The sequence below is a fragment of the Halomonas sp. ISL-56 genome, from assembly GCF_018612805.1.
GTDB lineage: Bacteria > Pseudomonadota > Gammaproteobacteria > Pseudomonadales > Halomonadaceae > Vreelandella.
The window spans coordinates 455108-512399 of the sequence record NZ_JAGGRO010000011.1 but is presented as its reverse complement, the minus strand read 5'-3'; the positions used below and the strand labels follow the sequence as shown (position 1 = coordinate 512399).

Annotated in this window: 49 protein-coding genes and 2 tRNA genes (2 of these 51 cut by a window edge); 29 read left to right on the top strand and 22 right to left on the bottom strand. The window is 56.1% G+C overall.

Annotated features, from left to right (window positions below):
• On the bottom strand, nt 1–963 hold the start of the coding sequence (locus tag J7J49_RS10275; protein ID WP_215092286.1) for a sensor domain-containing diguanylate cyclase. 996 nt of this gene lie to the left of the window's left edge; 963 of the gene's 1959 nt are visible here — the first part of the coding sequence; it begins with the start codon at nt 961–963; its stop codon lies off the left edge, out of view.
• Between the two features lie 12 nt (nt 964–975).
• On the bottom strand, nt 976–2439 hold the full coding sequence (gene mltF / locus J7J49_RS10270) for a membrane-bound lytic murein transglycosylase MltF (protein ID WP_064234151.1): 1464 nt from the start codon (nt 2437–2439) through the stop codon (nt 976–978).
• 184 nt (nt 2440–2623) lie between these two features.
• Here mltF and purL point away from each other — a divergent pair, with 184 nt between their 5' ends.
• Nucleotides 2624–6574, top strand: coding sequence for a phosphoribosylformylglycinamidine synthase (purL, locus tag J7J49_RS10265; protein WP_215092284.1), 3951 nt, complete (start codon nt 2624–2626; stop codon nt 6572–6574).
• Nucleotides 6575–6651: 77 nt separating this feature from the next.
• Here purL and J7J49_RS10260 read toward each other — a convergent pair whose 3' ends face one another.
• A complete protein-coding gene (locus tag J7J49_RS10260; protein ID WP_064234153.1) occupies nt 6652–6891 on the bottom strand; it encodes a hypothetical protein in 240 nt (79 codons plus the stop codon).
• A gap of 115 nt (nt 6892–7006) precedes the next feature.
• Here J7J49_RS10260 and radD point away from each other — a divergent pair, with 115 nt between their 5' ends.
• From radD to nadA, 9 genes are all read left to right on the top strand, one after another.
• Nucleotides 7007–8797 carry a DNA repair helicase RadD gene (gene radD / locus J7J49_RS10255; RefSeq protein ID WP_215092282.1) on the top strand — a complete coding sequence of 597 codons (1791 nt, stop codon included), beginning with the start codon at nt 7007–7009 and terminating at the stop codon, nt 8795–8797.
• A 66-nt stretch (nt 8798–8863) separates the two neighbouring features.
• Nucleotides 8864–9106 (top strand): DUF4160 domain-containing protein, encoded by a 243-nt coding sequence (locus J7J49_RS10250; protein WP_215092280.1) that lies wholly within the window; start codon nt 8864–8866, stop codon nt 9104–9106.
• Nucleotides 9090–9338: a DUF2442 domain-containing protein gene (locus tag J7J49_RS10245; RefSeq protein WP_215092278.1), complete on the top strand. Its 249-nt coding sequence runs from the start codon at nt 9090–9092 to the stop codon at nt 9336–9338. Before J7J49_RS10250 ends, J7J49_RS10245 begins: the two co-directional genes overlap by 17 nt.
• A 30-nt stretch (nt 9339–9368) precedes the next feature.
• A complete protein-coding gene (locus tag J7J49_RS10240; protein WP_215092276.1) occupies nt 9369–10319 on the top strand; it encodes a segregation and condensation protein A in 951 nt (316 codons plus the stop codon).
• Complete coding sequence (scpB, locus tag J7J49_RS10235) at nt 10316–11155, top strand: SMC-Scp complex subunit ScpB (protein WP_215092274.1); 840 nt, start codon at nt 10316–10318, stop codon at nt 11153–11155. The genes J7J49_RS10240 and scpB overlap by 4 nt, the downstream gene beginning before the upstream one ends.
• Complete coding sequence (gene rluB, locus J7J49_RS10230; RefSeq protein ID WP_064234158.1) at nt 11142–12017, top strand: 23S rRNA pseudouridine(2605) synthase RluB; 876 nt, start codon at nt 11142–11144, stop codon at nt 12015–12017. The genes scpB and rluB overlap by 14 nt, the downstream gene beginning before the upstream one ends.
• Nucleotides 12018–12191: 174 nt before the next feature.
• A tRNA-Lys gene (locus J7J49_RS10225) sits at nt 12192–12267 on the top strand.
• A gap of 119 nt (nt 12268–12386) precedes the next feature.
• Nucleotides 12387–12462: transfer RNA gene (locus J7J49_RS10220), tRNA-Lys, on the top strand.
• A 258-nt stretch (nt 12463–12720) separates the two neighbouring features.
• On the top strand, nt 12721–13749 hold the full coding sequence (nadA, locus tag J7J49_RS10215; protein WP_215092272.1) for a quinolinate synthase NadA: 1029 nt from the start codon (nt 12721–12723) through the stop codon (nt 13747–13749).
• Nucleotides 13750–13821: 72 nt separating this feature from the next.
• Here nadA and J7J49_RS10210 read toward each other — a convergent pair whose 3' ends face one another.
• Nucleotides 13822–15285 carry a M48 family metalloprotease gene (locus J7J49_RS10210; protein ID WP_215092270.1) on the bottom strand — a complete coding sequence of 488 codons (1464 nt, stop codon included), beginning with the start codon at nt 15283–15285 and terminating at the stop codon, nt 13822–13824.
• A 287-nt stretch (nt 15286–15572) separates the two neighbouring features.
• Between J7J49_RS10210 and J7J49_RS10205 the strand changes: the two genes are divergently transcribed.
• Both J7J49_RS10205 and J7J49_RS10200 read left to right on the top strand, forming a co-directional pair.
• Nucleotides 15573–15836 (top strand): sulfurtransferase TusA family protein, encoded by a 264-nt coding sequence (locus tag J7J49_RS10205; RefSeq protein ID WP_064234161.1) that lies wholly within the window; start codon nt 15573–15575, stop codon nt 15834–15836.
• The gene (locus J7J49_RS10200) at nt 15833–16942 is read left to right on the top strand and encodes an AI-2E family transporter (RefSeq protein WP_064234162.1); all 1110 of its coding nucleotides are present in this window, start codon (nt 15833–15835) and stop codon (nt 16940–16942) included. Before J7J49_RS10205 ends, J7J49_RS10200 begins: the two co-directional genes overlap by 4 nt.
• 69 nt (nt 16943–17011) lie before the next feature.
• Here J7J49_RS10200 and J7J49_RS10195 read toward each other — a convergent pair whose 3' ends face one another.
• The gene (locus J7J49_RS10195) at nt 17012–17488 is read right to left on the bottom strand and encodes a peroxiredoxin (protein WP_215092267.1); all 477 of its coding nucleotides are present in this window, start codon (nt 17486–17488) and stop codon (nt 17012–17014) included.
• A gap of 264 nt (nt 17489–17752) precedes the next feature.
• On the opposite strand from J7J49_RS10195, the gene dapA reads away from it, so the two are divergent.
• From dapA to purC, 3 genes are all read left to right on the top strand, one after another.
• Nucleotides 17753–18637, top strand: coding sequence for a 4-hydroxy-tetrahydrodipicolinate synthase (gene dapA / locus J7J49_RS10190; protein WP_064234164.1), 885 nt, complete (start codon nt 17753–17755; stop codon nt 18635–18637).
• 77 nt (nt 18638–18714) lie between these two features.
• Entirely contained in the window at nt 18715–19698 is a 984-nt protein-coding gene (locus J7J49_RS10185) for an outer membrane protein assembly factor BamC (RefSeq protein ID WP_064234165.1), read from the top strand.
• A gap of 32 nt (nt 19699–19730) precedes the next feature.
• Nucleotides 19731–20447 carry a phosphoribosylaminoimidazolesuccinocarboxamide synthase gene (gene purC, locus J7J49_RS10180; RefSeq protein ID WP_022522119.1) on the top strand — a complete coding sequence of 239 codons (717 nt, stop codon included), beginning with the start codon at nt 19731–19733 and terminating at the stop codon, nt 20445–20447.
• An 18-nt stretch (nt 20448–20465) separates the two neighbouring features.
• Here the strand turns inward: purC and tsaA are convergent, their stop codons facing one another.
• A complete protein-coding gene (tsaA, locus tag J7J49_RS10175) occupies nt 20466–21200 on the bottom strand; it encodes a tRNA (N6-threonylcarbamoyladenosine(37)-N6)-methyltransferase TrmO (protein ID WP_215092265.1) in 735 nt (244 codons plus the stop codon).
• Between the two features lie 139 nt (nt 21201–21339).
• Between tsaA and J7J49_RS10170 the strand changes: the two genes are divergently transcribed.
• Nucleotides 21340–21870 carry a GNAT family N-acetyltransferase gene (locus J7J49_RS10170; RefSeq protein ID WP_064234168.1) on the top strand — a complete coding sequence of 177 codons (531 nt, stop codon included), beginning with the start codon at nt 21340–21342 and terminating at the stop codon, nt 21868–21870.
• A 3-nt stretch (nt 21871–21873) separates the two neighbouring features.
• Here J7J49_RS10170 and nadC read toward each other — a convergent pair whose 3' ends face one another.
• On the bottom strand, nt 21874–22728 hold the full coding sequence (nadC, locus tag J7J49_RS10165) for a carboxylating nicotinate-nucleotide diphosphorylase (RefSeq protein ID WP_064234169.1): 855 nt from the start codon (nt 22726–22728) through the stop codon (nt 21874–21876).
• Nucleotides 22729–22851: 123 nt separating this feature from the next.
• Between nadC and ampD the strand changes: the two genes are divergently transcribed.
• The 7 genes from ampD (at nt 22852) to J7J49_RS10130 (ending at nt 32238) form a co-directional block, all read left to right on the top strand.
• Nucleotides 22852–23430 carry a 1,6-anhydro-N-acetylmuramyl-L-alanine amidase AmpD gene (gene ampD, locus J7J49_RS10160; RefSeq protein WP_064234170.1) on the top strand — a complete coding sequence of 193 codons (579 nt, stop codon included), beginning with the start codon at nt 22852–22854 and terminating at the stop codon, nt 23428–23430.
• A 404-nt stretch (nt 23431–23834) separates the two neighbouring features.
• Nucleotides 23835–26507, top strand: coding sequence for a pyruvate dehydrogenase (acetyl-transferring), homodimeric type (gene aceE, locus J7J49_RS10155; protein WP_215092263.1), 2673 nt, complete (start codon nt 23835–23837; stop codon nt 26505–26507).
• Nucleotides 26508–26565: 58 nt separating this feature from the next.
• The gene (gene aceF, locus J7J49_RS10150) at nt 26566–28590 is read left to right on the top strand and encodes a pyruvate dehydrogenase complex dihydrolipoyllysine-residue acetyltransferase (RefSeq protein WP_215092261.1); all 2025 of its coding nucleotides are present in this window, start codon (nt 26566–26568) and stop codon (nt 28588–28590) included.
• A gap of 278 nt (nt 28591–28868) precedes the next feature.
• Nucleotides 28869–29522 carry an adenylate kinase gene (adk, locus tag J7J49_RS10145; protein ID WP_215092259.1) on the top strand — a complete coding sequence of 218 codons (654 nt, stop codon included), beginning with the start codon at nt 28869–28871 and terminating at the stop codon, nt 29520–29522.
• 123 nt (nt 29523–29645) lie between these two features.
• Nucleotides 29646–30344 carry a tRNA (adenosine(37)-N6)-threonylcarbamoyltransferase complex dimerization subunit type 1 TsaB gene (gene tsaB, locus J7J49_RS10140; protein WP_215092257.1) on the top strand — a complete coding sequence of 233 codons (699 nt, stop codon included), beginning with the start codon at nt 29646–29648 and terminating at the stop codon, nt 30342–30344.
• Nucleotides 30341–31084 (top strand): class I SAM-dependent methyltransferase, encoded by a 744-nt coding sequence (locus tag J7J49_RS10135; protein WP_215092256.1) that lies wholly within the window; start codon nt 30341–30343, stop codon nt 31082–31084. Before tsaB ends, J7J49_RS10135 begins: the two co-directional genes overlap by 4 nt.
• Before the next feature lie 32 nt (nt 31085–31116).
• On the top strand, nt 31117–32238 hold the full coding sequence (locus J7J49_RS10130) for a phospholipase D-like domain-containing protein (protein WP_215092254.1): 1122 nt from the start codon (nt 31117–31119) through the stop codon (nt 32236–32238).
• A 36-nt stretch (nt 32239–32274) separates the two neighbouring features.
• Here J7J49_RS10130 and J7J49_RS10125 read toward each other — a convergent pair whose 3' ends face one another.
• Nucleotides 32275–32934, bottom strand: a complete 660-nt coding sequence (locus J7J49_RS10125) for a YecA/YgfB family protein (RefSeq protein ID WP_215092252.1) — start codon at nt 32932–32934, stop codon at nt 32275–32277.
• A gap of 94 nt (nt 32935–33028) precedes the next feature.
• Here J7J49_RS10125 and J7J49_RS10120 point away from each other — a divergent pair, with 94 nt between their 5' ends.
• The 3 genes from J7J49_RS10120 to J7J49_RS10110 all read left to right on the top strand — a co-directional run bounded on the left by J7J49_RS10120 (nt 33029) and on the right by J7J49_RS10110 (nt 36664).
• Entirely contained in the window at nt 33029–33568 is a 540-nt protein-coding gene (locus J7J49_RS10120) for a SprT family zinc-dependent metalloprotease (protein ID WP_215092250.1), read from the top strand.
• A gap of 215 nt (nt 33569–33783) precedes the next feature.
• Nucleotides 33784–35733, top strand: a complete 1950-nt coding sequence (gene acs / locus J7J49_RS10115; protein ID WP_215092248.1) for an acetate--CoA ligase — start codon at nt 33784–33786, stop codon at nt 35731–35733.
• Between the two features lie 268 nt (nt 35734–36001).
• Nucleotides 36002–36664 (top strand): response regulator, encoded by a 663-nt coding sequence (locus tag J7J49_RS10110; protein ID WP_007113812.1) that lies wholly within the window; start codon nt 36002–36004, stop codon nt 36662–36664.
• Between the two features lie 38 nt (nt 36665–36702).
• Here J7J49_RS10110 and J7J49_RS10105 read toward each other — a convergent pair whose 3' ends face one another.
• From J7J49_RS10105 to J7J49_RS10090, 4 genes are all read right to left on the bottom strand, one after another.
• Nucleotides 36703–40644: a hybrid sensor histidine kinase/response regulator gene (locus J7J49_RS10105; RefSeq protein WP_215092246.1), complete on the bottom strand. Its 3942-nt coding sequence runs from the start codon at nt 40642–40644 to the stop codon at nt 36703–36705.
• A gap of 127 nt (nt 40645–40771) precedes the next feature.
• Nucleotides 40772–41281: a hypothetical protein gene (locus J7J49_RS10100; protein WP_215092244.1), complete on the bottom strand. Its 510-nt coding sequence runs from the start codon at nt 41279–41281 to the stop codon at nt 40772–40774.
• Between the two features lie 149 nt (nt 41282–41430).
• Nucleotides 41431–43212, bottom strand: coding sequence for a sodium:solute symporter family protein (locus J7J49_RS10095; protein WP_064234181.1), 1782 nt, complete (start codon nt 43210–43212; stop codon nt 41431–41433).
• A gap of 6 nt (nt 43213–43218) precedes the next feature.
• Nucleotides 43219–43479, bottom strand: coding sequence for a DUF4212 domain-containing protein (locus J7J49_RS10090; RefSeq protein WP_064234182.1), 261 nt, complete (start codon nt 43477–43479; stop codon nt 43219–43221).
• 682 nt (nt 43480–44161) lie between these two features.
• Between J7J49_RS10090 and J7J49_RS10085 the strand changes: the two genes are divergently transcribed.
• The 3 genes from J7J49_RS10085 to ttcA all read left to right on the top strand — a co-directional run bounded on the left by J7J49_RS10085 (nt 44162) and on the right by ttcA (nt 47813).
• Complete coding sequence (locus J7J49_RS10085; protein ID WP_064234183.1) at nt 44162–46006, top strand: DUF294 nucleotidyltransferase-like domain-containing protein; 1845 nt, start codon at nt 44162–44164, stop codon at nt 46004–46006.
• Nucleotides 46007–46011: 5 nt separating this feature from the next.
• On the top strand, nt 46012–46665 hold the full coding sequence (locus J7J49_RS10080; protein WP_215092427.1) for a 3'-5' exonuclease family protein: 654 nt from the start codon (nt 46012–46014) through the stop codon (nt 46663–46665).
• A gap of 227 nt (nt 46666–46892) precedes the next feature.
• Entirely contained in the window at nt 46893–47813 is a 921-nt protein-coding gene (gene ttcA / locus J7J49_RS10075) for a tRNA 2-thiocytidine(32) synthetase TtcA (RefSeq protein WP_215092242.1), read from the top strand.
• Here ttcA and fnr read toward each other — a convergent pair.
• From fnr to ccoO, 10 genes are all read right to left on the bottom strand, one after another.
• Entirely contained in the window at nt 47806–48552 is a 747-nt protein-coding gene (gene fnr, locus J7J49_RS10070) for a fumarate/nitrate reduction transcriptional regulator Fnr (RefSeq protein ID WP_064234185.1), read from the bottom strand. The two genes, ttcA and fnr, sit on opposite strands and share 8 nt — an antisense overlap.
• Before the next feature lie 84 nt (nt 48553–48636).
• The gene (hemN, locus tag J7J49_RS10065) at nt 48637–50070 is read right to left on the bottom strand and encodes an oxygen-independent coproporphyrinogen III oxidase (protein WP_215092240.1); all 1434 of its coding nucleotides are present in this window, start codon (nt 50068–50070) and stop codon (nt 48637–48639) included.
• A 75-nt stretch (nt 50071–50145) separates the two neighbouring features.
• Entirely contained in the window at nt 50146–50835 is a 690-nt protein-coding gene (locus J7J49_RS10060) for a sulfite exporter TauE/SafE family protein (protein ID WP_215092238.1), read from the bottom strand.
• A complete protein-coding gene (ccoS, locus tag J7J49_RS10055; protein ID WP_215092236.1) occupies nt 50832–51077 on the bottom strand; it encodes a cbb3-type cytochrome oxidase assembly protein CcoS in 246 nt (81 codons plus the stop codon). The genes J7J49_RS10060 and ccoS overlap by 4 nt, the downstream gene beginning before the upstream one ends.
• Complete coding sequence (locus J7J49_RS10050) at nt 51074–53557, bottom strand: heavy metal translocating P-type ATPase (protein WP_215092234.1); 2484 nt, start codon at nt 53555–53557, stop codon at nt 51074–51076. The genes ccoS and J7J49_RS10050 overlap by 4 nt, the downstream gene beginning before the upstream one ends.
• Nucleotides 53554–54075 (bottom strand): FixH family protein, encoded by a 522-nt coding sequence (locus tag J7J49_RS10045; RefSeq protein ID WP_215092231.1) that lies wholly within the window; start codon nt 54073–54075, stop codon nt 53554–53556. Before J7J49_RS10045 ends, J7J49_RS10050 begins: the two co-directional genes overlap by 4 nt.
• 6 nt (nt 54076–54081) lie before the next feature.
• Nucleotides 54082–55521: a cytochrome c oxidase accessory protein CcoG gene (ccoG, locus tag J7J49_RS10040; protein WP_215092230.1), complete on the bottom strand. Its 1440-nt coding sequence runs from the start codon at nt 55519–55521 to the stop codon at nt 54082–54084.
• Between the two features lie 216 nt (nt 55522–55737).
• Nucleotides 55738–56667 (bottom strand): cytochrome-c oxidase, cbb3-type subunit III, encoded by a 930-nt coding sequence (gene ccoP, locus J7J49_RS10035; protein WP_215092228.1) that lies wholly within the window; start codon nt 56665–56667, stop codon nt 55738–55740.
• Nucleotides 56664–56888, bottom strand: a complete 225-nt coding sequence (locus J7J49_RS10030) for a CcoQ/FixQ family Cbb3-type cytochrome c oxidase assembly chaperone (protein WP_064234193.1) — start codon at nt 56886–56888, stop codon at nt 56664–56666. The genes ccoP and J7J49_RS10030 overlap by 4 nt, the downstream gene beginning before the upstream one ends.
• Before the next feature lie 3 nt (nt 56889–56891).
• Nucleotides 56892–57292, bottom strand: partial view of a cytochrome-c oxidase, cbb3-type subunit II gene (ccoO, locus tag J7J49_RS10025; protein ID WP_064234194.1) — the 3' portion only. The gene runs 208 nt beyond the window's last position; only the last 401 of its 609 coding nucleotides appear in the window; its start codon lies beyond the right edge, outside the window; it ends in the stop codon at nt 56892–56894.

Sequence of the window (57292 nt, the reverse complement as noted above, 5' to 3'; positions counted from 1 at the left end):
TTGCTGCCCCCGGAGGGCTGGTTCAAGCGCGTCTCGCCCTGCCGGTTGAACGTCAAAAAGGCGTCGTCCCAAGAGGCTTAAGTTGAGCGTGGTAATGGGGTAAACGTGGTCTATGACGCTATCAGGCGTGATAAAGGCAATGTTGATTAAATAGGCAAAGTCCTGACGGTAACCCGCCGCTTGGTCTGTCCACTGTTGGTAGGTTGGGAGCGACCTCTGTAGTTGCCAAATACGCGCGAAACCGCGCATGGCATTTAAGTGGGTGTCGATTTCAAAAGAGAGCTGGTGAGTGGCTTGCTGAGCTTGTGCTACAACCTGGTGATAGAGCGTCTGTTCGGCCTCATGGTGCAGCTTTTCCCAGAGTAGCAGTACCGCGATGAGCAGTCCGCAGGCTGGCCAAAGCGCGTTAGTCAAATAGCGTTTGCCGCGCCAGTAGCGCACTGACAGCAGGTTTTGGCACAACAGTAATAGACCTAACGTCAGCAGACCAGGCCAGTCGGCCGTATAGCGCAGCAGCGGTGCAAAATTTTGGCTGCTGGGTATCAGCTGTAAACCCGTCAGTAGGAGGGCTGCGAGCAGCAGTAGTGGCGCGCCTAAACGGGCACGCTGACGGAGCAGTATCGCGAGCGCGCTCAACTGAAGGGCCAGTGTCATTAACAGCGGTGCACGGAAACCTTCAAATGCTATGGGCTGCGCCCAATGGGTCAGCGTTTGCCAACTCTCAGTGGTGACCCAGCTTTCCGGGGTCAGGTAGCTAATAAGCCCTGGCAACAGTAGGCCAATAGCGCTAACGCATAGCAGGCAAGTGAGCCAACGAACGCCTTTAAGCGTACTCAGTTGGGCAAGCGCCACAAGCGTCAGCGCGGTAGAACTAATATTAGGATGAAGAGCGACAAGTGTAACGGCACAGCAGGCAGCAATAATCGGTAGCCAATGTGCAGCACGGGCAATGAGAAAGGGCATTGCATCCTCACGTTAATTTAGCGGCGGCACAAGCTCAAACAATAGCAGTGGATCATCGTTGACAGGCGTTTGTTCTAGTTGGAAAAACTGTTGGCGGCTGCGCTCAACATACTCAATCATTTCGTAGTAGCGGCGGATATTGCGTACATATATCACCGGCTCGCCACCCCGGGCATAGCCATAGCGTGTTTGGCTATGCCATTCACGCTGTTGCAACAGGGGTAGCGCAGCGCGCACATCAGCCCACCTGTCGGGGTCGCCGCCACGCATCTCTGTAATCTTGCGAGCGTCATATAAGTGGCCTAGGCCCACATTATAAGCAGCCATAGCCATGAATAGACGGTCATCACCGGTGATGCTTGCCGGCAAACGGTCTTTAATGCTGCGCAGATAGCGAGCGCCGCCATCAATGCTCTGGGCTGGATCGGTACGGTCGCTGACGCCCATCTCGCTAGCGGTAGGGTTGGTCAGCATCATCAAGCCGCGCACCCCCGTTGGCGAAACAGCGTCAGGATCCCAGTGAGACTCCTGGTAGCCCACGGCAGCGAGCAGCTTCCAATCAAACCCCGTTTCCCGAGCAGACTGTTGGAATAGATCCGTGTAGCGGGGCAGGCGTGCATCCAGGTGATCAAGAAAAGTACGCGTGCCGACATACTCTAAGTAGTCGTCATGGCCAAAATAGCGGCTGACTAGCCGATCAAGCGTACCGCTCTCCTGCAGGTCTTGGAGAAAACGATTAGCGGCCTCGAGTAAACCCAAGCCGCGACCGCTGGGCACGGCCCAGGCCATTGAGAGCGGGTCGCCGAGGATAAAACCACGCTCAACGTTGGGGAAAAACAGCCGGTTTAAACGAAACTGGTGCTCAAAAATAACCGCTGCGTCCAGGGTGCCGTTCTCAACCCGCGCCAGCAGTTCAGCGACTTCCAGCTCATGGGACTCTTTCCAGCTCAGGGTAGGGTGGCGAACCTGCAGATCGCGCAGCGCTTCGCTGGTGCCCGCTTTGCTAAGTGTACCCAGCTCCAGGCCAACGAGGTCACTTGGCTCACTAATACCGTTCAGTCCACGCCGGTATACCACAAGTGGCTGCATCTGAATGATTGGCCGGGTGTAGTAAATACCTGGCGTATTGGGCAGTAGAGGGAGGGCTGCTGCCCCCAGATCGCCGTTTTCACGTACCGCTGGCAGCACACTTTCAGGGTGATGGCGGGCGTTAAGGTTAAGGCTCACCCCAAGGTAGTCGGCAAAGCGGTGCATTAGCTCGTACTCAAAGCCGGTAGGGCCTTGGCGACCTTCGTAGTAAGTGGTGGGCGTGTTACGGGTGTGAACGGTAATAAAATCTTTTGCAGTGATCTGCATCAGATGCTCGCCGGGAGGAACCAGGGAGAGGGTAGGTACCAGAGTCAAAAGCGTAACGGCGATCAGCGCATAATAAGCGCTGGCGCGGGTTACTAAATGTCGGCAAATCAACGTCAGCATGGCGTCTTGTCGGCATGAAACAAGCTGCCACGATACCCAGCCAGGAGCAGGCTGTCACCTTGTTGATTTCGTGTGGCGGCTGGTTTCCAGTATCATAGTGGCTTTCCGTTACTAAAAAAGCACGGCCGTACTGCGGCCTGGTGATTTCCCTGCTCGAATTTCCCTGCTCTAGAGGCTTCAGGATATGCTCGAACTGCGAGGCGCGCCCGCCCTTTCTGCCTTCCGTCATGCTCGGCTGCTAACGGTGTTGCGTGAACGTGTGCCCGAGGTGGAAGCGCTATCTGCCCACTATGTTCATTTTGTTGATGTGCACACCAAAGAACACCACCAAGAGCTCGATGATGCCTCCCGCGAGCGCTTAGCTCAGCTGCTCGATTACGGCGCTCACACGAGTGTGGAAGTGCTCGATAATGCCCAGCGCTTTTTGGTTGTGCCACGCTTAGGTACTCAATCTCCCTGGTCGTCTAAAGCCACTGATATCGCCCATAACTGCGGCCTGCGTCAGATTAGCCGCATCGAGCGCGGCATCGATTACCGCATAAGCGTCACCGCCATGCCAGATGAAGAGAGTTTGAGCGCGCTGGCGGCAATGCTGCACGACCGGATGACCGAAACGGTGCTAGCCGATGCCTCCGACGCCGCTAAGCTGTTTGCCCAGCACGACCCGGCACCGCTGGGCAGTGTGGATATTTTGGAAGGCGGGCGGAACGCCCTGGCGACGGCCAATCAGGCACTCGGTCTGGCGCTGGCGGAAGACGAGATCGATTACCTGGTTGATGCCTTCAACGAGCTTGGGCGTAACCCCAGTGACGTCGAGCTGATGATGTTTGCCCAGGCCAATTCCGAGCACTGCCGTCACAAAATCTTTAACGCCGACTGGGTGATCGACGGCGAACCACAGAGTCACTCGTTGTTTAAGATGATCAAGAATACTTTTGCGTCATCGCCGGATAACGTGCTCTCGGCCTACAGCGACAACGCCGCCGTCATCAAGGGCAGCCAAGCCGGGCGCTTCTTTGCCACGCCGTTGACCGGCGCTGACGAAGAACGTGCGCTCTACGCCACTCATCAGGAGCCTATTCATATCCTGATGAAGGTAGAAACCCATAATCACCCCACCGCGATTGCCCCCTTCCCGGGGGCGGCGACGGGCTCCGGCGGGGAAATCCGCGATGAGGGCGCGACCGGCATCGGCGGTAAGCCCAAGGCCGGTTTGTCGGGCTATACCGTGTCTAATTTACGCATTCCGGAGTTTGTGCAGCCCTGGGAGGCGTTTGATTACGGCAAGCCCGAGCGCATGCAGTCGGCGCTGAACATTATGCTCGACGGCCCCATCGGCGGCGCCGCGTTTAACAATGAGTTTGGTCGCCCCAACTTAACTGGCTATTTCCGCACCTATGAGCAGGAGTCGCTGAACGACGGCGGTATCGAGCGGCGCGGCTTTCATAAGCCGATTATGCTCGCCGGTGGTTATGGCAATATTCGTGCCCACCACGTTCAGAAGGGCGATATCCCCGTTGGTGGCAAGCTGATTGTGATGGGCGGCCCGGCGATGCTGATTGGCCTTGGCGGCGGTGCCGCCTCCAGCATGTCATCCGGCACCTCTAGTGCCGATCTGGATTTCGCCTCGGTGCAGCGTGAAAACCCCGAGATCGAACGTCGCGCCCAGGAAGTGATTGATCGCTGCTGGGCGTTGGGCGATCACAACCCGATCCGCTTTATCCACGATGTGGGCGCGGGCGGACTCTCCAACGCGTTGCCGGAGTTGGTCAAAGACGGTAATCGCGGTGGCCGCTTTGATCTGCGTGCGGTACCCAATGCCGAGCCGGGCATGAGCCCGCTGGAAATCTGGTGTAACGAAGCCCAGGAGCGCTATGTGCTTGCGGTCGCGCCAGAGGATTTGGATACTTTTGACGCGCTTTGTAAGCGTGAGCGCTGCCCCTATGCGGTCGTCGGCGAAGCCTTGGAAGAACACCACCTTGAAGTGCGCGACGGTCACTTTGAAAGTAAGCCGGTCGATTTGCCGATGAGCGTACTGTTTGGCAAAGCGCCTAAAATGCAGCGCGAATTTGAGCGCCACGACCCGGCGCTTTCCGGCATGATGCTGGATAACCTCGACCTGCGCGAAGCCTTGGACCGGGTGCTGCGGCTACCCACGGTGGCCTCTAAAAACTTCCTGATTACCATTGGCGACCGCTCGATTACCGGCCAGGTGGCTCGCGACCAAATGGTCGGCCCTTGGCAGGTGCCGGTGGCCGATGTAGCGGTCACTACGGCAAGTTTTGATACCCACGCCGGTGAAGCCATGGCCATGGGCGAACGTCCGCCGGTGGCACTGATCAACCCGGCGGCCAGCGCTCGTTTGGCGGTCGCCGAAGCGATTACCAACTTGGCCGCGGCGCCGATCGCCAAGTTAAGCGACATCAAGCTCTCCGCTAATTGGATGAGCGCTGCCGACCACCCAGGTGAAAACCAGGCGTTGTATGACGCCGTCTACGCGGTGGGCATGGAGATGTGCCCGGCACTGGGCATTGCCATTCCGGTGGGCAAAGACTCTATGTCGATGCGCACGGCCTGGGTTGATGAAAGCGATCAAGGTGAAAGTGAAGACAAGAGCGTGACCTCGCCGCTCTCGCTGGTCGTCACCGGCTTTGCGCCGGTGACTGATGCTTTAGCAACGCTGACGCCGCAGATCAACCTGGATCAAGATGAATCGGATCTGATTTTGATCGATTTAGGCAGCGGCCAGAACCGTTTGGGCGGCTCCGCTCTGGCCCAGGTGTATGGCCAAGTAGGCAATGACTGCCCGGATGTGGATGACCCGGAAGATATTAAGGCGTTCTTCGAAGTCATTCAGGGCCTTAACCGTGACGGTAAGCTACTGGCCTACCACGACCGCAGCGACGGCGGATTGATCGTCACCCTGCTGGAAATGGCCTTTGCGGCTCACGCCGGGCTTGAGATTAAGCTCGACTGGATGATCGATGAGCCGGTTGAGGCGTTGAACGCGCTGTTCTCGGAAGAATTAGGCGCGGTGATCCAGGTCAATCGCCAACACACCGAAGAAGTGCTGGCGCAGTTTGCCGTGGCCGGTATCGAAACCTGCGGCGTTATCGCCCGTCCCCGCTATGACGACCAGGTGCGCGTCACGCTGTTCGAAGAGCCGCTGCTGGAAACCACGCGGCAACTTACCCAGCGCACCTGGACAGAAACCAGTTACCGCATGCAGGCGCTGCGCGATAACCCGGAATGCGCTAAAAACGAATTCGACAATCTGCTCGATAGCCGCGATCCGGGGCTCTCCGCCACACCGACCTTTGATATCAACGACGATATCAGCGCACCGTTTGTGAATACCGCCAAGCCCGCCATGGCGGTGTTGCGTGAGCAGGGCGTTAACGGTCAGTTGGAGATGGCCTGGGCTTTCGATAAAGCGGGGTTTGAGGCAGTGGATGTGCATATGAGTGACATCCTTGAAGGGCGCGTGTCCTTGGAAGCGTTCAAAGGCCTAGTGGCCTGTGGCGGTTTCTCCTATGGCGACGTGCTGGGTGCCGGCGGCGGCTGGGCCAAGTCGGTGTTATTTAACGAGCGCGCTCGGGAGCAATTTGCGGCGTTCTTTGCCCGCGACGACAGCTTCTCGTTGGGCGTGTGTAACGGCTGCCAGATGCTGTCGCAGTTGAAAACGCTCATTCCCGGTGCTGAAAACTGGCCGACCTTTTTACGCAACGAATCTGAGCAGTTTGAGGCACGGGTTTCGATGGTGCGGGTTGAAAAGAGCCCCTCGATCCTGCTCGCCGGTATGGAAGGTTCAAAGCTGCCCATTGCCGTGGCCCATGGTGAAGGACAGGCGGCGTTCCGCGACAGCGCGCATCTGCGCAGCATGCAGTCGAGCAGCCAAATCGCCCTGCGTTACATCGATAACTATGGCCAGGCAACTACCCGTTATCCCGCTAACCCCAACGGCTCGCCTGCCGGCATTACCGGGCTGACTACGCCGGATGGACGGGTGACCATTATGATGCCTCATCCGGAGCGTGTCGCCCGCGCTATCACCAACTCCTGGCGCCCAGCAGAGTGGGCCGAGGATGGTGCTTGGCTACGGCTATTCCGTAATGCACGGGTTTGGCTCAACTAATTCAAAGTATGTGTTTGTTTTAGAGATAGCGTCCACGTTAACGGCGGCTTTTGCCGCCGTTAACCGTTTCATCAGCCTCAAGAGTGCTGCTGAGCAGTGCTCGCTGGTGTTTCTTCTGCTCCCGTCGGCGGCAGTCCTAGCTTGGCTTCCAGTGTTTCAAGCTCTAAGCGGTAGCGCTCAACGAGGTATTCAAAGCGCCCAAAATCATGTCCGCAATCCATACAGAACACATGGGCTTGACCACGCCGTGTGGCGGGCAGGCGTTTTAGACGGCTGCTGCATTCCGGGCATTCAGGGCTGAAATGGTTGGTTGTCATGACTCACCTCACTATTATCTTCTCGCTGATAGACGTTGCGAGTTCAGGGATTATTTAAACCATCATTACTACGACGCGACTAAAGTCGTAATAGTTCAATAGCAGGCTATTTAATTTGCCATCACCTAACGTCTCACGCCCGTCATCTCCAACGCCCCAGCTACGCCCCTATCAGCAGGAAGCGGTAAAGCGCGTGGTGGTGCATTTTCGCGCCTCCAGCGATCCAGCGTTGGTGGTATTGCCTACCGGCAGCGGAAAATCTCTGGTCATTGCAGAGCTGGCGCGCTTGGCGCGTGGGCGGGTGCTGGTGCTGGCCCATGTGCGGGAACTGGTGGAGCAGAACCACGCCAAGTACCAGGCCTATGGCCTTGAGGCGGATATTTTTAGCGCCGGTTTAAAGCGCAAAGAGGCCAGTCGCCAAGTGGTGTTTGGCTCGGTGCAGTCGGTGGTGCGCAACTTGGACAGTTTTAACGACGCTAACTTTACCCTGCTGGTGATCGATGAGAGCCACCGCGTATCACTTAATGAAGACGCCAGCTACCGCCAGGTGATTGAGCACCTGCGCCAGCATAATCCGCAGCTTAAAATACTTGGCCTTACCGCGACGCCATACCGCTTGGGGCAGGGGTTTATCTACTATCGCCACCACCACGGCATGGTGCGGGGCAGCGAGGAAAGCTTTTTTCGCGACTGCGTGTTTGAGCAGCCGCTACGTCTGATGGTTAAGCAGGGCTATCTGGCCGCGCCCAAGCGGCTGGATATGGCCATTGAGGGCTACGACTTCTCTGCGCTCAAGCCCGCTTCAAGCGGTCTGTTTGCGGAGGAAGCGCTTAATCGCGTGGTGGCGGGTAGCCGGGCAACCCCGGGTATCATCGGACAAATTGTCGAACGCGCGGTTGAGCGCCAGGGGGTGATGGTTTTTGCCGCCACCGTGGCTCACGCCGAAGAAATTATCGGCTATTTGCCCAGGGCAGAAGCGGCGCTGATTACCGGCGCAACGCCTTCCCAGGAGCGTACGACGCTGATCGATGCTTTCAAGGCGCGAAAGCTGAAGTATCTGGTCAACGTGGCGGTGCTGACCACCGGCTTTGATGCGCCCCACGTGGATTTAATCGCTATTTTACGGCCCACCGAATCGGTGAGCCTCTATCAGCAGATGATAGGTAGAGGGCTGCGCTTATCGCCGGGTAAGAGCGACTGCTTGATTCTGGATTACGCCGGTAACCCCTGGGATATCTATGCCCCGGAAGTGGGCGAACCGAAGCCGGATAGCGACAGCGAGCCGGTGCAGGTCGAGTGCCCCGCCTGTGGTCACGCCAATCTGTACTGGGGCAAGCGCGATGGCGAGCTGGTGATTGAGCACTATGGCCGTCGCTGCCAGGGATTGATTGAAGATGACGAAGGGAGGCGCCATCAATGTGACTTCCGTTTCCGTTTTAAGGTGTGTGATGAGTGCGGGGCCGAGAATGATATTGCCGCCCGGCGCTGCCACGGTTGCGAAAAACTGCTGGTGGACGCGGATGATAAGCTCAAAGATGCCCTTAAGCTGAAAGATGCCAAGGTGTTGCGGGTAAGCGGCATGCAGTTGGAAGCGACCACCAACGGCCGTGGCCTGCCGCGCTTAAAAGTCATCTATCATGACGAAGACGGTAGCCATCTTTCCGAATGGTTTGCCCTGGAAACCCCCGCCCAGCGGCGGGCTTTCTATGCCGCCTTTCTGCGCTACCACCTGCGCGCACCAGGGGGTAAATGGCAACCGCTAAGCGCCGAGGAGGTCGTTGCCGAACAACGCCGCCTGCGCCACCCTGATTTTGTCGTAGGCCGCAAAGTGGGGCGCCATTTCCAAATCCGTGACAAGCTGTTTGACTATGCTGGCCGCTACCGGAAAGCGGTGGAGGCGGGGTAGCATGTGTCTTGTGGCGATAAACCATCTATTATTCAGTATTTAGGCTGTAAACTGCAGGAGCGCTAGATGCCGACGGTGCTACGCTTGCAGGGTTTTAGGTTCTTCTTCTATTCAAATGAAGGTAATCCTTTAGAGCCTGCCCACATCCATATATTTAAAGCGGGCGCTGAAGCTAAATTTTGGCTCTCACCTGATGTTCAATTGGCGAGAAATGATGGCTTCGACGCCAAAGCGCTACGCACTATTACGGCGATGATTCTTCAACACCGCGATATATTAGAGGGAGCCTGGCATGACTACTTCTCCTAAGCGAGTTACGTTTGATGAAGATAATTTTTGGGTTGAGTTAAGCGATGGGCGAACGGTCGGCGTACCGCTGGCTTGGTACCCGCGCCTTCTTAAAGCATCACCTCAACAATTGGCAAGCTATGAATTGAGCGCCCGTGGAATTCATTGGGATGCACTGGATGAAGATGTATCTATTGATGGGATTCTAGCCGGGCAAGGCGATTTAACGCGTCACCGTCAGGCTGTTGCCTGATTTCAACCACCTTAAGAGAGCCCGACCCGCGTGAGCGAGACGCCAAGCGATGCTATCGATTTAGAAAATCCTGATGCCGCGGTCACCGAGCCTGCGGCCGCTTCGTTTGGGCGCCTGTTTAATGAGCCGATTACCCAAATGCCGGAGGATTTGTATATTCCGCCGGAAGCGCTGCGCGTGTTTTTGGAAACCTTTGAAGGCCCACTGGATCTGCTGCTCTACCTGATTCGCCGCCAAAATCTGGATATTTTGACCATCAACGTGGCGACCATCACCCACCAGTACATCGAGTACGTGGAGCTGATGAAGGCCATGGAGATCGAGCTGGCGGGTGAGTACCTGCTAATGGCCGCCATGCTGGCGGAGATCAAGTCGCGTACGCTGCTGCCCCGCCCGCCTAAAGCAGAGGGCGAGGATGAAGAAGATCCCCGCGCCGAGCTTATCCGTCGGCTACAAGAGTACGAGCGCCTTAAAGAAGCCGCAGAGACACTGGATACGCTGCCACGTATGGGGCGTGACTGGTTCAGTGTGCAGGCAGGCTTGCCGCCGCTGGAATCCCGGGTGATTCACCCCGAGGTGGAATTGGATGAGCTGCTCAGTGCGCTCTCCGATGTGCTCAAGCGTGCCGAACTGGTGCAAGCTCACCAGATCAGTCGAGAGGTGCTCTCTACCCGTGAGCGCATGCTCAAAATTATGGAGCAGCTAAGTCTCGACGACGCCCAGCAGCGCTATACCCCCTTTGAGGCGCTGTTTACGTTGGAAGAGGGGCGTGCAGGCGTGGTGGTCACCTTTATGGCCATTTTAGAGTTAGCTAAAGAGTCCATGATTGAAATTGTCCAAAATGCCCCGCTGTCACCGATTCACGTGCGCGCGCGGCGTGCTGCCCTTGCTGACGGCGAGGAGAGCGCTTTTGATGAGGGCGAGATAGAAGATGATGCCTATGGCGAGTCCGCTTTTGAGCCCGGCGAGGAGACGCCATGAGTAACGCCGTCACCGCGTTAGATGACATTATTGAAGCGGCATTGCTGGCCGCTGGCGAACCCTTGCCGCTTGAACGATTGGAGACGCTTTTTCTTGAGGGCGAATGCCCCTCTCGCAAGGAGTTTCGTGACGTTATTGAACGGTTGCAGCAGCGTCATTCTGGCGGTGCACTAGAGTTGCTGGAAACGGTCTCAGGCTACCAGCTGCGTATTCGTCCGCGGCTTTCCCAGTGGGTGTCGCGGCTATGGGACGAGCGCCCCCAGCGCTACTCCCGAGCGCTACTGGAAACCCTGGCATTGATCGCCTACCGCCAGCCGGTTACCCGGGGCGATATCGAAGAGGTGCGTGGGGTTAGCGTGAGCAGCTCGATTATGCGTACCTTAGCGGAGCGCGGCTGGATTCGGGTAGTGGGGCATAGAGATGTGCCAGGTCGCCCGGCGGTTTACGCCACCACGCGTAGTTTTTTGGACGATTTTGGCTTAAAAACCCTCGATGCACTGCCGCCCATGCATACGCTGGCCAGTTGGGAGGAGAACGAAATACCCGAAGAGCCGGGAATGATGAAAGGTGCTGACATTCATGAAGAGAATGGCTTCGTTTCAGACAATGAAGCACTGGACGAAACGAGCAAAACCGTGCAGGATGCGCCTCCCCTGCAAGATGAGATTACCGCGGCTGAAATAGCCGATAAGCACGCCGAGACGGCGTTAACCCAGCCGCTGAGTTTTGCCGATTTACAGGCCCGACTAGCGGCACGTGCGCAGCGCGCTGACGATGATGAGCGCGGGCGCACGCAGACTACCGATGTGAGGTCAGACGACCATGAGTCAGAGTGATAACACCACGCCCCCCACCAGTGAAAAACTGCAAAAAGTCCTGGCCCGTGCAGGTCTTGGTTCGCGGCGTGAGATGGAAACGGCGATTTCCGCCGGGCGCGTTAAAGTAAATAGCCAAGTGGCAAAACTGGGTGATCGTGTTGAAGCGCGGGATAAGGTCAGTTTTGATGACCGCCCGGTGGCGCTACGTCCGGAAGAGGAGTCGCCGCGTCGGGTCATTATGTACAACAAGCCGGAAGGCGAGCTGTGCACCCGTAAAGACCCGGAAGGTCGGCGCACCGTATTTGAACGTTTGCCGCGCCTGAAAGGTGAACGCTGGATTGCGATTGGCCGCCTGGATATCAACACCAGCGGTTTGCTGTTGTTCACTACCGATGGCGAGTTGGCCAACCGCTTGATGCATCCCTCTACCCAGGTAGAGCGCGAATATGCGGTTCGCGTCATGGGGGAAGTGAAGCGCGAGCATATCTTGGCGATGGTCGACGGCGTTATGCTGGAAGATGGCCCTGCGCGCTTTACCGACGTGCAGGAGTTTGGTGGCGAGGGTATCAATACCTGGTTCCACGTGGTGATTCTGGAAGGACGCAATCGTGAAGTGCGGCGTCTTTGGGAGTCCCAGGCGCTGACGGTGAGTCGTCTGAAACGCGTGCGTTATGGCAATATCTTCCTCGATAAAAGGGCAAAAGCCGGCGAATGGGTCGAGCTCACCCAGGATGAGGTGGATGACTTAGCTACCCTGGCTAACTTGGAAACCCGTAAAGTGCCCGCGCTGACGCCAGATGAGAAGAACCGCTGGAACCGCGATAAACACAAGCGTAAGCCGGTGCAGGCGTTGCGCAAGCCGAAAAGCAAAGCCCGCTAAACGCAATTGTCTGAGCCCTACCTTGTCCACAGCCGTTAGCGTTTAGACTTGGCGGCGAGCCTGCCCGCATTGAGTAATGTGGGCAGGCACGAAAATGGTTGATTATTGTAGAGTGAAGGCAAAAAACGCTTGCTATCAATAAGGTGTAAGCGTAGGATATGCATCCGTTCAGGCGGGTCGTTAGCTCAGTTGGTAGAGCAGTTGACTTTTAATCAATTGGTCGCAGGTTCGAATCCTGCACGACCCACCATTCAAACAGCTGATCTTTTTGGATGAGGTTAGGTTAAGTCAGTTTGAATTAAGTAATGAACGTTTAGAGTAGATGGCGTATGTTTGATGGCGCCAGTAAGTAAGCAGCAAAGCAAGTTTGGGTCGTTAGCTCAGTTGGTAGAGCAGTTGACTTTTAATCAATTGGTCGCAGGTTCGAATCCTGCACGACCCACCAAATTCAGCGCCCTTGGCAGTTTACTGCCAGGGGCGTTTTGCTATGCAGGCAGGAAAGGATCTGCTGTAACAAGTTGCTTGCAGCAAGCAGCAATTACCCACCACAATGGTCTAGAATTGATTCTAAAGCGGTAGGCTTCCGCGAGAGACGCACCGGCCTATCGCGCACGCGAGCGGCATAGCGGTATCACGATAATGACCTATGCCGTGACCCAGTGTTTAACAGGGGGATTCCCTGTTCGTCGCAGTGGTAGACACAATGACTATTATGACTACGCAAGCAGAGCTGAGTGTTCAGCTACCCACCGCTTATTGTCCAACCCGTATTCCAGAGGAAGATCAGGCCCGGGTTGAAGAGATAAAGCGGCTTTTAAAAGCCCATAACGCTGTTTTGGTCGCCCACTACTACACCGATGACGCCATTCAGCAGCTAGCGGAAGAGACCGGTGGCTGTGTCGCGGACTCGCTGGAGATGGCGCGCTTTGGTGCCCGTCATGACGCCACCACGCTGGTCGTGGCGGGGGTAAGGTTTATGGGCGAGACCGCCAAGATCCTCTCGCCTGAAAAGCGCGTATTGATGCCCACCCTGGAAGCAACCTGCTCGCTGGATATTGGCTGTCCGGCGGGGGCGTTTAGCGCTTTTTGCGATGCCCATCCTGACCGTACCGTGGTGGTGTATGCGAACACTTCCGCGGCGGTTAAAGCGCGGGCGGATTGGGTGGTGACGTCGTCGATTGCGGTAGAGGTGGTTGAACACCTGCAAGCCAAAGGCGAGAAAATTCTCTGGGCACCCGACAAACACTTGGGCGGCTATATCCAGAATAAAACCGGCGCCGATATGTTGATGTGGGACGGCGCCTGCATCGTCCATGAGGAGTTTAAGGCCAAGGGCGTTGAAGACCTCAAACGCCTTTATCCGGATGCCGCGGTGCTGGTGCATCCAGAATCGCCGGAGCCGGTGGTTAAACTGGCCGACGTGGCAGGTTCCACCTCGCAACTGATCAAGGCGGCTAAAGAGCTGCCCAACGACAAGCTGATTGTGGCGACGGATCGGGGTATCTTTTTCAAGATGCAGCAGGCCGTGCCCGACAAAACCCTGTTTGAAGCGCCTACAGCGGGCAACGGTGCCACTTGCCGCAGCTGCGCTCACTGCCCCTGGATGGCCATGAACGCGCTGGATAACCTGGCGGGTGCGTTGCGCGAAGGGAGTGGTGAGATTCAGGTGGATGAAGCGCTGCGCCTGCAGGCCTTAAAGCCGCTAGAACGTATGCTTAACTTCAAAGCATAGATGGACTTAACCTGCTAAGAGCATACTGCGCCCATGATGCCTAACTCATGGGCGCTTTTCATGCTGAGGGCATCAACTAAAATCTTTTAGCGTTTCGCGATACGCAATAAAGTCTTCACGGCGCTGCTCAATTCTTGCCAACGCCTGCTGGTCATTTTCCCGCTCGGCGGCATCCCGTGCGATGGAAAGCTGGCGAATGCCGCGATCAACTCGGCCGGTCAGTTGAAGATACTCTGCGCGTGCTAAATGTCCCCAGCTATCGTGTCCGCTGCGCCCGGCTGCTTCGGCCAGCAGGTTAAAGCCCTGGGGGTTTTCCGGGTTTTGCGCGGTAATATCATTTAGCAGTTGGTAAGCCGCCGGAGGGTCGCGCTGAAGTTGCGCTTCAGCCAGGGTCAGCTGGGCAGGCAGGTAGTTGGGCATAAAGCGCAGTAATCGCTGACTGCGCTGAATGGCCTGGTCGTAGCGGCCAGCTTCCAGCGCGACACTCGCCGCGGAGGCGGGCAACATGGCATAGTCAGGGTGCTGGTTGGCAAGCCTATCCAGCTGCTCCAGGGCGCTGTCGGTTTGGCCGTTGCGAGCATCGATCAGCGCGGCTAAATAGTCCTGAGCGGCTTGTTCGGCGCCTTCCTGAGCAAGCCGGGAAGCTGCTTGCTGGGGAGTGTTGGTGTAAATGCTCAGCAGTGCACGGGCGCGCATCATGTCGTAGAGGGTGTTGCTGGTATAAGCATCGGCGACATTGAGTTGGGCAGCGCGGGCTTGTGCGGCGCTTAGGCGGTTATCGGAGACTGGGTGGGTGAGCAAAAATTCCGGTGGCGTATCGCCCTGCAGCCGTGCCATACGCTGCATGGCTGAGAACATGCGCACCATTGCCTGGGGGTCATAGCCCGCGTCGGCCATCGCCTGCAAGCCTATGTTGTCGGCTTCCTGTTCAAATAGCCTTGAGTAGCTGAGTTGATCCTGAATCAGCGCCGCCTGAGAGCCCATAGCGGCCGCCATGCCAACGTCGCCCCCACCGCTGGCGGCAATCAGCATACCTGCCAGCATGGCTGCCATGGCGGGCAATTGGGTCTGTGACGCGCGGGCGCTCCCCCGGGCATAGTGGCGTTGAGAGAGGTGACCTAGTTCGTGGGCGAGTACCGAGACAAAGGCGCCTTCATCTTCGGCAAATGCGAAAAGCCCTGAATTGATACCCACTACGCCGCCAGGTACGGCAAAAGCGTTCAGGGAACCGTTATCGACCATCACGGTGATCGTGCGCAGGCCGTTAATTTGGCTATGTGGGGCTAGTCGGGCAATCAGGCTTTGCAAATAATCATTGGCAATCGGGTCTTGCCACTGGGGGGCTTGGGCACGAAATTGGCGCAACCACGCGCGGCCCAGGCGGTACTCTTCATTGCTGACGGAGGTAGATGCCGCCCCTAAACTTGGCAACCCATAGTCGTTACTAGCCGCGCTGGGTGGGCTAAAGAGTAGGCTGCCACAGGCACAAGCGAACGCACATATCCAGCCTGGGTAAGTAGTACGAAGGGTCGGCATGGCATCCTCTTAAGTGATGGTTAAGTATAGCGGTCAGGGTATGCATTGATTGAGAGTGTGACATTGATAAACACGGGGAAGTGCCGTTAAATCGACTACCTAGTGAAATCAATCGCTAAAAGACAGTGTATGCCGCAGGGTTTATGAAACAGGATTTATGAAACAGGGTTTAGTGAACAGGATTTATTGAACAATGTTTGTTGAAGAAAGTTTGTTGAAAAAATGTTTATGCAACAGCATTGATCCATTTATGCCGTCAATAGGCAAGTCATTTTGAGGGAGAGTGTATGTCTGAGCAAACCGGGGGCTTTCAACCCGACACGGTGCTTGACGCTTGTGGGCTGCATTGCCCGTTGCCGTTGCTAAAAGCGAAGCAGGCTTTGGCGAGCTTGGCGGCAGGGCAATTATTGGAAGTACGTTCAACGGATGCGGGGTCGTGGCGGGATATGGCGTCGTTTACCGACCAAAGTGCGCATACGCTGGAAGGACGTGAACAGCGCGACGATATTTATGTGTACTGGATTAGAAAAGCTGGGGATGCGCACCCATGACCCTGCGCACGATTCTAAAAAGTTGGGTGGAGCGCTACTTCTCGGACGAAGAGGCGCTGATCCTGCTAGTAGTTCTAGTGGCGGGCTTTGCAGCGATTATTTGGTTCGGGCGGATGCTGGCGCCCTTTTTTACCGCCCTGGTGATTGCGTTTCTGTTGCAAGGCGTTGTGAGCGCGTTTACCCGGCGGGGAGTGCCGCATCTGCTGGCGGTCATCCTGGTCTTTTTGGCCTTTATTAGTGTGCTGCTGACACTGGCATTTATTCTAATGCCGTTGATCTGGAATCAGTTAGTGGGGCTGGTGCAAGAGACGCCGCGGATGTTCGCCAGTGGACAGGGATGGTTGGATGAGCTGCAGGCGCGCTACCCGAATATTATTACACCGGATCAGATGCAGAGCTGGATTGGGGTGGCGAGCCGTGAAATCAGCCAACTGGGCCAGCGCGCCTTGACGCTCTCGCTGGCGTCGCTAGGCAACATCATGTCGCTGATTATTTATCTGGTACTGGTGCCGATTCTGGTCTTTTTTATGCTTAAAGATCGTGACGTTCTGGTCGGTTTTATACTTTCACTGCTGCCCCAAAAGCGCACGCTGCTATCGCGTATTTGGCGCGAGATGGATGATCAAATAGCCAACTATATCCGCGGCAAATTTATTGAAATCATCATCGTGGGTACGGTGGCGTTCTTTACCTTTGCTTTTTTTGGTTTGCCCTACACGGCGCTGTTGGCGGTGCTGGTGGGTTTTTCAGTGCTAGTGCCCTACATCGGTGCGGCGGTGGCCACGCTGCCGGTAGCTGCGGTGGCTGGGTTTCATTTTGGCATTAGTGAGCAGTTTGCGTATGTGCTGGTGGCTTACGGCGTGATTCAAGCGCTGGATGGCAACGTTTTGGCGCCGATTTTGTTCTCTGAGACCAATAATATTCATCCGGTTTCTATCATTGTGGCGGTACTGTTTTTCGGCGGCATTTGGGGCTTCTGGGGTATTTTCTTTGCCATTCCCTTGGCAACGCTGCTGAAGGCACTGATCTACGCTTGGCCGCGCAGCCTGCAAGGGCGTGAGGAGCGACGAGGGCTGCAAGCTCCGGCAGCCCAAGAGGTCGAGTAAGGTTGATCCATTACCCGTGCGGGTCTGCACGGGTAATGGGATTGGTTGAAGAAAAATTAGAAAAGCGGGCTAGCCAGCCGCGTTAAGTTGTTCAGCCGCAGCAAGCACTTCGTCAACGTGGCCAGGCACTTTAACACCGCGCCACTCCTGGGCTAGCTTGCCTTCCTTATCAATCAGGAAGGTGCTGCGTTCGATACCCAGGTGCTCCTTGCCGTACATCTTCTTGAGCTTGATAACGTCAAACACCGTGCAGACGTTTTCATCTTTGTCGGAGATCAGGTCGAAATTGAAATCCTGCTTGGCCTTAAAGTTCTCCTGGGCGCGCAGGCCATCGCGGGAGACGCCGAGAATCACCGTATTAGCGGCATCAAAGGCGGTTTTACGGTCGCGGAAGTCTCCGCCCTCGGTGGTGCAGCCAGGCGTACTGGCCTTGGGATAGAAATATACCACCACTTGTTTACCGCGCAGTGCCGATAGCGTGACGGTAGTGTCTCCGGTAGCTGAGGCGGAGAAGTCAGTGACGGTTTGACCAATTTCAATGGGCATGAAGCGTCCTCGTTGAGGGTGGGTGTTAAGGCGGTTGCTTGGGGCGATTACACGTATCCTAACCGCGTATGTCAAAGCGATAAAACAGCGTGGCTGCAAACTCGCAGCGCTTTACGCTGTACAGGCTCGAATCGCCTGAGTACCATTTGCTCTCTGTGCGATACTGGCGCTTGATGCAGAGTGTCGCTATAGCGCTTAAAACACGACGTACTTAAAAAAACGTAGATAGTTGATACCATAATTTGGCTGGTGAGGAATAAACGGATGATCACAGGCAGCATTGTCGCCCTGGCGACGCCTATGAAGGTCAATGGCGACATCGACTGGGAGGCGCTTCGCCGTCTGGTGAACTTCCATCTCGATAATGGCACCGATGCCATTGTGGCAGCTGGCACCACGGGCGAACCGACGACTATGTCCTTCGCAGAGCACTTTGACGTTATTCGCAGTGTGGTTGAAGAGGTCAATGGCCGTATTCCCGTCATTGCGGGTACCGGCTCGAACAACACCACCGAAGCAGTGGAATTGACCCGCTACGCTAAAGAGGTCGGTGCAGATTATTGTCTGACGGTTGCTCCCTATTACAACAAGCCTACTCAGGAAGGCCTGTTTCAGCACTTTAAGGCCACCGCCGAAGCCAGTGATCTGCCGGTCATTCTTTACAATGTGCCTGGCCGTACTTGCTCTGATATCTACAACGAAACCGTGCTACGCCTAGCTGAAGTCGATAATATTATCGGTTTAAAGGACGCTACGGGGAACCTAGAGCGTGCGGAAGATCTAATCACTCGCTTAAAGGGCAGTGGCTTTATGCTCTACTCCGGCGACGATGCCACCGCCTGTGACTTTATGTTGATGGGTGGTCATGGAGATATTTCTGTCACTGCCAACGTTGCTCCCCGGGCGATGCATGAGCTTTGCGCGGCAGCCGTAGCCGGTGATTCTGATAAGGCTCACCAAATTAATACGCGTTTGATGCCGCTGCACACCAATCTGGGAATAGAGTCGAACCCTATTCCGGTGAAGTGGGCGCTGAATCGTATGGGTTACGCGGACGCGGGTATTCGCTTACCGCTAACCTGGCTGTCGGAAAAGTACCACGCCACAGTGAGCGAAGCGCTGCAGTTAGCGGGCGTCGTAGAGGAGTAATTCGGCGCAATACCCTTTGCTACCCAGCACACCTACCGCTGTGCTGGGTACCTGATTTGTTGACTTAAGGTGGCTTGATGAGCTCTGTGCTTGAAATACGTGCGCTTAAATGGGTGCCGCTGGCACTCGCAGCGGCTGTCGCGCTCTCTGGTTGTGCGCGGGATGGTTTTTACGATGACCGTAATCTGGATTACACCGACGCCGCGCCAGCGCCGCCGCTAGTGCTGCCAGAGACCCGCAATACTCAACGCTATCGCGATGCGCTGCCGGTTCCTCAAGCCGCCACCCAAGGTGCACGGCTTGACGAAGCGGCAGAAATTCGTCCTCCTCAGTCACTGGCAATCGGTAGTGGCCTGGAACCTGAGTACGTTGAGCGCCGCGAAGTGGGCGATCAAACCTGGCTAGTCGTCGCCGCTGATACCGGTACGGTGTGGCCGCAGTTGGAAGCGTTTGTGCGCAGTCGTCAGTTGGAGGTGCTGCAGAGCAGCGCTTCCCAGGGTGTCATCGTTACCCCCCAGGCGGAAATACGGTTACAAAGCGCGCTGCGCGCAGGTAGCAGCGAGGTTCGCTGTGAACGTGGTGGGCAAACCATGGCTAGCTGCCTGGAGGCACTAGAGAGCCATCTAAGTTCGCGCAGCGCGTCAGCCAGCGTCTCCTCTTCCTGGACGGCGCAGCGTCTTACCGATGAGCAGACGCTGCAAATTCGCCAGCAGAACGACGAGTGGGAAGTGGTTATCCCGCAACCCGTTGACCGTGTCTGGGCCGAGTTGCACCACTACCTTGAGCTGGACTTTGCTCAGCAAGGCCAACGTGATTTGCTGGCGGCTGATCCGGCTAGTCACGAGTTTATGGTTGAATATATGACCGAAACCGAGCGCAACCGTAATCCGCTGCAAATTGTCTTCAGCGCGGACGTGCGCAAGATGTCTCAAGAGATCCGTCTTGCCCTGCAGCCTGACGGCGACCAGACGATTCTGCGTGCCATTAACGCCAGCGAGCGGGCATTCAGCGCCGATGATCAGCGCGAGCTGCTTGAGCGTGTCTCCGGCTATTTACGTTAACTTATTGACCTTTGCCCCCTTACGGAGCCCCCATGGAAAAGCGCCAAGAACTTTACGCCGGTAAGGCGAAATCTGTGTATACCACCGACGATCCGGATTTGTTGGTGCTCAATTTTCGTGATGACACCAGCGCCTTCGATGGCAAAAAAGTGGAATCGCTGGCCCGCAAGGGAATGGTCAATAACATCTTTAACGCCTTCATTATGGAGCGGCTGCAGGAAGCGGGCATTCCCACTCACTTCGAAAAGCAGCTCTCCAATACGGAGAGTCTGGTCAAAAAGATGCAGATGATCCCGGTGGAGTGCGTAGTGCGCAACATCGCCGCAGGTGGCCTAGTAAAACGACTCGGCGTCGAAGAGGGCATCGCGCTTACGCCGCCGACCTTTGAACTGTTCCTGAAGAACGATGAGAAGGGCGACCCGATGATCAATGAATCGTTGGCGGAAACCTTCGGTTGGGCCACGCCTGAGCAGTTAGCCAAAATGAAGGTATTAACCTTCAAGGTTAACCATATCCTCAAAGCGCTGTTCGCTGAGGGCGATATGCTGCTGGTGGATTACAAGCTGGAGTTCGGCGTATTCAAAGGTGAAGTCGTGCTGGGCGATGAATTCTCCCCGGACGGCTGCCGCCTGTGGGATGCCAACACCCGTGAGAAACTGGATAAAGACCGCTTCCGTCAGGGGTTGGGCGGAGTGATTGAGGCGTATGAGGAAGTTGGTCGTCGTTTGGGCATAACTTTCCCCGCTTAAACCGCCACGCTTGTGTCATTACTGGTCGTACGGCTCGATAGCCATCACCTCTAAGGTGGTGGCTTCGCCTTTTTGGCGAGGGCAAAACTTAACGTCCACGTCGCGCAGCCGCACGCCATAAAGACGGTCAGACCCTCTATCCTTTTGCTTGTAGGCGGGCCTGGGGTCTTGGCTTAGCACCTGCTCAATTAAGGCCAGCAGGGTGGCACTGTCTTGGCGCTGAGCGAGCGTGTCGAGTGCCGCTGGATGAAAGGCAACCTCCATGAGTGACGGTGTCTCAGGGGCAAAGCCGGCCAGTGCGTTAGGATGAGATTCGGCCCAGGGTAGATAAGGCTTGATATCGACCACCGGGGTTCCGCTGACTAAGTCGCAGCCCTGGAGCTTTAGGGCGACACCGTGCTGGGAGTCTATCCCGACTAACCTCACTAGAGAGAGCCCGAGGCGGTTAGGGCGGTGGGTGCTACGGCTGGCAAAAACCCCCACTTTTTTATTGCCCCCCAGGCGCGGCGGCCTTACCAGCGGCGACCAGCGCTCGGGGCTTTGATGAAAAATAAAGCTCAACCAAAGGTGGCTGAAGTCTTCCAAACCGCGCACAGCGTGTGGATCGTTGTAGGGAGCGGTGAGTACCAGTTGGGCATTGGCAGCAGGGGCGAGCCCCGGCTGGCGCGGAATACCGAATTTATCCGGGTAGTCGCTAACCACATGACCAATGGGCGTCAGCGTAAAGTGCTCGCTGTTATGTGCATCGTCCATCACACTGCCTTTTGCTAGGGTTGATTCGCATAGGGTTGATTTGCGTAGTATAAAGCAGGCAATGGCCCAAGCGTGACCAAATGGGGCGTGAGCGAATGTGTGTTGAACAAATGATAGCTGAACAGCTCAGAGGTGACGCATGACCAATACCGAGGGGCAGCAAGCGCCAACGCCGGCAAATGCGCGCGTTATGTACCGTGCGGCGCTGGCACGTGATGCCGTCGACCAGGCGGAAGTGTTTTACCACGCCGTGATGCAGGGCGCAGCAGCGCATTACACGCTCTCAGAGCGAAAGGCCTGGGCGCAGGCGTTGCCCCGCGAAGGCAGTGCCTGGGGGGTGCGACAAGCGCTCTATACCACTTTGGTGGCTGCCTGCGATGGTCGCTGCGTGGGCTTTTTGGAGTTGGACTTAGCCGCTGGGCGGGTTGAAACCCTCTACGTTTGGCCCTCTCTGGCCGGCCGCGGTATCGGCACCACGCTGCTGGTTCATGCCGAGCGGCTACTGTTGGAGCAGGGGCTTGGGCGGGTAGAAATAGAGGCCAGTTCGATGCTCTATGAGCGGCTAGTGCGCCGTGGCTGGGAGAACCACGGCGAAGAATGGGTAGAGCGAAGCGGAGAACGGCTGCAGCGCTATAAGCTCTCCAAGCGGCTTAACGCTGTCGAAACTTAATCATCACACGCTATAGCTGCGCGTGATGCGCATTGAAAGATCGATGGAGGCGATATCTTTGGTCAGTGCGCCGCTAGAGATACAGTCAACGCCGGTATCGGCGATTGCCCGCAGGGTGGTGGCATCCACATTGCCTGAGGCTTCCAGAGTGGCTCGGCCGCCGTTAATTTCAACCGCAACGTGCAGGTCTTCAATGGCGAAATTGTCGAGCATGACAATATCTGCCCCCGCTGCCAGCGCCTGATCCAGCTCTTCAAAGGTTTCTACCTCGACTTCAATGGGCAGGTCGCTGGCTAGCTTGCGCGCTTGGGCAACCGCTGCTTGAATGCCTCCGCAGGCGGCAATGTGGTTCTCTTTGATTAAAAACGCGTCCCACAGTCCTATGCGGTGGTTGTGTCCGCCACCGCAGGTGACCGCATATTTTTGCGCCAAGCGCATGCCGGGTAGCGTTTTGCGGGTATCCAGCAGGCGCACGCCGGTGCCTGCGATCAGGTCGACATAAGCGCGGGTAGCGGTAGCGGTGGCCGATAGTGTTTGCAGCACGTTCAGCGCTGCACGCTCGCCGGTGAGCAGTATGCGGGCGGGGCCTTCCAGAGTTAAAAAACACTGCTCAGCCTCAAGCTTATCTCCGTCGGCAGCGTGCCAGGTCAGGCTTACCCGACTATCCAGGCGGCGAAACAGTTCATCGACCCAGGGTGCTCCGCACAGTATGGCGGCTTCACGGGTAATAACATCGGCGCTGGCCCACTGGTGTTCAGGGATCAATTGCGCGGTAATATCACCCGGGCCAACGTCTTCTGCTAACAAGCGAGCGGCACTGGCGCGGATTTCTTCAGCAAGAGCGGATTGATAATGCATGGCAGTGAATTCTCTGAACGTCGTCTTCGATGTCGGGCATTGTAGTGAAAAACAGCGGTGAAGGTGAAAGAGAACGGAGAAAGAGAGCATTGAAAAAGAGCGCTAACGTAGAGGAGCCCTCCAGTGGAAAACAAACAACCCCTTGACGGCTGGTGGGAAAAAGCGCGTAAAGTCGTTTCACCGAACTGTGATTCTCGACCCAGCGGTGAGGTGTCGTTGCTAGTGATACATGCGATCAGTCTTCCCCCAGGTCAGTTTAGTGGTCATGCTATTGAGGCGCTATTTACCAATCAATTGGCAGTAGACGAGCATCCGTTTTTCGCCGAAATTGCCCACTTAAAGGTCTCCGCACACCTGCTTATCCGTCGCGATGGTGAGTGCGTGCAGTTTGTTGATACAGATCAGCGTGCTTGGCATGCCGGGCGCTCCGGTTGGTGGGATGCCCGCCTGCTAAGCTGGCGAAGGGCGCTCAACGATTTCTCGGTGGGGATTGAGCTTGAAGGGGATGACGTTAGCCCCTACACCAGGGCCCAATATGACGCGCTGATAGAAGCGGTGGTGTGGCTATTGGCGCGCAACCCCCAGCTAGATAGCCGTCGTATCACCAGCCATGCCCATGTAGCGCCGCTGCGCAAAACAGACCCCGGTCCGGCGTTTGACTGGGCGTATTTTAAGCAGCGGCTGATATCGCGCCTTGAGTGATGGCGACTCGGTTACGTTTTTCCGCGCTAAGTATTTCACTAATAACGTAATAAAACGGTAGTTTAATTACAGCTGGCTCTCGAATGGCAGCAGTGGCAAAGGCTATATATATTGCTTATGTTGCAGTGCAATAGTTTGTTTTCGATAGGCTTTTCCGCTGCGACAGAATTGGCAGCGTGGCGACTTTGAGGTATCTTCCCCTATACAAAAGGCTAACTTTTAAGAGAATTGTGTAGCTTTACTACATTAATGAGCACGTAGCTTGTTGAATGTAGAGCTAAAACCCCTATCCGGCGTTTAATCACCGGCTGAATGTTGGCGGGTGGTGGAGTTCCACACCGCCGCCCCAGGCCCTTCAGGGTAGCGGGGATTTTTGTCATTTATCGTCATTCGGAGAGACCTCTATGAGTCTGGAGACAAGAGAAGATCTCGATCCGATCGAAACCACGGAATGGATTGATTCCCTGGAATCGGTATTGGATCGTGAGGGCGAAGATCGTGCCCGCTACCTGATGACCCGCCTGGCGGATCGCCTGCGCCGGGATGGGATGAAGGTGCCCTTCTCGGTGACAACCCCGCACCGTAATACGATCCCGGTTCACCGCGAAGCACCGATGCCTGGCGACCTGTTCATGGAGCGTCGTATTCGCTCTTTGATCCGTTACAACGCCATTGCGCAGGTCATTCGTAATAACCGTGCCAAGCCCGGTCTGGGTGGCCACATTGCCAGCTTTATGTCCTCGGCAACGCTTTATGACGTGGGCTTTAACCACTTCTTCCGCGCCCCTCAGGGCGACTTTGCCGGTGACTTGGTGTATATCCAAGGGCATGTGGCGCCGGGTATCTACGCGCGTTCCTATTTGGAAGGTCGTCTGTCTGAAGAGCAGATGGACAAATTCCGCCAAGAAGTGGACGGCGATGGCCTCTCGTCCTACCCGCACCCGTGGTTAATGCCTGACTACTGGCAGTTCCCCACTGTCTCCATGGGTCTTGGGCCGATCCAAGCGATTTATCAAGCGCACGTGATGAAGTACCTGCATCACCGTGAGCTGAAGGACATGTATGACCGCAAGATCTGGTGCTTTATGGGTGACGGCGAGTGTGATGAGCCGGAATCTCTGGGTGCCATTTCGTTGGCAGGTCGCGAAAACCTCGACAACCTGATCTTCGTTATCAACTGCAACCTTCAGCGCCTTGACGGTCCGGTACGCGGCAACTCGCGTGTTATGGACGAATTCGAAGGCGTCTTCCGTGGTGCTGGCTGGAACGTGATTAAGGTCGTTTGGGGCCGTCACTGGGATCCGCTGTTCGAGAAGGACAAGAAAGGCATCCTTCAGAAGCGCATGGATGAAGCGGTCGACGGCGAGTACCAGAACTACAAAGCCAACGGCGGCGCGTATACCCGCGAGCACTTCTTTGGCAAATATCCAGAAACCGAGGCGATGGTCAACGACCTCTCCGACGAAGATATCTGGAAACTCAACCGCGGTGGCCACGACCCGTTCAAGGTTTACGCGGCATACAACGAAGCGGTTAACACCTCTAATGGCAAGCCCACGGTTATCCTGGCGCATACCGTTAAGGGTTACGGTATGGGGAGCGGCGATGGCGAAGCAGCCAACGAAGCGCACCAGGTCAAGAGCATGGAGTACGAAGCGCTCAAGACATTCCGCGATCGCTTCGGCATTCCGATCACCGATGAACAGCTCAAAGATGTGCCTTACTACAAGCCGGAGGATGATTCTCCCGAGCTGAAGTACATGCACCTGCAGCGTGAGCGTCTGGGTGGCTACTTGCCTAGCCGCCAGAGCGACTTTGAGGCACTGGAAATCCCCAGCCTCGAAGATAAAACCTTTGCCTCGCAAATGGTCGGCTCGAAAGGCCGTGAAGTCTCCACCACCATGGCGTTCGTGCGGGTACTTAACGGCTTGGTAAAAGATAAGAAGCTAGGCCAGAAAGTGGTGCCGATCATCCCCGATGAGGCGCGTACCTTCGGTATGGAGGGCATGTTCCGCCAGCTGGGTATCTACACCTCGGAAGGTCAGAAGTACGAGCCGGTGGATAAAGGCCAGATCATGTTCTACCGCGAGGATCAGAAAGGTCAGATCCTTGAAGAAGGTATTACTGAAGCGGGCGCGATGTCGGCCTGGATCGCCGCGGCGACCTCCTACAGCAACAACAACGTCACGCTATTGCCGTTCTACATCTACTACTCGATGTTCGGCTTCCAGCGCATTGGTGACTTGGCTTGGGCAGCAGGCGACCTGCAAGCACGCGGCTTTATGGTTGGCGGCACGGCGGGGCGTACCACGCTTAACGGCGAAGGTTTGCAGCACCAGGATGGCCACAGCCTGATTCAGGCCTCGACTATCCCTAACTGCCGCAGCTACGACCCGACCTACGCACATGAAGTGGCGGTTATTGTTCAGGATGGTCTGAAGCGCATGTTCTCCGACAAGGAGAACTGCTTCTACTACCTAACGGTGATGAACGAGAACTACGAGCACCCTGCGCTGGAAAACGTACCTGCCGCAGATATCGTTAAAGGCATGTACCTATTGCGTGAAACCAAGGGTGACAAAGGCCGCGTTCAGCTGATGGGTTCGGGCACCATTCTGCGCGAAGTCGAAGCTGCCGCTGAGTTGCTTGAGAATGATTGGGGCATTGGTGCCGACATTTGGAGCGTGACTAGCTTTAACGAGCTGCGTCGTGAAGCGCTGCTGCTTGATCGTGAAGCCTTCCTGAACCCAGATGCTGAGTCTACTAAGCCTCACGTCACGAAGTGCTTGGAAGGTCGCGACGGGCCGATTATTGCGTCAACCGATTACATGAAGCTGTATGCCGATCAAGTGCGCGCCTGGGTACCGGGTGACTACACTGTATTGGGTACCGATGGCTTTGGCCGTTCAGACACCCGCGAGAAGCTGCGCTACTTCTTCGAAGTAGACCGCTACTTCGTGACCGTAGCGGCGCTGCGTGCGCTGGCTGAGCGTGGCGAGATTGATCGCAAGCAGGTTGGCGAAGCGCTTAAGAAGTACGGCATTGATGCCAATAAGCCTAACCCGCTGACTAGCTAAACCGCTGACCGGTGGGCGCTTGCCCACCGGCTCGATCCGATTTGGAAGGAGCGCGACCTTGAGTAGCGAAATCATCAAAGTTCCCGATATCGGCGGCGATACCGATGTCGAAATCATCGAGATTGCGGTGTCAGTAGGCGACGTCATTGAAGCGGAAGACACCCTAATCACGCTGGAATCCGATAAAGCCAGCATGGATGTACCGGCCCCTAAAGGCGGCAAGGTGCTTAAAGTGCTGGTCAAAGAAGGCGATAGCGTCTCGGAAGGTGACGATATCGTTGAGCTGGAAGTCGAAGGTGGTGGCGACGAGAAACAAGAGAGCTCGTCTGATAGCCAGTCTGAAGAGGCCCCAGCGAAAAAAGAAACACCTAAAGAAGACAAACCACAAGAGCAGAAGCCAGCGGCTAAAAAGTCCGCCGGCGGTAAGCAGACGGTGGATATCAAAGTGCCGGATCTCGGTGGCTCTGAGAGCGTCGAAATTATCGAAGTCGCTGTCAGCGAAGGTGATGTGGTCGAGGCTGAAGACACCCTGATCACCTTGGAGTCCGACAAAGCCTCCATGGACGTGCCCAGTCCCCATAGCGGTAAGATCGTCAGCTTTACCGTAAAAGAGGGCGACACGGTCTCGGAAGGCGATGTGATCGGCCAGATGGAAATCGTTGGCGAAGGTGGCGATGGCAGCGAAGACGCTTCTGACGACCAGCCATCCAACCAAGCCAGCGAACCACAAGCGGCGGCTGAGCCGGATGACGAGCCCGAAGAAGCCGCCAGCGGCGAGCCGGAGCGCAAAGAGATTCGCGTGCCGGATCTGTCTGGCTCCTCTGACGTGCCGATTATTGAGATCGGCGTAGCGGCGGGTGATGAAGTCAACGAAGAAGACCCGTTGATTACCCTGGAGTCTGACAAGGCCTCTATGGACGTGCCCAGCCCCTATAAAGGCAAGCTCCTTGAGCTAACCGTTAAAGAGGGCGACACGGTTTCGGAAGGCGATGTGATCGGCTATATGGAAGTGGCTGGTGCCAAAAAAGCGGCACCGAAAAAAGCCGCGCCCGAAAAAGCCGCGCAAAGCAGCTCAAGCCAGCCAAGTGCTAAGCCTGAATCACCGGCGGGTACGCCCAGCCCGGAAGCGCAGATGGCAGCCCACAAGCCCCGCGATGGCAAGTTGGTTCACGCTGGCCCTGCGGTACGCATGCTGGCTCGCGAGCTGGGCGTCGATTTGGGGCTTGTTAAGCCCAGCGGCCCGAAAGATCGCGTGCTCAAAGAGGATGTGCAGTCCTACGTGAAGCAGGCGATTGCCAATCAGGGTAAAGCGCAGACCGGCGCGGCAGCCGCAGCGACGGGTGGTGCGGGCATTCCGCCGATCCCGGAAGTCGACTTCAGCCAGTTTGGTGAAGTGGAAGAGAAACCCATGGGGCGCCTGCTCAAAATGGGTGCCACCAACCTGCACCGCAGCTGGCTCAATGTGCCCCACGTCACCCAGTTCGACGAAGCGGACATCACCGAGCTGGAAGCTTTCCGTAAGGCGATGAAGGCCGAAGCGGAAGCCCAAGGCGCTAAGCTGACGCCGCTGCCGTTTATGGTTAAGGCCTGTGCCTTTGCGCTGCGTAAATTCCCGCAGTTCAACGTCAGCTTGAAGGGTGACGGTGAGACTCTGGTATGGAAGAACTATGTGCATATCGGTATCGCCGTGGATACTCCCGATGGCCTGATGGTGCCGGTGGTACGTAACGCCGATAAATTGTCCTTGATCGAGATTGCCAAGGAGATGGCGGAGCTAGGCAAGAAAGCCCAGACCAAAAAGCTTAAGCGTGACGAGATGACCGGTGGCTGCTTCACCATTTCGAGCCTTGGCTCGATTGGCGGCACGGCGTTTACCCCGATCGTCAACGCGCCGGAAGTGGCAATTTTGGGTGTTTCTAAAGCGCAGATGAAGCCGGTATGGGATGGCAGCGCCTTCCAGCCACGCTTGATGATGCCGCTGTCGCTCTCCTACGATCACCGTGCGATCAACGGCGCCGACGCGGCACGCTTTACCGCCTTCCTGGCCGATGTACTCACCGATATTCGTCGCTTACTGCTGTAATTGGTAGCGATGTACTTTCACTAGCGGCGCCCTTCGGGGCGCCGCTTGTGTTTGTTAATAAGCAGGTTAAACCGATCACCGGGCGACCAAAGTGGTAGTTTTGCCTCACCTGACTGATTTAACGTTAAAAAAATGACATAAAAGTGGGTCTATCAGGCTTTTGGGGAGTTGTGTCGCTTGAGAGGCGCGGTTATTGTCAGCTAACAGAATTTCAATACTCGTTTTCATATTCATTTTTCATACCTTTTTTCATACTAAGAACTTCAAGGAGCAGTGCCATGCGTTTAATCCTGTTGGGTGCCCCCGGCGCGGGGAAGGGGACTCAAGCTCAGTTTATTTGCGAGCAATTTAAGATTCCTCAGATTTCCACCGGGGACATGCTGCGCACGGCCATTAAAGATGGCACTGAGCTGGGCCTGAAAGTAAAAGAGATCATGAACAGCGGTGGCCTGGTGTCTGACGACATCATCATCGACCTGGTCAAAGAGCGCATCAGCCAGCCCGACTGCGAGAACGGCTTTCTGTTCGATGGCTTCCCACGCACGATTCCCCAGGCCGATGCCATGAAAGAGGGCGGCGTTAAGCTGGATCACGTGGTGGAAATTGCCGTACCCAATGAAGAGATCGTCAGTCGCTTGGCGGGGCGCCGTGTGCATCAGGCATCGGGACGGGTATATCACGTAGATCACAATCCGCCCAAAGAGCCGGGCAAAGATGATGTCACTGGTGAAACGCTGATCCAGCGTGAAGATGATCAAGAAGCCACAGTACGTAATCGTTTGTCGGTTTACCACGATCAAACTGCACCACTGGTCGATTACTACCAGCAGTGGGCTAAGCAGGATCCGCAGAGCGCGCCCCAGTACCACCGCATTGAAGGTGTAGGCAGCGTGAAGGATATTACCCGCCAAGTAAAAGTAGCCCTTAGCTGATAAGAGCCTCAAATGATAGAAGCGTTTTTCGCTTTTGCCGATGGCCCGCTTAATGCGGGCCATCGTCGTGTTAGCGTGACAAAGGTATAATGCTGCAACTTTTCTTTCGAGTGGCCATTTGCTATGCCGTTACACCTGCTTGCTCTGGACGCCTCTTCGAGCGCCTGCTCTGCAGCCTTGCTGCGCCAAGACGACTCGGGCACTGAGTGCCTGGCGCGCTTTGAGATGACGCCCCGTGCCCATACCCGTCGGCTGCTGCCGATGGTGGATGAAGTGCTTGCCGAAGCGCAGCTAACGCCTTCCCAGTTGGACGCCGTGGCCTTTGGCCGTGGTCCTGGGTCGTTCACTGGCCTGCGTATAGCGGCGGGAGCCGCTCAAGGGTTGGCGTTTGGCCTCGACTGCCCCTTGTTGGGTGTGTCTACCTTGAAAGCGTTGGCCCTGCAGGCCCATCGTCGCTACCACCTGCGCCATGTGGTGACCGCCTTGGATGCGCGTATGGGTGAAGTATACGCTGCGACCTGGCACTGTCTTAAAGACTCCCTTACACCGATGAGCAAGGAGGCTGTGCTTGCCCCTGAGACGCTGCGCCTGCCAGGCGAAGAGACTGACTGGGTCGGTGTGGGCAGTGGCTTTACGCTGTGGGAGCGTTTCACTGTCGATGTACAGCTCAGCATGCCCCAACATTTGGATGATTTAGAGCCCCGCGCCGAAGAGATGGCGTGGCTGGCGGCGCGTGATTTTGCCGCTGGGCTGGGGCAAGCGGCACACCTCGTTCAACCAGTTTACTTGCGCAACGATGTTGCTTGGAAAAAGCCTGCATGAGCTTTGTAGAGCGCTATGTTGGGAGCCTCGTTGAGGGCGACGTTGAGGGCATTGTTTTGCCTGCCGACCTGCGTTTAGAGCAGCGCGATGAAGGGTTAGTGCTGATCGGTGATGAGAAGCGCTACGGCAAGCCACTCAGCGTCGACTTTGCGGCGGGCAAAGCGGCTCATCGGCGTCGCTTTGGTGGTGGCCGTGGCCAGCTAATTGCCAAGGCTTGTGGGCTTGCCAAGAGCGTGACGCCCAGTATCGTTGATGCCACGGCAGGGCTGGGACGTGATGCCTTTGTATTGGCCAGCCTAGGCGCCCAGGTGTTGCTAATTGAGCGAGTTGCGGCGATTGCGGCGCTGTTGGGGGATGGCTTGAAGCGTGCCTCCAGACATAGCGATACGGCGGAAATTGCTGCCCGTATGACGCTGCGCCACGGCGACGCCGCTCAAGCGTTGGCTGAACTGGTGGCCAGTGCTCACTTTTCACCGCAGGTGATACACCTGGATCCGATGTTTCCCCATCGTGAGAAATCGGCGCTGGTGAAAAAAGAGATGCGTCTATTTCGCGAGCTGGCCGGTGATGATGACGATGCCCCACGCCTGCTGGAAGCGGCGCTGGATGTCGCTACGCATCGGGTGGTGGTAAAGCGTCCGCGTAAAGCGCCGCCTATTGCGGGCCCAGCGCCCCAGCATACCCTTGAGGGTAAAACCAGCCGCTACGATCTGTATGTGCATCGCTCATTGGCACGCTAGATCGTTGGCACCCTATCAACCCAGGAGCACCTATGCGGAACGAGTGGCGAGAAGGTAATCGCTTTACGCTGCTGCCCGAGGCTGCGCGCTTTCTGCCGGCCATGTTTGAAGCGGTGCATACCGCACGGCACTATGTGCTGGTAGAGCTCTACTTGATGGAGTCGGGGGAGCTTGCCGATCAGGTCAGCGATGCGCTTATAAAAGCTGCCAAACGCGGGGTCTGCGTCTGTCTGATGTTGGATGGTTATGGCTCCATGGGCCTCTCCAATAGTGATCGCCAACGCCTCAAGCAGGGCGGTGTTCAGCTGCGCTTTTTTAACCCTATTGGCTTTCACTCTTTAGCACGGAACTTAAGCCGCGATCACCGCAAAATAGTGGTTATCGATGGCGAACTGGCGTTTACCGGCGGTTTTGGCGCGGTGGATGAGTTTCTCAATGCCTGGTACGAAATTGCGCTACGTATTGAAGGGCCAGTGGTGGCCGATTGGGAACTGCTGTTTCGCCGGCTGTGGCATTCGCGCCTGACCCGCGCGGAGAAGGGCGATAGTCGCCCGGCGACTCTCCCTGAGCGCCGTAAGCCACAGGTGCTCCCTAATGGCGTGCCTGGGCGGGCAATGTCAGCCCGTGGCTACCGCTATCAAGCGATTCGCCACTCGCTGCATCATCGTGTCAGCCAGGTAAATGAACGGCTCTGGCTGTGTACGCCCTATTTCGTGCCCACTTTTGCCCTGCGTCGGCGCTTGGTTCGGGCGGCTCGCCGCGGGGTTGACGTGCGTTTATTGTTGCCGGGGGCAAAGCATGATCATCCCGGCGTGCGTTTTGCCGGGCAGCGCTTTTATCACGCCATGCTCAAGGCCGGAGTGCGCATTTTTGAGTTTCAACCGACCTTTATCCATGCCAAATTTGTGCTCGCCGATGAGTGGGTGAGCATTGGTTCGTGTAACTTTGACCATTGGAATTTGCACTGGAATCTGGAAGCCAACCAAGAGGCGAAGGATCCGAAGCTCGCGGCCGATGTACGCGAGCTGTTTGAGCGTAACTTTGCCGCCAGCCAGGAGGTAGATGCCGAGGCTTGGGCGGCCCGGCCCTGGGGGCAGCGCGTCCGGGAGTGGCTCTATGGTGTGCTTGACGCGCTGATAATGCGGCTTAAATAGCGTCTTTTGCCTGCGTGCTTATGCTTATCTAAGTACCTAGCGCTTTTTGCCTTTTGCAGGCGTTTTTTTGCGCGGTTTGGGTTTGGGCGTTTCCTGCGGCACGCGGTAGTGCAGGTAAAGATCCAACACCAGTTCCGGCAACTGCACCACCAGCGACTCCTGGCGCGCTTGATCTTTCGCCAGCTCGGCCATATCCGGCTCTTCGTCGAATAGCCCAGAGAGCAACATAAACGGCAGCAGTAGCGTGGCAGCGGCCTCTTCGTCGTCCTGGAACCAGGCGCTCTCGTCGCTGAAGACGCCCTCCATAAAGCCCGCACACCAATCGCCAATGGGGGTGTCTTCGGCGGGTTCGCCGCCGAGCGTTAGCTCAAAGGGGAGTTCCGGAAGACCCCCTTGTTCGAGTACCGCCACCGCGTTGTCACGCAATAGCGTGAGGAGGGTGATAATCTCATCACGCTCGGCGTCATCGGCATAGCGAGGCTCGCCCTGAAACAGCTCAGCCAGCCACTGGGTGGGCGGCACTTCGCTGGGAGCCACGGCAAGGGCCACTAAAAAGCCATGGGCGGAAATGAGATCCAGGGCGTCTTCATCGACTTGATCAGAATCGAGGAAGTCGTCCAGTCTATCCAGCTGCTCATCCTCGAGCAGTGGTTGCGGCGGCGTGTTGGTGTCGGGCGTGTCACTGCGCTCTGCCATGCGTAAAGCCTCATCTATACAATTTTTTCATTGATGAGTCGTTCATCAACGAATCGTTCATCAATGGTTATCTTTAACGGCTAGTTTATCACTAATGAAGACATTACCACTGCCCCCTTGGCCCGCCGCTGAATTGGCCGCCATGTCGGAAACAGCGTTACACCAGGCCGCACGGGCGCGCGTTGAGCAGGCGTGGCAGCGCTGCCGTGAAGTGAACCCTGGGCTGCCAGCCCCTAAGGTGTGGTTTAACCTACGCGGCGCGTCAGCGGGGCAGGCCCACCTTGGCCACGGTGGCCTACGCTTAAACCCGGTGCTGTTGAATGAAAACCGCACGGCGTTTTTTGATGAGGTGATTCCACACGAAATGGCCCACTGGCTGGTGTTTCATTTGGACAATGGCCCGCGCCTGAAACCCCACGGTCACGAGTGGAAAACGGTGATGCGTGATCTATTTGGCTTAGTGCCCAGCGTCACCCATCGGTTTGATATTAAGCAGGCGCAGTCGGCACCTTATCGTTACCAGTGCGATTGCCGGTTTCATCAGTTTACCCCGCGACGTCATTCTTTAGTGGTAAACGGGCGCCGTTACCGCTGTCGACACTGCGCTAAGACGTTGGTCTACAGGCCGGAATAAGTGCTTTGATTCGTTTATAAATATCTGTTTTTTAAATGAAAAATGCTAATACCAATGTCTAAAGGGAAGCCTGCTCGAGGAGGTTTATGCTAAGGGCACATTACTGGGTGTCGATACGACCAACAACGTTCAATAATCCCTGGCACAACAGTATCGACTATTTTTTCTAGACTATATTTTCTAGAGAGTGCATTTCCACGGACAGAGGCAATTTCATGAGCAATCAACAGAACGTCTATCCGGTGCGCGACGATTTCGCCGCCAATGCCTGGGCCGACCAAGCCAAGTACGAGGCCATGTATCAGCAGTCGATGGACGATCCGGAAGGCTTCTGGGCTGAACAAGCCAAACGCCTCGACTGGATTAAAGCGCCCAGCAAAATTAAAAATACCTCCTTTGCGCGTGACAATGTCGATATTCGTTGGTTTGAGGATGGTCTGCTGAACGTCAGCGCCAACTGCCTTGACCGCCATCTGGATAAGCGCGGTGATCAAACGGCGATCATTTGGGAAGGCGATAACCCCGATGAGTCCAAACATATTACCTATCGCGAACTCTATGCACGCACGAATCAGCTGGCCAACGCGCTGAAAGAGCTGGGTATCGGTAAAGGCGATACCGTCACGCTATATATGCCGATGATTCCCGAAGCGGCAATGGCGATGCTTGCCTGTTCGCGCATCGGGGCCGTTCACTCGGTTGTCTTTGGTGGCTTCTCGCCGGACGCCGTTGCCCAGCGTGTCATTGGTGCCGACTCCAAACTGGTTATCACCGCCGATGAGTCGGTGCGCGGCGGCAAGCACGTGCCGCTTAAGGAGAACGTAGACGCCGCGCTAACCCGTGACGGCACCGATGTGTGTAAAAACGTTCTGGTAGTGAAGCGTACCGGTGGTGAAATCGAGTGGAAAGACGGTCGCGATATCTGGTTTGATGAGCTAGTTGATAAGCAGTCCAGCGAGTGTGAAGCTGAAGCCATGGGCGCTGAAGACCCACTGTTCATTCTGTATACCTCTGGTTCTACCGGTGCGCCTAAAGGCTTGAAACACACCACTGGCGGTTACCTGACGTACGCAGCCATGACCCACCAGTACGTTTTTGACTATCAAGAGGGTGAAATTTACTGGTGCACCGCGGATGTTGGCTGGGTCACCGGGCATAGCTATATCGTTTATGGCCCCTTGGCCAACGGCGCGACTACCCTGATGTTTGAGGGCGTTCCCAGCTATCCCACCCATGGCCGTATGGGTGATATCGTTGATAAGCACAACGTAAATATTCTTTACACTGCGCCCACCGCGGTACGCGCTCTGATGGCCCATGGCGACAACGTCATGGATTCGAGCAAGCGCGATAGCCTGCGTCTGCTGGGCTCCGTGGGCGAACCGATTAACCCTGAAGCCTGGGAGTGGTTCTATCGCGTTATCGGCAACGAAAAGTGCCCGATTGTGGATACCTGGTGGCAAACCGAAACCGGCGGCATCATGATTGCTCCGCTGCCGGGCGCTACACCGCTTAAACCGGGCTCGGCAACCATGCCGTTCTTTGGTGTGAAGCCCGCGCTGGTGGATAATGAAGGTAACATCTTAGAAGGTGCCACCGAAGGTAACTTGGTGCTTCTTGACGCCTGGCCGGGGCAGGCGCGCTCTATTTGGGGTGACCACGAACGCTATACCCAGACCTACTTCTCGACCTACGATGGTATGTACTTCACTGGTGACGGCTGTCGTCGTGATGAAGATGGTTACTACTGGATTACTGGCCGTGTGGATGACGTACTGAACGTTTCCGGTCACCGCATGGGTACCGCCGAAATTGAGTCTTCTCTGGTTGCGCACAGTGCTGTTGCTGAGGCAGCCGTTGTTGGCTTCCCGCACGATATTAAGGGACAAGGCATCTATATCTATGTCACCCTGAACGACGGTATTGAAGAGTCAGACGAACTCAAAAAAGAGCTGACCCAATGGGTGCGTAAAGATATTGGCCCGATTGCGTCGCCGGATGTGATTCAGTGGGCGCCAGGCTTGCCGAAAACCCGCTCGGGTAAAATCATGCGCCGTATCCTGCGCAAGATTGCCGCCAACGAGTGTGATGGCTTGGGCGATACCAGCACGCTGGCGGATCCGTCGGTGGTCGATGAGCTGATTGAGCATCGCGTCAATCAATAGTGGCGACACCGATGTAGGCTGTCTAGCCGCAATAGACCATTGAAAAAACGTGCCGACCCGAGTGGGTCGGCACGACTGTGTTTACAGATACGTGCTTGTAGATATGGATTTATAGTTACGCGTTTTATTGGTATGAACTATCTATTATAAATTGTGCATGTGATGCTTGGGCATGATGAAGCCCATGGGGTACCATGCTTCACAACCGTAAGAGCCTAGCGTCGCGGCGGCAGACAACCCCGCTGCTCGAGGAACCGGAGGAATATCCATGGCAGTAGCTCATAAGTTTATCGTCGCTGACGATCACCCGCTGTTTCGTGCAGCGCTGACCCAAGCGTTACGCCAGTTGGCCCCCCAGGCGGAAATTGTCGAAGCGGATACCATGGAAGCCACCACTGACGTGGTGAATCGCCACCCAGACGCCGACTTGATTCTGCTCGATCTGCACATGCCGGGAGCCCACGGCTTCTCTGGTTTGATCCAACTGCGCGGCCAAATGCCTGATATCCCTGTCGCGGTAGTGTCTGGCAGTGATGAGCCCTACGTGGTTCGTCGTGCTATTGACTACGGCGCGTCGGGTTTTATCCCTAAATCATCGTCTCTACAACTAATTGCTGAAGCCGTCGGTGAAATTCTGCAAGGCGAAGTGTGGTTGCCTGAAGCGTTGGCCAACGTGCTGGAAGAGACCAGCGAAGAGGAGTCGCGTTTTGCCGAGGCGATTGCGTCGCTAACGCCTCAGCAGTTCCGCGTCTTGAATATGCTGACCGAAGGTCTGCTAAATAAACAGATCGCTTATGAACTGAGCGTCTCAGAAGCCACGATTAAGGCCCACGTGACCGCGATTCTACGCAAGCTGGGCGTACACTCACGTACCCAGGCGGTTATCGCAGCTCAGAAACTTGAAGTTGAGCCGCCAAAAGTCGTTTCCTAAGCAAGTAGCAAGCAACGACTGTGTTAACCGCGGCGCGCTTAGCGCGCCGCACGATTGGCCTGCAGCGTGCGCGTCAATAGCGCCCGTAGTGCCGCCGGTTTAACCGGTTTCAGCAGCAGTTGATAGCCCGCCCGCTTGATCTCCTCGGCCACTGCTTCGGTACGGTCAGCGGTAATCACAATCCCCGGTACCGCTCCTTCAAAACGCTCGCTGAGCGCTTCTAGCGCCATTAAGCCGGTCACTTCGTTATCCAGGTGATAGTCCGCCAGAATAGCGTCGGGGTCACCATCCATATTGCGCAGGATCGACTTGGCCCCGCCAATACTGGTGGCGGTAAACACCTCGCAGCCCCAGCCGCTCAGCATTGCGGTCATGCCTTCCAGAATCAGCGTCTCGTTGTCGATACACACAATCCGGGTACCGCTTAGCTTATGGCTACCGCGTCGGCCCTGGGGTTCAAACTCGGCACTGCTCGCTGCGTGGGCGGCAACAATCGGCACGCTAACCGAGAAAACCGCGCCTTTGCCTACCGTCGAGCGTACTTTAATGGGGTGATTCAGCACCCGGCTCATACGGTCGGCAATGGAGAGCCCAAGCCCTAAGCCTTTTTCGCTCTCTTTGTGGCGCGATACTTGATCCAAACGGCGAAATTCTTGGAAGATCTCAGTTAGTTTGGATTCCGGAATACCTGGGCCGCTATCCCACACTTCAATCGACAGCCAGCCGTTCTGGCGGCGACAGCCGAGCAGCACGCGGCCCTCTTGGGTGTAGCGAATGGCGTTAGACAAAAAGTTTTGCACAATGCGTCGTAGCATCTGAGGGTCTGAGTCGACCCAAAACTTCGTAGGCACGACCTCTAAATCCAGCCCGCGGTCATCCGCCATCACCTCGAATTCGGCGCGAAGCGGGCGGAAGATATCCGCCAGGGCAAAGTGACTGCGCCTCGGCGTTAAGGCGCCTGCGTCCAGCTTGGAGATATCCAGCAGAGTACTCAGTAGCTCCTCGGCGGCCTGCAGCGAGTTATCGATATGCCCCACGATGCGCTGGGTATCGGTGGTAGTTACGTTTTGCATCAGCGCGGAAGTAAATAGCCGAGCCGCGTTAAGCGGTTGCAGCAAGTCGTGGCTGGCGGCGGCCAAAAAGCGTGTCTTTGAGGCGTTGGCATCTTCCGCCAACTGTTTGGCTTGGCGCAAAGCAAGCTCTGCTTCAGCGCGTACGCGGTTCTCCTGGCGCAGCGCGGCGTTAGCTTCAGAGAGCGCCTGAGTACGTTCGCGTACGCGCTCTTCCAGGGTTTCGTTGGTCTCTTTAAGGGCAATTTCGGCCTGGCGGCGCTCGGTTATGTCCTGATAAAGCGCGAAAAAACCGAGAATCGCCTGGCTGTCACCAAAGTGTGGCGTGTAGGTGACCAGCATATAGCGCATCGACTCGTTGACCCGCAGCGAGACTTCAAAGCTGACCCGTTCGCCACTGAGCGCGCGGGACACCCAGGGGGCGCGTTCCTCCGCCTGTTTAACCGGTAGTACGTCTTCAAAGCGGCGACCAATCACTGCATTGCGGTCAATATTGAACGCTTGCTCGTAGGCGCGGTTGGTAAACAGGTAGCGGCACTCTTTATCGAAGTAGGCGATCAGCGCGGGCACGTTATCGGTATAGATACGGATATTGTTTTCCGAGCGGATCAGCGCCTCTTCGATACGCTTCTGCTGGGTAATATCCTGATAGGTATACACAAAGCCGCCGCCGGGCATCGGGTTGCCCTGCACCTCCAGCACGCTGCCATCCTGGCGGTAGCGCACGTAGCGGTGTGGCTGGCCTTCGCGAATATTGTCGAGCAGCAGTTGCACATGCTCCTCCGGATCACCCGGGCCGTATTCGCCGTTGTGGGCGTTGTAGCGGAAGATGCGGTCAATGGGGGCGCCAACGCGAATTAAGTGGTCAGGAAAGCGGAATAGCTCCAGATAACGCTGGTTCCACACCACCAGGCGCAGGTTTTGGTCGACCACGCTAATGCCCTGGTTAATGTTTTCAATGGTGGCCTGGAGCAGCGCTCGGTTGAACTCCAATACCTGGGAGGCTTCATCGACAATCGAAATCACATCCGAGATGCCGATGCCGCGCCCTTGAAGTGCTGAGTTAACCACAATGCGAGCCGAGGATGCGCCCAGCACCGAGGCCAGAAAGCGTTCAGTGAACTGGATAATATCGATTGAGGCGCGAGTGCCATCGTCCAACGGCTTACCCACCCGGCGGGCGTAGTCTTCAAAGGCACGATCCACCTGGCCCGCCCCCAGAAAGCGCTCGCACAGCACTTTTAAATCGCCGACGGTGGTCGCCCCGGTCCAGGGGCGGTTAACCGAGGTCTGGCGGGTTTCCACGCTATCCACAAACAGCGAAGCCTGAATACGCTCAACGACGCGCTGTGAGGTGACCTGAGAAACAAATATGTAGCAGAACAGATTAACCCCGAGGGATAGCATTACGCCGTGGGTAAAGCTGTCGCCTAAGTTGAGGCCGAATAGCGCCGTGGGAGATAACCAGTTAAGCCCCAACGGACCGCCGTCAAGCCAGCCGGTGGGCAGCACCCCGGCATTGATCATGGCTGGCATCAGCAGGCTATAGGCCCAGATGGCGAAGCCCGCATTCATACCGACAATCACGCCTAGCCGATTGCCACGCTTCCAGTAGAGCCCACCAATCAGCGCCGGGGCAAATTGGGCGGCGGCGGCAAACGAGAGCATGCCAATCGAAGCCAGCGAGGTAAATTCAGCAATCAGCTGATAGAAGCCGTAGGCCATGGCCAGCACGGCAACAATGGTTAAACGCCGCGCGCGCAGTACCAGGCGGCCATAATCCCGCGCCTTGGTATCAAACCAGCGCAGTCGGAACAGTGCCGGGATCACAATTTCGTTGGAGATCATGATCGACACCGCTACTGCGGCAACAATGACCATGCCCGTCGCCGCCGAGAAGCCACCGATAAAGGTAAGCAGCGTTAACCACTGATGGCCTGAGGCCATGGATAACGCCAGCACGTAGGTGTCGGGCTCTACGCCGCTTTCGGAGAACAGCAGCAAGCCAGCTGCAGCCAGTGGCACCACAAAAAACGCAATGGCCAGCAGATAAAGCGGAAACAGCCAGCGGGATTTGGTGGCGTCATCAGGATGAATATTCTCGACCACAGCCACATGAAACTGGCGGGGCAGACACAGAATCGCCAGCATCGCGAGCAGCGTTTGCGCCCAGAAACTTTGGCCAAAATCCTGGTTGGCAAGCTGACGCTGGAGTTCGAGCTGACTTTCGGCATGCCCCATCAGCTCACCCAGGCCATCGAACATACCCCAGGTAACAAAGGCGCCAAGCACTAGGAAAGCGAGCAGCTTGACCAACGACTCAAACGCTACGGCGTGGATCAAGCCTTCGTGGTGTTCTGTGGCATCGGTGTGGCGGGTGCCGAACAAAATCGCGAAAATCGCCATCACTATCGCCACATAGAAGGCCGTATCGCCAAACAGCGGCGTATGGGTCACATCGGTGGCATCGGTGAGTACACTAAAAGTGGTGGAAACTGCTTTTAGCTGCAGGGCAATGTAGGGCAGGGTGCCGACCAGGGCGACTAAGCTGGCGAAGGCAGCCAGCGACTGGGTTTTGCCGTAACGGGAGGCGATAAAGTCGGCAATCGAGGTGACGTTTTGATGCTTGGCAACGCGAATCATCTTGGCCAGCACCGGCCAGAAAAGCAAAAACGTCAAAATCGGCCCGACGAAGATGCTTGCAAACGACCAGCCCGCGGTAGCTGCCTGGCCAACCGCGCCGTAAAACGTCCACGAGGTGCAGTAGATTGCCAGCGCCAGGCTATAGATGATTGGACGCCTGCGGGTGGCGCCGTGGGTACGCGCGCGGCGGTCACCGTACCAAGCGATGCCGAATAGAACGGCAATGTAGAGTAACGAAACCGCTACCAGTAGCCCGCCGTGAAACATGCCTTTCTCCCCGCCAGAGTGTGCGATCCACTAATCGTGCGCTAATAAAAAAGGCTTCATTCTAGGCGAAATGGAGGGCCGTGTACGACCATTCTCTAAGCTTGTTTACACCACAGGCTTTATTTGTCTATGTGCACACGTTGCTAAGTAGAGGAGAGGTTTCGCGCAGCGTGCGTATCTCTTCGAGAATAGGCTCGCGAGACTCTTCATCCAATGGTACCAATTCCCGGTTCTCACAGTTGAGTACGTAGGGTTGGGTTATCAAAATATCGGTGTGGTGACGTTCAAACTGATAAAGAATAAATTCTGCTAAGCGGGCGCCGTCCTGTTCGCTTATGCGAATATTTTCACTATCGACCATGCTGAACTTAGTGGTCATGGGAATGGCAAAGGTCCACGGGCGCCATACCGCCGAGCTACTTTCGGTTGAAATGACCTTGGCAGTGTCAGGAAGTTGCGCCTGTTTATGTTCAAACCAGCTGTACTCGACTTGAACTTGATAGCCCAGCATACCCAGCGCGCCAAACACCGGCACTATCCACTTGGGCAAACGTTTGCCGCTCACATTGCGCAGTATCAGGCCAATCCCGGCAGCCGCAAGGCCTGCAAAAACGGCGGCGATCAAATGCCAAATCATAAATTATCCTTTCAAAAAGCCGTTTATAAAAGCTATCGATAAAAAGCCATCTATAAAAGCCATCGGGCCTCCCTAAGGAAGCCCGATGGTAAGGTCAATTCCTAAGCGATATCACAACAGTGCGATAAACCGCCAGGATGGATTATGACTTAATGGTCGATTGCCATACCAGCACCTTTCGGATAGCGAACGCTTTCCACCAGATCCTGAATTTCCTGCGGCGGTGCAGCTGTCACTCTTGAAACCGCGAAGGCAACGGCGAAGTTGATCATCGCGCCTACGGCACCGAAGGAGAGCGGCGAAATACCGAAGATCCAATTATCCGGCGTGTTGGCCAGCGTGTTGGTATCGGGGATAAAGAACCAGCCCAGGTAAGTGAAGATGTACAGCAGGGTGCAAATCAAGCCCGCCAGCATACCGGCAATTGCGCCTGAATTGTTCATCCGCTTGGAGAAGATGCCCATCATCAGCGCAGGGAAGAGCGAAGCACCGGCAATACCGAAGGCGAGTGCCACCGTCTGTGCTGCAAACCCTGGCGGATTGAGCCCCAGATAGGTAGCCAGTAGTATCGCACCGCCCATGGAGATTCGCGCCGCTAACATCTCACCTTTTTCGGAAATCTTCGGATTGATCATGGTCTTGATCAAATCGTGACTGATCGCCGACGAGATCGCCAGTAGCAAACCAGCGGCGGTAGACAGAGCCGCGGCAATACCACCTGCTGCGATCAAGCCGATGACCCAGCCGGGCAAGTTGGCAATTTCAGGGTTGGCGAGTACCAGGATATCGTTATTAACGGTGAGTTCGTTGCCTTCCCAGCCACGATCAGAATAGTCGGCAGCATCATTATACATCTGGATACGGCCGTCATTGTTGAGATCATTGAAGCTGATCAGGCCCGTTTCTTCCCATGTGCGCACCCAATCTGGGCGCTCTTCGTAGAGAATCGGGTTTCGCGCAGCCTCTTCGTAGTTTTCAACCTGCCCCGCCATCTCTGGATACACGGTGGTCGCCAGATTCAAGCGAGCCATAGAGCCTACCGCTGGTGCGGTCAGGTAGAGCAAGGCAATGAAGACCAGCGCCCAGCCAGCAGACCAACGCGCATCGGCCACTTTCGGTACGGTGAAGAAGCGAATGATAACGTGTGGAAGACCGGCAGTACCGACCATCAGCGACAGGGTAAACAGCACCATGTTGAGCTTGTTATCCACGTCGGCCGTGTAGTCGCGGAAGCCGAGGGCACTGACGACGTCATCCAGTTTTTCAAGCAACGGAATGCCGGATTCAGTGTGGGTGCTGAACATGCCGAACATTGGAATCGGGTTGCCGGTTAGCTGAAAGGCAATAAACACCGCAGGAATGGTGTAAGCGATGATCAGAACGATGTATTGCGCTACCTGGGTGTAGGTGATGCCTTTCATCCCGCCAAATACGGCGTAGAGGAAAACGATCAACGCGGCTAACCAGATACCCCAGGTGTTGCTGACTTCAAGAAAGCGCGAGAACGCCACGCCCGCACCGGTCATTTGACCGATAACGTAGGTCACCGACGCCACAATCAAGCACACGATCGCCACTAGGCGAGCGGTGTTGCTGTAGAAGCGATCACCAATGAAGTCGGGCACGGTAAACTTACCAAACTTACGCAGGTAAGGGGCTAACAGCATCGCTAGGATAACGTAGCCACCGGTCCAGCCCATCAGGAAGGTGGAGTTAGCGTAGCCACCAGAGGCCAGCAAACCCGCCATGGAAATAAACGACGCTGCTGACATCCAGTCCGCTGCAGTGGCCATACCGTTGGTGATGGGGTGAACCCCGCCCCCGGCGACATAGAAGTCTTTTGTAGAGCCGGCGCGCGCCCAAATCGCAATGCCTATATATAAGGCAAAGGAGGCGCCGACGAACAGTAAGTTAATTGCAAACTGGCTCATACCGGCTTACTCCCCAAGGCCAAATTTTTGATCGAGCTTATTCATCTTCCAGGCATAGAAGAAGATCAGCACGATAAACGTTAGGATTGAGCCCTGTTGTGCAAACCAGAAGCCAAGGTCAGTGCCGCCAACCGGAATGCCGGCGAGCAGTGGGCGAAACAGGATAGCGCATCCGTAAGAAACAAATGCCCAAACAACCAGGCATCCGAAAATTAATCGGACGTTTGCTTTCCAGTATTCAGCAGCATTGGTTTTGTCGTCTGCCATAGTGTTGCTCTCCACTTGTGATTTTTAAGGTTGGGAAAGTTCACGAGGAATAGCGTGTGACCCATCAGGGCAATCGCACGTCTAAAGCCACTCAATCGTAAGGAGTGGTGAGTCAGTTCCTGTTGGCACGTCACCTTATTATTCGATATGAAATGTCGAGTTAGTTAGTGACGTGCGATTACCCTGCATGACTCATTGTTAATACTGGGCAATAAACGTCAAAAAATAAATCCCAGACTTTGGTATCAATAAACAGAGTAGAGGATCTTTTTTAGCTGCATGTTGTTGAAAATAGTTGTTTTTAGACGCCCGTTAAGCGAATTTTGTAGCTGTTTGCAGGGCTATGGGACAATAGTCTAGTAAGCAAATAAAGGTGGTTATTGGCTACTTTAAATACATGTACTGCGTTTAATGGGCAGTGGTGGTTAGTAACTATCGATACTTTGGTAGTGTATCAAAAGTCGCTTCGACCTTAGCGTGATAGCTAAAGGTATAACAACGTTCTACTTGCTACTTGGGAAGTGAATCCTTTATACCCGTACGGCCACCTTCATATAATAATCGATAACAGTTTTTGAAGCGCTGGAGTGACGTCGTTTATATGGGGAAATATCGAGCGGTTATACATTTAATGCTACTTATACTCTGTTAATTAGCCTTTAGTTGAACGAGGTCAAATCCCATGGTCGATGTGGATCTATCCCAGCTGCCGTTTACGCTTCTTGACGATGAGGGGCGCGAGCATATCCGCCGTGGCATTGACCTTGCCTATTTCGATCGTGACGAAATCATTTTAGAGACGGGGCAAGCAGGTGAGTTTGTTTTTCTGATTCATAAAGGCGAAGTGGCGGAAATCGACCCGACATTGCCCTCGTCTACCGCGCGTATCGGCCACTACACGGCGGGGGATCTGTTTGGCGCGATCAGTATTCTCAACGGTAAAAGCCGCTACCGCTTTAAAGCGGAGCAGGAGTGCCTATGCTACCTGCTGCCCAAAGCGTTGTTTCAGCAGCTGTGTCGTCATTACCCCGATTTCAGCAATTTCTTTCGCCAGTCGCTGACCCATAAGGCTCGCCTGCTGACCGAAAAGCGTGCCGAAGGGGGTGTCACCATGGCGGGCTTTATGTTGGCCAAGGTGAGCGAGTGTATGCGCGAGCCGCTACTGATGGCAGCGACGACCGATATTGCCAGCGCGGTGAAACAACTCAACGAAAGCCACGCCGATAGCTTGCTGGTAGAAACCCAAGACACCCTGGGCATGGTGACCAAAACCGATCTGCTCAACGCGCTAGTGCTGGAGGGCCGCGCCGTTACATCACCGGTGGATGAGATCGCCCATGTTAATTTGGTGACCGCCGCGCCGGATCAGTATTTGTTTGAGGTTTTGGTACTGATGACCCGTCATAAAGTGGCGCGGGTGGTGGTGATGGAGCACAGCGTTTTGAAAGGCGTTGTCGAGCTCACCGATGTGCTTAGTTACTTCTCAAGCCGCAGCTATGTGGTGAGCCTGCAGGTGGAGCAGGCGACCAGCTTAGAAGCGCTTTCTGCGGCCAGTCAGCGCACTCCAGAGCTGGTCAAAGCGCTAATGGCCCAGGGCGTTAAGCTGCGCTTTGCGATGGATCTGCTTGCCGCGCTGAACGGTCGTATCATCAGTAAAGCCTGGGAGTTCACCATCGATGAGCGCTACCACGAACAGAGCTGCATGATGGTGATGGGCAGCGAAGGGCGCGGTGAACAGATCCTCAAAACGGATCAGGATAACGGCCTGATTCTGGCCGATGAAACCCAGTGGCCTGACCTTGCAAGCCATATGCAGACGCTCACCGATACGCTGATTCAGCTCGGTTATCCGCCGTGCCCCGGCAATATTATGGTGTCTAATCCCGAGTGGGTGGCCACGGTATCGCAGTGGAAAGGCCATATCGCCAAGTGGGCTCGGGAGCGTGATGGCGACAGCCTGATGAAACTGGCGATTATGCTCGACGCCCATGCGGTGGCGGGTAACCCAAGCCTGCTTGAAAGCGTCCGTGATGAGCTGTTTGAACGCTGTTCGAACGATGAGCTGCTGCTCTCCTATTTCGCCCGCACGGCGCTGCGTTTCTCGACCCCGCTGACGCTGTTTGGCTCATTGAAAAAGCCCCAGCACGGTATCGATATTAAGAAAGGCGGCATTTTTCCGATTGTTCACGGTGTACGCACCATGGCACTTGAACGGCGAATTAAAGCCACCTCAACGCTAGACCGGCTTGACGCCCTGGCTGCCGATGGCCGTTTAGATCGCCGTTTTGCCGATGACTTAGGCGAAGCGTTGGCGCTGTTTTCCGAGCTGCGTCTTAAACAGCAGCTAAGTGCGTTGGAAACGTCTTCGGAGACAAAAGAAGCTAACCCCCAAAACGGCAGCCGCGCTAACCGTGTCGTGGTGCAAAACCTCTCTTCCCTGGAGCGCGATCTACTGCGCGAAGCGATGCATATTGTCAAAGACTTTAAGCAGCGGCTTTCCCATCGTTATCATTTGGAGTATTCGTGAGCGGAATGCGGCTGTTAGATCGACACGTAGCGCTATTTAGCGGTTCATTGCGCACCTTGCTGCGCCGCGAGAGCGACCGTCGGCGCTGTGCAGACTCGCCCTATGCCTGGCTGTTTCAGCCCTATATGGGTGAAGAGTTGGTGGCGCTCGCCTGTACGACAACGCCCACGTCATCATCGCCCGTAATCAGCCTGGCAGCGGTTGTGCTAAGCCAGCAACAGGTGCGAACCAGCCGTGCTTTTGTGATGACGTTAGGCAATGCCAGACAGCCCGAGAGCGCGACGCTGCGTCGTCATCATTTGTTATGCGAGGCCGGGGAGATGCAGCCGCCAAGCAGTGATAACTTGAACGCGTTAGTCGAATTTATCGGCAATCGACCCATAGTGGGCTGGCAGTTGGAGCAGCGCATTGGGGCGTTGAATACACTACTTACCAAGCGGCTAAATTTTGCCCTGCCCAATGCCCAGGTCGATGTGGCGAGACTGCATCAGCGCCAGCTGCGGCGTTTGCACCCGCAGGTAGAGGCGCCCAGCAGCTTCGCCCAGGCGTTGGCGTGCTGGCAGGTGCCCGCCATGGGCGTGCAGAGCGTGCTAGGCGAGGCAACCGCCAGCGCACTGCTGTATATGCGCCTGCAGCGAGTTATGGCGGAGGTGGCTTAGAAATATGAGTATTTTAAACGGCTAATAATGAGATGCGAGGGGAGGTTGGAGCGAGGGTCTTTCGCCATGGATGGCGAAAGTAGCGCCCATGGAGGGGTTCACAGCGCCCTCGCGGAAACCTCCCCTCGCCCTCGAGCTTGACGAGTAGTTGGGTCGGGCGGTGAGTGTTGTTAGAATAGATGCTACTTTTTTTTATCACGCCTCCTACCCTCGGCAGTGCCTATACCATGCAATCTCTTGATCACTTTGACCCTGCTCACTATGACAACGTTACAGCCGAACAGGTTAACACAGAGCACGACCAGCCAGAGCTGGCTGATGCGAAGCAGAAGCGTGAATTTAACAAGCTGCAAAAGCGTCTGCGCCGGGAAGTGGGCAATGCGATTATTGATTACCAAATGATCAATGAAGGCGATCGCGTGATGGTGTGCCTCTCCGGCGGCAAGGACAGCTACACCATGCTGGAGATTTTGCGCAACTTGCAGCGCAACGCGCCGGTCAATTTTTCACTGGTAGCGGTCAACCTGGATCAGAAACAGCCGGGGTTTCCCGAGCACGTGTTGCCTGCCTATCTGGATAAGCAGGGCGTGGAGTATCACATTGTCGAGCGCGATACCTACTCAGTGGTGAAGGAGAAAACCCCCGAAGGCAAAACTACCTGCGCGCTCTGTTCACGGCTTCGCCGCGGCTCGCTGTATGGCTTTGCTGAAGAGATTGGCGCCAACAAAATAGCGCTGGGTCATCACCGGGAAGATATCCTCGAAACCCTGTTTCTGAATATGTTCTTCGGCGGCAATCTGAAAGCGATGCCGCCCAAGCTGCTATCTGATGATGGTAAGAATATCGTTATTCGACCGTTGGCCTACTGCAAAGAGGCAGATATCGCCGAATTCTCGCGGCTGATGGAATTCCCGATCATCCCCTGCAACCTCTGCGGCTCCCAGCCCAATATGCAGCGCCAGGTAGTCAAAGAGATGCTCGCCGAGTGGGACAAAAAGTTTCCCGGTCGCCTGGAGAGCATGTTCAAGGCCGTCACCAATATTGCCCCTTCCCAGTTGGCCGACCGCAACCTTTTCGATTTTGAAGGTCTAGAGGCCAAGCAAGCAGAGCTACTGGCGGGGCGCATCCAGGCCTTTAACGTCAGCTAACCGTTTGCTCTTCCTCTTCGGCGAGGGTAATCAAGCGCGGCATATCGAGAATATTGACCTCTCGCCCGGAAACCGCCACCACGCTCTGCTGCTGAAAGCGGCTTAAAATGCGGCTGACGGTTTCCACCGCTAAGCCCAGGTAGTTGCCGATATCGGCTCTGGGCATTGAGAGGCGAAAGCTATAAGGCGAGTAGCCCCGACGACGAAAGCGATCCGAGAGTGTGATCAAAAAGCTCGCCAGCCGCTGGTCGGCGGTTTTACGCGACAGCAGGCGCATCATACGCCGATCATCGCGTAACTCTTTGCTCATGCTGCGATACAGCTGGCCTCGTAGCTCGGGGATCTCTTCTGAGAGCAAATCCAAGCGGTCAAAGGGAATCTCGCAGATGGTGGTGGTTTCCAGGGCGATCACGCTACCGGGGTAGTGCTCTTCGTCAATGCCATCCAGCCCCACCAGCTCACTGGGTAGGTAGAAATTGGTCAACTGCTCGCTGCCGTTACCCTCGGCGGTGATCTGCTTCAAGCTGCCCGAACGTACTGCATAAACGCTGGTAAAGGCGTCACCCTGGCGAAACAGCGGCTCGCCTTTTTTAAGCGGCGCGCGGCGGCGAATAATCGCATCGAACTGCCCCATATCGTCCAACTCAAGGGCAAGCGGCAGGCACAGTGAGCTTAAGCTGCAGGTTTGGCAGCGCGCTTCGTGGAGTAGCGAGCGCCGACGGCTCATGGGTTCCAGCATGCGTTGCTCCTTGAGTGGGTCATGCTTATCAATTAGTAAATCCTTACTTATTATAGTCGCTTTAGCATGTTTGCCTAAAAGAGATTAGACAATTTTAGAGTAGCGCTGCCCCGTTTGCCCAGCAAGATGGGCATCAAAGGCCATGGCTAAATGGCGAATCAGCAGCCGCCCCATGGGCGTGGCATTAAGTTGATCACCACTACGCGTCAGTAGGCCATCTTGCTCGGCGCTCTGTAAACGTTCCAGAGCGGGTGCGAAATAGCGGGGGGCATCGATGTTCCAGCGCTGGCTGACCACAGAAAGGTCAATGCCCATATCGCACATCAGCCGTTCAATCACGTCCCGGCGGATAAGATCGTCGTCGCTCAACCGCACGCCGCGCAAGGTAGCAAGCTGGCCCTGATCCAGCGCCGCTTCATAGCGTGCCAGATCGCTCGGGTTCTGTGCGTAGACGTCATCAATGCGCGAAATCGCCGAAACGCCAAGCCCAATTAAGTCGCACTGCGCGTGGCTGGAGTAGCCTTGGAAGTTACGCTGCAACGAGCCGTCGCGCTGGGCAACGGCCAGGCTATCATCAGGCCGGGCAAAGTGATCCATACCGATATGTACATAGCCTGCCGCGGTGAGCATCTCAATGGTAGTGCGCAGAATCGCCAGTTTCTCTTCGCCACCCGGCAAATCATCGACATTGATACGCCGCTGGGGGGCAAAGCGCTCGGGCATATGGGCGTAATTAAATACTGAAAGGCGCGCCGGGTTTAGCTCAATCACCTGGCGCAGAGTGTCGGCAAAACTCTTTTCAGTCTGAAAAGGTAAACCGTAAATAAGATCGAGATTAAGCGAGCGAAAGCCCAGGCGGTGAGCCTCCTCCATTAGCGTTTCGGTAAGTACTCGAGGCTGAATGCGGTTAATGGCTTTCTGTACCAGCGGACTTAAGTCCTGCACCCCCAGGCTGATGCGATTAAAACCGAGGGATTCGAGGTGGCGTAGAGTAAATACATCCGCTTCGCGAGGATCTATTTCAATGGCGTAATCGCGATCCGTCGACGAGGAGAGGCCAAAGCGGGCATCCAGTCGATCGATCAGGTCGCCCATTTGGTTCAAGCTAAGAAACGTTGGCGTACCACCCCCCCAATGCAGCTGTTCTACCGGCCGTGATGTATCCAGGTGGCGTGCGGTCAGCACCATCTCACGGTCAAGCCTCGTTATGTAGGGCTCGGCCAGGGCGGTATTCTTGGTAGCAATTTTATTACATGCACAGTAGAAGCAAATCTTGCGGCAAAAAGGCACGTGAACATACAGCGACAGCGGTCGCTTACTGGTATTGCTCCGCTCAAGCGCTTGGATCAGGTCGCTGGGGGTAAATTGGTCGTGAAATGACAGCGCCGTAGGGTAAGAGGTGTAGCGTGGGCCACTGGTGTCGTAGCGGCGCAGCAGGGCTTCATCCCACACCGGCTGCGTGGGCGCTGCCGCCACAGACGAGGCAAGAGGTGAAACCACAGGGGCATGAACGGGCATGAAGGGGCGCTCCGACGTTAGGAAATGCCGCTAGCCTAACCCGTAGCGAAAACGTAAAGATTGAGCCATGTCATGCTAATGATGTGCAGTGAGCGTCCACAGTTGCCAGAGCGCAAAAGCGATAATCGTTAGCGCCGCCACGCTGCGCGTCGCCGGGTGACGAATCAGGTGGCTTAGCTGGCGCGCTGCGAGGCCAGTGGCGAGCAGCGCAGGCAGGGTGCCTAGTCCAAAGGCACCCATGAGTAGGGCGCCTTGTAACGGGTCGGCAATGGCTAAGCTCCAAGCCAGCATGGAATAGACCAGCCCACAGGGTAGCCAGCCCCAAAGGGCGCCTAGCGCAAAGGCTTGAGGCATATACACCACCGGCATTAAGCGCCGTCCCACGGGCTCGATAAAGCGCCAGAGGCGGCGGCCAACGGCCTCCACCTTGAGTAGCCCTTTCCACCAGTTGGCGATATACAGCGCCATCAGGATCAGCATCAGCGCGGCAAATACTTGAAGCAGTAGTCGCGCCGTGGCAGAAAGCGAAAATAGCGTGCCTAGCAGCGCAACCAGCGCACCTGCGCTCATATAGCTCATAATACGGCCTGCATTGTAGCTAAGCAGCAGCCCTCCCATGCGCGCTGGATGGCGCATGCTGGGAGGCACTGCAAAGGTGAGTGCGCTCATGATGCCGCCACACATGCCAATGCAGTGGGCGCCGCCCATCAAGCCAAATACAAATGCCGCCAGCAGCGGGGGCAGATCAAGCCCTGTCGGGTTCATTGCCGACGCTCTTGGTCGTCGGGTGCGTCTTTATCTTTTGCTGCGTCGGGGTGTTGCTTGGCTTGCTGTCGCTGTTGACGCTGCTCAGGACTCAGGTCGTTGTCATCTTCATCAAACAGAATGCGATGCGCCGGGCCTTCTAGATCGTCAAACTGATCATTTTTAACCGCCCAGAAAAATGCCCATACGGCGAGGCCGAGCAAAATCAGCGAGAGTGGAATGAGTAAGTACAAAATTGTCATGCGGTTACCGGGGTTGAAGTGCCAAGCGTTGGCGCGGGCTGGGCGCGCCAGCGAGACAGTCGCAGCGCATTACCCACCACTACTAGCGAACTAAGTGACATACCAATCGCGGCTAGCCAGGGCGGTACCAGCCCCATCGCCGCCAGCGGCAGCGCCGAAAAGTTGTAGCAGACTGACCAAATCATGTTCTGGCGCATGATACGCCGCGTCGCGCGGGAAATCTCGATGGCTTCAAAAATGCGCATCAGGCGGGGGCTGAGCAGCACTGCGTCGGCGCGTGTGCGGGCTAAATCCGTCGCCCCATTCATGGCAATCGCTACATCGGCACCGGCTAACACCGGTACGTCGTTGATGCCATCGCCTATCATCACCACGGTTTCGCCTGCGGCTTGAAGCGTTTTCATGCGCGCCAGCTTGCCCTCTGGACTGACCCCCGCGTGCCAGGTGGCAATGTTGAGCTGGTCGGCCAGGCTTTCCACCGCCTCCTGGGTATCCCCCGAAAGCAGCTCTACGTTTAACCCCTGGGCCTGCAGGGCTGTGATCGTCGCCGCAGCATCATCGCGAACGCCGTCGTGCAGGCCAAACCAGGCGCGGGGCTCGCCGTCTTCGCTAAGCAGCAGCCACTGGCCCTTGGCAGGCGCCGCGAGAATGCTATCCACGCCGCTATTCATTGCGCTATCCATTATTGCAAAGTCGGGTTTTCCCAGACGCCAACGGGCGCCGTTTAAGCTGCCTTCAAGCCCTTGCCCGGTGTGGCTGCGAATATCATTGGCTTGCAGCGTTGCATCCCGGAATGGCCGGAAGGCACGGGCAATGGGATGTTCCGAGTGGGCCTCAAGGGCAGCGGCAATGGCTCGGGCACGCTCAGCGGTTAATGCGTCGATTGGCTGAGTTTGGGTCAGGTGCATTTCGCCGCGGGTCAGGGTGCCGGTTTTATCAAAAATTACCCGGGTAACGTTGGAGAGCGTCTCCATGGCATCAGCGCGGGTGATTAACACGCCACGCTTACGCAGTTGGCCATGACCTGCGGTCAGTGCCGCGGGGGTAGCCAGTGCCAGCGCGCAGGGGCAGGTCACGACCAGCACCGAGAGTAGCACCCAGAGCATCCGCGAGGGGTCGATAAACCACCAGGCGATCGTCACGCAGGCTGTGACTACTAGCAGGCGCAGCACGAATAGGTGCGCCATACGCGCAGCCATCTGGGCAAGCCTAGGGCGGCTGGCAAAGGCGCGGTCGGTAAGATCGACAATGCCGGCCACTCGGGCATCGCGCCCGGCGTGGGTCACCCTGATCACCAATGGGTTTTCCATGTTTTGGCTGCCGCCGGTAATGCGGTCGCCCACCCGGCGGGTCACCGGCAGGTATTCGCCGGTCAGCATCGATTCATCCAGGCTCGATTCGCCTTCCTCGATCATGCCATCGGCAGGCACGCCGTGGCCGGGCTTGATCAATACGCGATCGCCGGGGGCGAGTTCACTGGCGGGTAGAATGCGCTCGCTGCCGTCGCTTTCCAGCCGCGTGGCCGAAATGGGTAACACGCCGCTTAGCGCATTGCCGCTATGGCCGCTGCGGCGTCTGGCGCGGCCTTCTACGTAGCGGGCAAAAAGTAAAAAGAAGGTAAACATCGCCACCGAGTCAAAATAGACCTCGCCGACGTTAAACAGCACCGCGTAGCTGCTGGCAAGGTAAGCCCCGCCAATCGCCAGCGACACCGGCACATCCATGCCCAAAACGCCGGTGCGCAGGTCGCGTAGGGCGTTGCGGAAAAACGGTTGTGCGGAGAAAAATACCACTGGTGTGGCCAGCGCAAAGGAGAGCCAGTGAAACAGGGCGTAGAAGTCGTCGCTGATTTCTCCGGGGCCAGAGACATAAATCGGAATTGAGAACATCATCACCTGCATCATGCCCACAGCGGCGATGATCAGCCGCCGCACGTTCATGCGCTCCTCATGCTGCATACGCGCCTGGGCTTGATCGGGCTCGTAGGGCTGGGCGTCGTAGCCAATGGCGGCCAGTTCGGCCAGCAGTTGCGAGAGCTTTAGCTGCTGGGGATTCCAGCTCACGCGCAACCGGTGGTGGGTTAAATTCACCGCGCTGGAGATGATCCCCTCCATGGCATTTAAGCGGTGCTCGATCAGCCAGGCACAGGCGGCGCAGGTAATGCCTTCAATGGCGAGGGTGGCTTTGACATTGCCCTCATCGCCATCGGGGTGGACAAACTGTGCCTGCAAGCCGGGGTCGTCAAACACTGACCAGGTATCCGCTTTGGCGGCCTGGCGCTCATCCGGGCGTTCGGGCAGTTCGGTACGGTAGCGGTAGTAGCTCTCTAGGCCACCGTCGACGATGGCATGGGCCACCGCTTCGCAGCCGGGGCAGCAAAGTGGGTGGGTATGCTCATCTAGGGTAATCGACCACGGTGCCGCAGCGGGCACCGGGTTACCGCAGTGATAGCAGGGGGGGGCAGGCGTGGCGTCGCTCATTCGCTTTCTGTACGCCCTCCTGGCAGTAGCGCGACGCTGTTTTCATTGGGGAACGTTGCCTCACCAGTGAGACGCCAATCAGCATCTTCTTGTGCGGGCTGGATCTGCAGGTACCAGCGGTAACGCAGATTGTCAGGCCCTTGGGTGATATAGCGGCCGTCACGGACATGTTCAAGGACGAACGACTGATCACGGTTATCTTCGGTGGGGAAGATAAGGTCTAAATAGAGCGTTTCCGGGCGCGTATCGCCGCTTAAATCGACCACGATATCGCTGGTAAGCGGATCAAGGCGCAGCTCGGCGCTCAAGTTCAGCGCGCGTGCCTGCTCCTGTTTGGCCAGCACCATGTTAATGGCTTTGCCATGTTCGTAATAATCTTCCTGAACGACCATGCCGTCGAAACTCTTGATCGACATAACTGCAAAGCCAGTGCTGACAATAATCGATGAAAACAGAATGCCGAGTAAAAACCACGGCCAAAACTGCTTATACCACGGTGTTACCGGGGGGGATGACATAATCTTCTATCTCCTAATATCGCCCAGGAAGCTAGTTTCGCGCTCAAGGCGAATATCTGCATCCTGCTGAGCCTGCAGCGTAAATACAATGGCGTGGCTGGGTTGCTGTAAGTCGTCGGGGCTGGCTGTCACAGTGACTACTTCCAAGCGCGACGCCCCGGCGGGTACGCTAATTGTATGGCTATCCAGGGTTAAGCTGGGTAATCCTGCAACGCTTAGCTGGTAGGTGTGGTCTTGATCATCCAGGTTGCGGATGGTCAGGCTAAATACATTGCTAATTTGACCGTCGCGGGTCATTTGGTAGAGCTGAGTGCGCTCGCGCTCAGCGTCAAAATTAAGCGGCATGCGGTCGTTAATGGCCCAGGCAAAGGTGCCCACCATCAGCACCAGAGCAGCAAAGTAGCCTAGCAGGCGTGGCCGCATAATATGGCTCTTGTTGCCCTCTAGGGCGTTTTCGGTGGTGTAGCGCACCAATCCCCGCGGGTAGCCCATTTTATCCATCACGCTGTCGCAGGCGTCGATACAGGCGGCGCAGGTGATGCACTCGTACTGTAGCCCGTCACGGATATCGATACCGGTGGGGCAGACCTGTACGCAAAGATCACAGTCGATACAGTCGCCATAGCCAGCCTCGCGGGCTTCCAGGTGGCTTAGGCTTTTCTTCCGGTGCCCACGCGGCTCGCCACGTGTTTCGTCGTAGGAGACGATCAGCGTGTCGCGGTCAAACATCACCGATTGAAAGCGAGCGTAGGGGCACATGTAAATGCACACCTGCTCGCGCAGCCAACCTGCGTTGAGGTAGGTGAACACTAAGAAAAAGCCGACCCAGAAGTAAGACCAGCCGTGGGCCTCTAAGGTGGGCAGGTCTGTTACTAAATCGCGAACCGGCGTGAAGTAACCCACAAAAGTGACGCCGGTGGCCAAGGCAATCAGTAGCCAGGCGGTGTGTTTGGCCCCTTTGCGCCAGGCTTTATCAGCGCTCATCGGTTGATTGTCGAGCTTAATACGCCGATTGCGCGAGCCTTCAATACGGTGTTCAAGCCAGATAAACAGAAACGTCCAAACGCTTTGCGGGCAGGTATAGCCACACCATACCCGACCAGCAAAAACGGTAATAAAAAATAGCCCAAAGGCGCAGATAATCAGCAACCACGACAGCAGGATAAACTCCTGGGGGTAAAACGTGGCGCTAAAGATATGGAATTCTCGACTTGGTAAGTCGAATAGAATTAGTGGCCTACCGCCGATATTAATCCAGGGTAAGAGAAAAAATGCCAGCATTAACGCCCAGTTCGCACTGCGCCGTAGCTTCTGGAAAACGCCCTTGATTTCACGCACATAAATGTGGCGTCGTTTGGCATACATTTCCTGGCTAACCGTTTCACTTGAGGGGCTGTGATGCCCCACCGGGTTCGGTGTGACGTCGTGGCTTGGTATCTTTTCCATGGTGGTATTCCCGGCTCAGAAGGCAGGAGAGGTGGCACCCAGTGCTCATTTCAGCCAGATGCTAGTCGGTCTAAGTATTTCGTTACTATTGTATCGGGTTGCGCAAAATCGTACTGGGTTGTGCATAAAGAAAGGGTGCGGTTTGGGGCCGCACCCTTGCTTGGCTAACGTTGCTGACATTGACCGCTGAGATCGATCGCTGTCAGTGGTGGTCAATTAGTCCGCTAGGCGCAGGCTGTACACGTAGGCTGCGACCAGATGAACACGCTCTTCACCGATATACGCAGCTTGCGCAGGCATATGACCGTTACGGCCGTTCCGCAGCGTTTGACGGATAGAGTCGCCCACCTCTTGGCCAGGTGCCAGGTAAAGCCAGATGTCATCGGTCAAGTTAGGCGCGCCAAGTGCCGTGTTGCCAGTGCCACTGGGGCCGTGACAGGCAGCGCACACTGCCATAAAGGTGCTTTCGCCCTGTTCAGCCTGCGCCTCGTCATGCTCTTCATTAGACAGCGACAGAACATACTGGGTCAGGTTCTCAATATTGTTCTGGCCCAACTGTTGCCAAGCAGGCATGAGGCCGTTACGGCCATTGTTCAGGGTGGTCAGGATGTTTTCTGGCTCACCACCGTACAGCCAATCGTCGTCAGTCAGGTTGGGAAAGCCGTAACCACCCCGAGCGTTTGAGCCATGACAAACCGCACAGTTGTTTTGGTAGATACGCTCAGCGACCTGCATCGCCTCGGGATCTTCGGCAAGCTCGGGAATGGGGACTTCCTGATACTGGGCAAAAATCGGCGTAAAGCGCTCTTCGGCCTGGGCGACTTCCTCTTCCCATTGACCTTCCTGCGACCAGCCTAATAGCCCCGCGTAGTTGCCCAGGCCGGGGTAAAACACTAGATAGCCCAGTGCAAAGACCACTGTAAAGATGAATAGCTGGAACCACCACTTTGGCAGAGGGTTGTCATACTCTTCGATGCCATCGGCGGCGTGGCCTGTGGTTTCTACGTTTCCGTCCGCATCAGGCGTTTTGTCGGTGCGGCGGTTGGCCAGCAGTATCCATACGCTTAGCGCTATCGTGCCCAGCGTAATGATAATGATCCAGGCGCTCCAAAAGCCGGATAGGGAGTCACCCCATAAATTATTCATAACTTCTTATCTCCCCTGTCGTCGCGGGAACGCGCTTCGCTGTCGCGTTCACGCGAAGCGTGCTTGTCACTGGTCGGTAGCTCATCGTCGTCGGCAAAGGGCAAATTAGCCGCTTCGTCGAAATCTGGCTTGCGTCGCTTGGAGTACGCCCAGAGGGCAATACCGATAAACGCGATAATCAAGATCAGCGTGATGAGGCCGCGAAAAGTTCCCGTATCCATAACTTAACGAGTGCCCTCGAGCACGGTTCCGAGCTGCTGTAGATACGCGACCAGGGCGGTAATTTCCTGGGTGCCGCGGACGTCTGCAGTAGCGTTGGCAATATCTTCGTCGGTATACGGCACGCCCAGTTGACGCAGCGTACGCATCTTTTGGGGAGTGGCATCACCATCGAGGGTGTTTTCAAACAGCCAGGGGTAAGCCGGCATGATCGACTCGGGCACTACGTCGCGGGGATTGTAGAGGTGAGCGCGGTGCCAGTCATCGCTATAGCGGCCACCGACGCGCGCCAAATCTGGCCCAGTGCGTTTGGAGCCCCACAGGAAGTTATGCTCGTAAACCTGCTCACCTGCCACGTTGTAGTGGCCGTAGCGTTCGGTTTCAGCACGGAATGGACGCACCATTT

Excerpts from the sequence above, each read along its gene's own strand:
- hemN (WP_215092240.1), bottom strand. The coding sequence starts at position 50,070 with ATGCCCGTTCATGCCCCTGTGGTTTCACCTCTTGCCTCGTCTGTGGCG.
- J7J49_RS10060 (WP_215092238.1), bottom strand. The coding sequence starts at position 50,835 with ATGAACCCGACAGGGCTTGATCTGCCCCCGCTGCTGGCGGCATTTGTA.
- J7J49_RS10245 (WP_215092278.1), top strand. The coding sequence starts at position 9,090 with ATGACTACTTCTCCTAAGCGAGTTACGTTTGATGAAGATAATTTTTGG.
- ccoP (WP_215092228.1), bottom strand. The coding sequence starts at position 56,667 with ATGAATAATTTATGGGGTGACTCCCTATCCGGCTTTTGGAGCGCCTGG.
- J7J49_RS10130 (WP_215092254.1), top strand. The coding sequence starts at position 31,117 with ATGCGGAACGAGTGGCGAGAAGGTAATCGCTTTACGCTGCTGCCCGAG.
- J7J49_RS10110 (WP_007113812.1), top strand. The coding sequence starts at position 36,002 with ATGGCAGTAGCTCATAAGTTTATCGTCGCTGACGATCACCCGCTGTTT.
- tsaB (WP_215092257.1), top strand. The coding sequence starts at position 29,646 with ATGCCGTTACACCTGCTTGCTCTGGACGCCTCTTCGAGCGCCTGCTCT.
- ccoG (WP_215092230.1), bottom strand. The coding sequence starts at position 55,521 with ATGGAAAAGATACCAAGCCACGACGTCACACCGAACCCGGTGGGGCAT.
- ttcA (WP_215092242.1), top strand. The coding sequence starts at position 46,893 with ATGCAATCTCTTGATCACTTTGACCCTGCTCACTATGACAACGTTACA.
- J7J49_RS10260 (WP_064234153.1), bottom strand. The coding sequence starts at position 6,891 with ATGACAACCAACCATTTCAGCCCTGAATGCCCGGAATGCAGCAGCCGT.
- J7J49_RS10135 (WP_215092256.1), top strand. The coding sequence starts at position 30,341 with ATGAGCTTTGTAGAGCGCTATGTTGGGAGCCTCGTTGAGGGCGACGTT.
- J7J49_RS10195 (WP_215092267.1), bottom strand. The coding sequence starts at position 17,488 with ATGCCCATTGAAATTGGTCAAACCGTCACTGACTTCTCCGCCTCAGCT.
- J7J49_RS10170 (WP_064234168.1), top strand. The coding sequence starts at position 21,340 with ATGACCAATACCGAGGGGCAGCAAGCGCCAACGCCGGCAAATGCGCGC.
- J7J49_RS10125 (WP_215092252.1), bottom strand. The coding sequence starts at position 32,934 with ATGGCAGAGCGCAGTGACACGCCCGACACCAACACGCCGCCGCAACCA.
- J7J49_RS10100 (WP_215092244.1), bottom strand. The coding sequence starts at position 41,281 with ATGATTTGGCATTTGATCGCCGCCGTTTTTGCAGGCCTTGCGGCTGCC.
- adk (WP_215092259.1), top strand. The coding sequence starts at position 28,869 with ATGCGTTTAATCCTGTTGGGTGCCCCCGGCGCGGGGAAGGGGACTCAA.
- purC (WP_022522119.1), top strand. The coding sequence starts at position 19,731 with ATGGAAAAGCGCCAAGAACTTTACGCCGGTAAGGCGAAATCTGTGTAT.
- tsaA (WP_215092265.1), bottom strand. The coding sequence starts at position 21,200 with ATGGACGATGCACATAACAGCGAGCACTTTACGCTGACGCCCATTGGT.
- nadA (WP_215092272.1), top strand. The coding sequence starts at position 12,721 with ATGACTATTATGACTACGCAAGCAGAGCTGAGTGTTCAGCTACCCACC.
- nadC (WP_064234169.1), bottom strand. The coding sequence starts at position 22,728 with ATGCATTATCAATCCGCTCTTGCTGAAGAAATCCGCGCCAGTGCCGCT.
- ccoS (WP_215092236.1), bottom strand. The coding sequence starts at position 51,077 with ATGACAATTTTGTACTTACTCATTCCACTCTCGCTGATTTTGCTCGGC.
- rluB (WP_064234158.1), top strand. The coding sequence starts at position 11,142 with ATGAGTCAGAGTGATAACACCACGCCCCCCACCAGTGAAAAACTGCAA.
- J7J49_RS10090 (WP_064234182.1), bottom strand. The coding sequence starts at position 43,479 with ATGGCAGACGACAAAACCAATGCTGCTGAATACTGGAAAGCAAACGTC.
- aceE (WP_215092263.1), top strand. The coding sequence starts at position 23,835 with ATGAGTCTGGAGACAAGAGAAGATCTCGATCCGATCGAAACCACGGAA.
- fnr (WP_064234185.1), bottom strand. The coding sequence starts at position 48,552 with ATGCTGGAACCCATGAGCCGTCGGCGCTCGCTACTCCACGAAGCGCGC.
- J7J49_RS10085 (WP_064234183.1), top strand. The coding sequence starts at position 44,162 with ATGGTCGATGTGGATCTATCCCAGCTGCCGTTTACGCTTCTTGACGAT.
- J7J49_RS10030 (WP_064234193.1), bottom strand. The coding sequence starts at position 56,888 with ATGGATACGGGAACTTTTCGCGGCCTCATCACGCTGATCTTGATTATC.
- J7J49_RS10080 (WP_215092427.1), top strand. The coding sequence starts at position 46,012 with ATGCGGCTGTTAGATCGACACGTAGCGCTATTTAGCGGTTCATTGCGC.
- acs (WP_215092248.1), top strand. The coding sequence starts at position 33,784 with ATGAGCAATCAACAGAACGTCTATCCGGTGCGCGACGATTTCGCCGCC.
- J7J49_RS10050 (WP_215092234.1), bottom strand. The coding sequence starts at position 53,557 with ATGAGCGACGCCACGCCTGCCCCCCCCTGCTATCACTGCGGTAACCCG.
- J7J49_RS10205 (WP_064234161.1), top strand. The coding sequence starts at position 15,573 with ATGTCTGAGCAAACCGGGGGCTTTCAACCCGACACGGTGCTTGACGCT.
- mltF (WP_064234151.1), bottom strand. The coding sequence starts at position 2,439 with ATGCTGACGTTGATTTGCCGACATTTAGTAACCCGCGCCAGCGCTTAT.
- J7J49_RS10185 (WP_064234165.1), top strand. The coding sequence starts at position 18,715 with ATGAGCTCTGTGCTTGAAATACGTGCGCTTAAATGGGTGCCGCTGGCA.
- purL (WP_215092284.1), top strand. The coding sequence starts at position 2,624 with ATGCTCGAACTGCGAGGCGCGCCCGCCCTTTCTGCCTTCCGTCATGCT.
- dapA (WP_064234164.1), top strand. The coding sequence starts at position 17,753 with ATGATCACAGGCAGCATTGTCGCCCTGGCGACGCCTATGAAGGTCAAT.
- J7J49_RS10105 (WP_215092246.1), bottom strand. The coding sequence starts at position 40,644 with ATGTTTCACGGCGGGCTACTGGTAGCGGTTTCGTTACTCTACATTGCC.
- J7J49_RS10200 (WP_064234162.1), top strand. The coding sequence starts at position 15,833 with ATGACCCTGCGCACGATTCTAAAAAGTTGGGTGGAGCGCTACTTCTCG.
- J7J49_RS10095 (WP_064234181.1), bottom strand. The coding sequence starts at position 43,212 with ATGAGCCAGTTTGCAATTAACTTACTGTTCGTCGGCGCCTCCTTTGCC.
- scpB (WP_215092274.1), top strand. The coding sequence starts at position 10,316 with ATGAGTAACGCCGTCACCGCGTTAGATGACATTATTGAAGCGGCATTG.
- J7J49_RS10250 (WP_215092280.1), top strand. The coding sequence starts at position 8,864 with ATGCCGACGGTGCTACGCTTGCAGGGTTTTAGGTTCTTCTTCTATTCA.
- J7J49_RS10120 (WP_215092250.1), top strand. The coding sequence starts at position 33,029 with ATGAAGACATTACCACTGCCCCCTTGGCCCGCCGCTGAATTGGCCGCC.
- J7J49_RS10210 (WP_215092270.1), bottom strand. The coding sequence starts at position 15,285 with ATGCCGACCCTTCGTACTACTTACCCAGGCTGGATATGTGCGTTCGCT.
- J7J49_RS10045 (WP_215092231.1), bottom strand. The coding sequence starts at position 54,075 with ATGTCATCCCCCCCGGTAACACCGTGGTATAAGCAGTTTTGGCCGTGG.